The organism is Saccharopolyspora gloriosae (assembly GCF_014203325.1).
Lineage (GTDB): Bacteria > Actinomycetota > Actinomycetes > Mycobacteriales > Pseudonocardiaceae > Saccharopolyspora_C > Saccharopolyspora_C gloriosae.
Window position 1 is genome coordinate 2582248 of sequence record NZ_JACHIV010000001.1, and the last position, 56283, is coordinate 2638530.

Genomic DNA, 56283 nt, shown 5'->3' on the forward strand with positions numbered 1-56283 from the left:
CCCCGATCTACGTCGTGCACGTCTCCGCCACCGAAGCGCTCGCCGAGATCGCCCGCGCCCGCGACGCCGGGCTCAACGTGTTCGGCGAAACCTGCCCGCAGTACCTGTTCCTCACCGTCGACGAACTGGCCCGTCCGGACTTCGAAGGCGCCAAGTTCGTCTGCTCCACCCCGCTGCGTCCCGAGGAGCACCAGCGGGAGCTGTGGCGGGGTCTGCGCACCAACGACCTCTCCGTCGTGTCCACCGACCACTGCCCGTTCTGCTTCACCCCGCAGAAGGAGCTGGGGCTGGGGGACTTCTCGAAGATCCCGAACGGGATGCCCGGTGTGGAGCACCGGGTGGACCTGCTGCACCAAGGCGTCGTCGACGGCCGCATCGGCCGCCGGCGCTGGGTGGAGCTGGCCAGCACCACCCCGGCGCGGATGTTCGGCCTGCACCCGCGCAAGGGCACCATCGCGCCCGGCTCCGACGCCGACATCGTGATCTACGACCCGCACGCCGAACAGGTCCTCTCCGCCGAGACCCACCACATGAACGTCGACTACAGCGCTTACGAGGGCAAGACCATCACCGGACGGGTCCGCACCGTGCTCTCCCGCGGTCAGGTCATCGTCGACGACGGCCACTACCGGGGCCGAGCCGGACACGGGCGGTTCCTCCCCCGCGACACCTGCCAATACCTGACCTAGCCACCACGGAGGCGCGCCATGCGGTTCGGGCTCGTGCTGCAAACCGACCCACCGGCCTGGTCGGTGGTGGACCTGATGAGGCGGGCCGAGTCACTCGGCTTCACCCACGGGTGGACCTTCGATTCCTGCGTGCTGTGGCAGGAACCGTTCGTCATCCACAGCCAGATCCTCGCCGCGACCGACCGGATGGTCGTCGGGCCGATGGTGACCAACCCGTCCACCCGCGACTGGACGGTCACCGCGTCCACCTTCGCCACGCTCAACGAGATGTTCGGCAACCGCACGGTGTGCGGGATCGGCCGCGGCGACTCGGCGCTGCGCGTCACCGGCGGCAAGCCGAACACGCTGGCCACCCTGGAAAGCGCCATCGGCGTGATCCGGGACCTGGCCGAAGGCCGGGAAGCCGACGTCGACGGCACCCCCGTCCGGTTGCCGTGGGTGCGCGACGGCGCGCTCCCGGTCTGGATGGGCGCCTACGGCCCGAGAGCGCTGGACCTCGCCGGCCGGGTCGCCGACGGCGTGATCATCCAGCTCGCCGACCCGGTGCTGACCAGGTGGATGGTCGACCACGTCCGGGACGCCGCGCGGAACGCGGGCCGCGACCCCGACGCGATCACCGTGTGCGCGGCCGCGCCCGCCTACGTCGGGACGGACCTCGACCACGCGCGCAACCAGTGCCGGTGGTTCGGCGGCATGGTCGGCAACCACGTCGCCGACCTGGTGCGCCGCTACGGCACCGACTCCGCGGCGGTTCCGGCGGCGTTGACGGACTACATCCGCGGGCGCGACGGCTACGACTACTCCCACCACGGGCGCGCGGACAACGCCAGCACCGACTTCGTGCCCGACGAGATCGTCGACCGGTTCTGCCTGCTCGGTCCGCCGCAGGCGCACCGGGACAAGCTCGCCGAACTGCGCGACGCCGGAGTCCACCAGTTCGCCGCCTATGCCATGCACGACGCCGTCGAGTCCACAGTGGAGGAATACGGGCGATCGATCATCCCCGAACCGGCGTGAAGAGTTCATCCCCGCGCCGGTGATCCGACACCGGGGCCGCACCTACCGTCGTGCTGTTCCCACCACGAACGAACGGAGCAGCCGTGCAACGACGTCACTTCCTGCGCGCAGCGGTCCTGGGAGCCGGCACCTCGGTCGCCTTCGGCTTCAGCGTCACCCGCCAGGCCATCGCCTTCCCCGCGTTGCCCGGCCCGAGCCCCTACGGCGACCTGCTCGCCGCCGACGCCAACGGCATCAGGTTGCCCGACGGGTTCACCAGCCGAGTCCTGGCGCGCGCCACGGAGACCGTCACCGGTACCGGCCACACCTGGCACAGCGCTCCCGACGGCGGTGCCTGCTTCGCGGACGGCGACGGCTGGATCTACGTGTCGAACTCGGAAGTGCCGCTGACCGGGGGCGCCAGCGCGCTCAAGTTCAACGGCGCCGCCGAGATCACCGACGCCTACCCGATCCTGAGCGGTACCACGCAGAACTGCTCCGGCGGCGCGACGCCGTGGAACACCTGGCTGTCCTGCGAGGAGACCGACCGCGGCGCCGTGCACGAAACCGACCCGTGGGGCGGGCGGGCGGCCGTGCGGCACCCGGCGATGGGCCTGTTCAAGCACGAAGCCGCCGCGGTGGACCCGGACCGGAAGGTCGTCTACCTGACCGAGGACGAATCGGACGGGTGCTTCTACCGCTTCGTGCCCACCACCTGGGAGGACATGTCCGCGGGCACCCTGCAGGTGCTCACCGAGGACGGTTCCGGGCTCGCGTGGGCGGACGTGCCCGACCCGGCGGCCACCACCGCGCGCACCCGCGAGCAGGTCGCCGCCGCCAAGCACTTCGACGGTGGTGAAGGCGCCTACTACCGCGCGGGCACCTGCTACTTCACCACCAAGGGCGACAACCGCGTGTGGGCCTACGACGCGGAGCGGGACGCCCTCGCCGTGGCCTACGACGACGACATTCCCGACCCGCCGCTGACCGGGGTGGACAACATCACCGGCACCGCCGCCGGTGACCTCTACGTCGCCGAGGACGGCGGCAACATGGAGATCTGCCTGATCACCCCCGACGACGTCGTCGCGCCGTTCCTGCGGGTCGAGGGGCAGGACGGCTCGGAGCTCTGCGGCGTCGCGTTCAGCCCCGCCGGCGACCGGCTCTACTTCTCCTCGCAGCGCGGCACCAGCGGGGTCAGCAGCGGCGGCATCACCTACGAGGTCACCGGCCCGTTCCGCGGTTGAGGTCCGGCCGACGGGAACCGCACCGGCTCCACCGCCGGACCGACGACGCCGAAAATCCGCCGTGCGATCACGGTCCGTGGCGCCTCGGTCACCAGTTCGACCGTGATCGGCGTCCGACATGACGCCGGGAGAGACTGTTCGCCATGCGAGGGCGAACGGGTTTCGGATGGACACTCCACGGCGACGGCACCACACCGCGCCCAGGTGAGTCGGTGGCCCCCGGCGAACGGCTCACCTGGGGCCGCACCATCGGCTTCGGCGCGCAGCACGTGGTGGCCATGTTCGGCGCGACGTTCGTGTTCCCCGTCCTGATGGGACTCGACCCGAACCTCGCGATCATGGTCTCGGGCGGGGCGACGATCCTGTTCCTGCTCGTCGTGCAGGGCAAGATCCCCAGCTACCTGGGCAGCAGCGCCTCGTTCGTCGGCGCGGTCACCGCGATCCGCGCCGGCGGGGGCGACACGGCCACCGTCACCGGAGCCATCCTGGTGTCGGGCGCGGTGCTCGCCGCGGTCGGCGCGGTGGTGCACTTCGCCGGGCCCGCTGTCGTGCACCGGTTGCTGCCGCCGGTGCTGTCCGGGGCGGTCGTGCTGCTGATCGGGTTCAACCTGGCGCCGGTGGTGGCCGAGACCTACTGGCCGCAGGACCAGTGGATCGCGCTCATCACGATGATCATCGTGGTGGCGGGCAGCGTGCTGCTGCCCGGATTCCTGGGTCGTATCGCGGTGTTCCTCGGGCTCGCCGGCGGCTACCTGCTGTCCTGGGCGTTCGACGTGCTCTTCGGCCCGATCACCGCGCCGAACGCGGACGGGGTCGTCGGCACCCACCCGCGGGTGGACCTCAGCGGGGTCGCGGACGCGCCGTGGTTCGGACTTCCCGAAGTGCACGCCCCGTCCTTCTCCGCCTCGGCGATCATCGTCGTGCTGCCAGCCGTGATCGCGCTGCTCGCCGAGAACACCGGGCACGTCAAGGCCGTGGAGGAGATGACCGGCACCGACCTGCAGGGCAGCCTCGGGCGGGCCGTGTTCGCCGACGGCTTCGCCACGACCCTCTCCAGCGCGCTCGGCGGCCCGCCGACCACCACCTACGCCGAGAACATCGGCGTCATGGCCGCCACCCGCGTGTACTCGACCGCCGCCTACTGGGTGGCGGCGCTGGTGGCCGTCGGCTTCGGCCTGTGCCCGAAGTTCGGCGCCGTCGTGGCCGCCATCCCGGGCGGCGTGCTGGGCGGCATCACCGTGGTGCTCTACGGCATGGTCGGACTGCTCGGCGTGAAGATCTGGGTGCAGAACCGCGTGGACTTCGCCGACCCGGTGAACCTGCTGCCGGTGGCCGCCGGGGTCATCGCGGGCATCGGCGACGTCTCGCTCACCTTCACCCCGAGCCTGAGCCTCAGCGGCATCGCGCTCGGCACCGTGATCACCCTGCTCGGCTACCACCTGCTGCGCGCCTTCCGGCCCGCTCGGCACGAGTGACGGCGGATCAGCGGGCGGTGAGCGCCGGGGCGAGCAGCCGGCGAACCTCGCGGGCCGCGCTCCGGCCGGCCCGGTTGGTCCCGATGGTGCTGGCCGACGGGCCGTAACCCACCAGGTGCAGCCGGGGTTCGGCCACCACCCGAGTCCCGTCCATCCGGATGCCGCCGCCCGGTTCGCGCAGGCCCAGCGGGGCCAGATGGTCCAAGGCGGCCCGGAAACCGGTCGCCCAGAGGATCACGTCGACGGGCAGCTCCCCGCCGTCCGCCCACCGCAGCCCGCTCGGGGTGATGCGTTCGAACATCGGGTTCCGGTCCAGCACGCCGCGTTCCCGCGCCCGCTCGACGGCGGCCGTGGGCGGCAGCCCGGTCACGCTCACGACGCTGCCCGGCGGCAGTCCTGCCCGAACCCGGCGATCGACCTCCGCGACGGCCCGGCGCCCGCGGTCGGGGGTGAACTCGTCGTCGCCGAACACCGGCGGGCGGCGCGTCACCCACGTCGTCTCGGCCACCTCGGAGATCTCCGCCAGCAGTTCCACCGCGGAGATCCCGCCGCCGACGACCGCCACCCGCAGCCCGCGGAACTCCGCCGCGTCGTGGTAGTCCGCGACGTGCAGCTGCCTGCCGGTGAACGTCCGCTGACCCGGGTAGTGCGGCAGGAACGGCTTCGTCCACGTCCCGGTCGCGTTGATCACCGCGCGAGCCGCCCAGGTGTCGGAGCCGGACTCCACCAGCAGGCGATCGCCGGGGCCGCGCCGCACCGCCCGCACCGCGACCGGCCGCCGCACCGGCAGCTCGAACTCGCGCTCGTAGCGGGCGAAGTACTCCGAGACCACTTCCGAAGCGGGCCGCGCCCCGTCGGTCTCCTCCAGAGCGAGTCCCGGCAGGTCGTGGATCCCGTGCACGCCACCGATCCGCAGCGACGGCCAGCGGTGCCGCCACGCGCCGCCCGCGCCGGTGTCCGCGTCGAGCACCACGAACTCGCGGTCCGGCTCGAACCCGGACCGCGACAGGTGGTGCGCGCTGCTGAGCCCGGCCTGCCCGGCTCCGATGACGACGACCTCGACCTCGACCTCGTGCTCCGCCACACCCGGCGCAACGCCGGAACCAGGCGCGAACGTCCCTCACCCGCTGTGGTGTCCGCCACGCGAAAGCTCACCCGGAGGGGTGCGACGCACGCCACTGCGACCCCTCTTTAACGCACCCGAAACAAAGCCCTAGTATCGGGGTGCAAGTGGGTGTTCGGCCCCGAACCTCTTTCGATCGCAAGACCCGTGCGGGCACGCGTGTGCGCCCGTGCGCGCGCTCGGAAGACGGGGAGGTCAGCAGAAAGGAGGCAAGGAAAGTGGCAATGGTGTGGGTGGCTCTCGCAGTTGAGGCGATCGTGCTGCTGGCGGTGGCAGGCGTGGCGGTCAGGTGGGTGAATAAACCCGCGCTGAACACTCCCGCTCAGCCCGCTGAGCAGGTCCCGGCGGTGGAGCCGGTGGGTGCGCTGATCGAGCAGCCCGCCTGAGTACGGCGCAACGGGCTTGTCCGGTCCGGACAAGCCCCACGCCCACGGCGAACCTCTATCGTGTGACTTTCTTTCCGCGTTACACGCTATTCGAGTGAATTGCGCCGCGCATTCTTGCCGCGACGCCCGAAACGCGTTCCAGACCGCCGCGAATCGCGGCGGTCCGCTTATCCGAATTCCATTCATGTGCACCGGTTCCGCGTGGCGGAACTCGGGCGGCGACGGCTGCCGGTCCGCGACCGATAGGGTGACCAGGACCTCGTCCGACGACCGCGGAAGGCAGCCGTGACCACATCCCAGCAACGGCCTCAGACCGGCAAGGCCGGATCGGTGTTCGCGGACTACCGGAAGTTCGCCGCCCGCGCGGCGCGCAAGCCCGGCCTGGTGGGCGCGGTGGCGCCCAGTTCGCCGTACCTCGCCCGCGAGATGGCCGCGGTCGTCCCGCGCTCGCGACCTGCCGCCGCGGAGCGGACCGGGCCGGTCGTAGTGGAACTCGGCCCCGGCACCGGCGCGCTCAGCAGAGCCGTGCGCGACCGCCTGCCCGAAGGCGGGCGGCACCTCGCGATCGAACTCGACGGCGGCATGGTCGAGCACCTGCGCGCCGACCTGCCCTGGCTGGAGGTCGTGCAGGGCGACGCGGCGAAGCTGCGCACGCTGTTGGCCGAGGCGGGCATCGACGAGGTGGACGCCGTGATCAGCGGCCTCCCGTGGTCGATCTTCTCCGCCGAGCTGCAGCGCGACATCCTCAGCGAGGTCGGCAAAGTGCTCGCCCCCGGCGGCGCGTTCACCACGTTCGCCTACGTGCACGCCCTGGGCATGGCCGGGGCCCGCGGGTTTCGGCGCCGGTTGGACGGCGCCTTCGACGAGGTGCTCACCAGCCGCACCGTGTGGCGCAACGTCCCGCCCGCGCGGATCTACACCTGCCGGCGCCCCGGCGACTGACCGGCCTCGGGACCGATCAGGACGGTTCGGCCGCATTCGACCACCGGAACAGAGCATGTCCAGCGGAGCGTGATCGGTCTACGGTCGCGATGTGGGGTCCATTGTGCTGCTGCGACCGGTGTTCGAAGGCGACCTGACCGATCTCGATCGGATGCTCAACACCCGCGAGGCCTCCCACCCCTACAACTGGTTCGGCTACCAGGGGGCGGGGCACTTCCAGCGGCGCTGGGCGGAGACCGGGCTGATCTCGGACGCCGAGGGCGTGCTGCTGGTGGTCACCGAGCAGGATCCGCAGCGTCGGCTGGGGTTCGTGTCGTGGGCCAAGAACCCGACCGGCCAGACCTCGTACTGCTGGAACATCGGCATCACCTTGCTGCCGGAGGCCCGCGGGCGCGGCCACGGCACCGAGGCCCAGCGCCAGCTGGTGGCGTACCTGTTCGCCCACACCCAGGTGAACCGGGTCGAGGCGGGCACCGAGGTGGACAACCTCGCCGAGCAGCGCGCCCTCGCCAAGGCGGGTTTCACCAGGGAGGGCGTGCTGCGCGGCTGGTTGTTCCGCGACGGCCGGTGGCGGGACTGCGTGCGCTACAGCGTGCTGCGCGACGAGGTCGTCCCGCGCTGATCACTCCAGCTGCTCCTCCAGCCAGGTGGTGTGCACCGGGCCGCTGCGCAGCTTGTCGTTGCCGACGAGCCGGGAGTGCAACGGGATCGTGTTCGCCACGCCTTCGATGCGGAACTCCCGCAAGGCCTGCTCGGCTCGGGAGTACGCCTGGTCGCGGTCGGCACCCCAGCAGATCAGCTTCGCGATCATCGAGTCGTAGAACGGACTGATCCGGTCGCCGCGGGCCAGGCCGGTATCGACGCGGACGCCGGGCCCGCCCGGCAGGTCGAACGCGGTGACCTCGCCGGGTGACGGGGCGAAGCCGTTGTCCGGGTCCTCGGCGTTGATCCGCAGCTCGATCGCCGCGCCGGTGCGCACCAGCTCGTCCTGGGTGAACGAGATCGGCTTGCCCGCGGCGATCCGCAGTTGCTCGGCCACCAGGTCGACGCCGCTGATCGCCTCGCTGACGGGGTGTTCGACCTGGATTCGGGTGTTCATCTCCATGAAGTAGAAGCACTGGTCCTCGTCGACGAGGAACTCCACGGTGCCCGCGTTGCGGTAACCGACGTGCCGGGCGAGGCGGACCGCGGCCTCACCGATGCGCTGCCGGGTCTCCTCGTGCAGTCCCGGTGCCGGTGCCTCCTCCAGGAGCTTCTGCCTGCGGCGCTGCACCGAGCAGTCCCGCTCGAACAGGTGCACCACGTTGCCGTGGTCGTCGGCGAGCAGCTGCACCTCGATGTGCCGGGGGCGGGGCAGCGCCCGCTCCAGGTACGAGGTGCCGTCGCCGAACGCCGACCGCGCCTCCGCCTGCGCCGCCGGCAGCACGTCGGCGAGCTCCGCGGCCGAGGACACCGGCCGGATGCCGCGTCCGCCACCACCCGCGGCGGCCTTGACCAGCACCGGGTAGCCGAGTTCGTCGGCTGCGGCCTGCGCGGCGGCGAGGTCGGTCACCGGTGCGCTGCCCGGCACCACCGGCACGCCCGCCGCTTGCGCGGTGGCGCGCGCGGTGGCCTTGTCGCCCATCAGCTCGATCGCCGAGGCGGGCGGCCCGATCAGCACCAGGCCCGCGTCCTGCACGGCGCGCGCGAAGCGCGAGTTCTCCGACAGGAATCCGTACCCGGGGTGCACGGCGTCGGCGTGGGTGCTGCTCGCCGCCTCCAGCAGCGCGTCCACGTCGAGGTAGGACTTGGACGCGGGGGAGGCGCCGATGTGCACCGCGTGCTCGGCCAGCTGCACCCACCGGGAGTTCTTGTCGGCGTCGGAGTACACCGCCACCGCTTCGACTCCCGCGGCGTGGCAGGCGCGGATGATGCGCACCGCGATCTCGCCCCGGTTGGCCACGAGGACTCGTCCCGGCCCGGTCATGGCGACACGACCTCGACGACACCTTGACCGGCCTCCACCTCGTCCCCCTCTTCGAGCAGGAAGCGGCCGATGGTGCCCGCCTGCTCGGCTTTGATCTCGCTGAAGGTCTTCATCACTTCGATGAGCGCGATCGTCTGCCCTTGCTGGACCACGGCGCCTTCTTCGACGAACGGGTCCTGCTCGGGCGAGGGGCGACGGTAGAAGACGCCGGGAAGCGTGGCGTTCACAGTCGACATGGTGGCCTCCTCCATAACTATCGGGTGCGCTGCTCGCGGGGTGGGGGACTAGCTGACTGCGGCCCGGACCTTCTCCAACCGGATGCCGCGATCTCTGCGGGCGCTGATCGCGGCGTCGACGTCGACCGGTGTGAACGACACCCGGTCGCCGGTGCGGGCCTGCGCGATCCGGTCGCGGTCCACGGAGATCACGGTGCCCACGGTGGCGTAGCCGCCGCCGGTCACCGCGTCGCCGAGCAGCACGATCGGTTCGTTGCCCCCGGGTACCTGCACCGAGCCGATGGGGTAGCCCAGGTCGACCACGTTCGCCGGGTCGCTGCCCGCGCCGAACGGCGGATCGCGGTCGATGAAGTCGATGGTGCCGCCGCGCAGCCGGTAGCCGACGCGGTCGGCGTCCTTGGTGACCTTCCACTCGGTGTCCACGAAGGACTCCAGCGCGGCCTCGGTCAGCCGGTAGGAGCACAGGCCGATGACCAGGCGCAGTTCCGCCACCCCGCCGAGCGCGAGGCGCAGTCCCGCGGGCACCGAGCTGCCCGGGGCCGGTCCGGACACCGGCGGTGATCCCAGTGGTAGCCGGTCGTCGGTGCGCAGCGCGCGGCCCTGGAACCCGCCGATCCCGGTGAGCGTGTAGGTCGAGCGCGAGCCCAGGTACTCGGGGACCGCGATCCCGCCGCTGACGGCCACGTAGGGCCGGGCGCCGGAGGTGATCATCTCGAACGAGAGCACGTCGCCGGCGCGCACCGACAGCGTCTCCCACGGGGCGACCTGTTCGCCGTTGACGCGGGCCGGGGCCTCGGCGCCGGTGACGGCGATCAGCCGGTCGTCGGTGAACTCCAGCTCCGGGCCGATGTAGGTGGCTTCCAGCGCGGCGGCGCCGTCGGGGTTGCCCACGAGCAGGTTCGCGACGCGGTAGGAGTACTGGTCGAGGGCGCCGGACGGCGGCATGCCGATGGCGTACTGCCCGTCGCGGCCGGCGTCCTGGACCGTCGTGTAGAGGCCTCCGGAGCGCACGATGATCTCGCTCATCACAGCACCTCCAGCAGGGTGCGGTTGAAACCGTCCGGGTCGGCGAGGAACGCGCTCGGGGAGAACTCGACCTCGGCGGTGCGGTAGCGGAAGGTGCCCGCCTCCACCTCGCCGCGGATCCGGTCGTACTCGGCGCGATCGATGGCGCGGTAGTGCAGGATGTCGCTCGGTTTCGGGAAAGCGATGTGGTCGGCGAAGTCCGGCAAGGTCTGCGCGGCGTCGAAGACCGGCGCGGGCGCGATGCCGAACAGCTGGTATCCGCCGGCTCCGCGAACCGGATAGACCACCGAGAACGCGCCGCCGTAACCGAAGGCGCGTTCCGGCGTATCGGTGCGCGGGCGGACGTACTTGGGCACTTCGATCTGCCGCTCGCGGGGGACCATCTGATAGCAGAACGGCAATCCGGGGACGAATCCGAGCATCGTGACGATGAACGGAGATCCCGTGATCGAATCGATCAGCTCGGGCACTCCGCGAAATCCGTTGATCCGCGCCGCGTATTCAAGATCGGTTCCGGTGGGATCCTGGTGATTGTCGCGGAAGCGCATGAGCGTCTCCCGCGTCCACGGGTCGTCGAACAGGATCGGCACGTCGACGATCCGCGTCGGAACCGTGTGATCGTCGGGCAGGTCGCCCGCGGTGATCTCCAGTCCGCGCAGCTCATCGACCAGTTCCGCCGGGTGCACCCGGTCGGGGTCGAGCCTGATCATGTACGAGGCGTTGGACGGACAGATGTCGATGACGCCGTCGATGCCTTGCTCCCGGAGGGCCCCGGTGATCGCCATCGCCTTGAAATTGGCTTCCAGGCTCATTTCCTGATCGAGCTCGACGAAGATGAATTCATCGCCACCGAACTCGTACCGAGCGGGAGGCAGGTGCGTCGTAGTCGCTGCCATGTCGACCTCCTCAACCGGTTACGGAGGTGATCTGCCGTGTGCTTGAGCATGCGCCGAAGCCATTCCCGGCGCAGAACCTGGGATGCGAACTCGTTGGACGAATCGAAAAAAATCGCACGTTCGGGTCACCATAGCCCGAGTGCAACAGTGATCGGTACGCGCGAACGCACGCACTCGAATCGGCCGAAAGGACGCCCCAAGATCGGGAAAGGCATCGCGAAGACAACCGAACGGAGCACTGCGCGCGACGGGGGCGTGCGGGAACATGGCTCGTACCATCGGCGCGCGGCCGGGGATCATCGCAGTACAAGCCCCTGACGGGTCGCGTTCGGCAGCTGCGGGAGGTGGATCCGGTGCAGGGACTCGTGGATCTCAATGCGGACGCGGGCGAGAGCTTCGGCCGGTGGAAGCTGGGTGACGACGAACGGGTGATCCCGTTGGTCACTTCGGTGAACATCGCCTGCGGCTGGCACGCCGGTGATCCCGCGACCATGCGCGCCGCCCTGCGCATCGCCCGCGACGCGGGCGTGGCGGCGGGCGCGCACCCTGGATTCCCGGACCTGGCCGGATTCGGGCGCCGGGCGCTGACGATGAGCCCGCGGGAGGCGGCGGACGCCTGCCTCTACCAGTTCGGTGCCCTCCGGGCGCTCGCCGACGAGATGGGCGTCGCGATCACCCACGTCAAGCCGCACGGCGCGCTCTACGGGCTCACCGTGCGCGATCCGGCGGTGGCCGAGGCCGTCGGCACGGCCGTCGCCGCGGCGGCCCCCGGCGTGCCGGTGGTGCTGCTGGCGGGTCCGACCGCCGATCGGGTGGCCGAGCTCGGCGTGCCGGTGGTGCGGGAGGCGTTCGCGGACCTCGACTACGACGACGCCGGGCACATCATCATCGAACCGGACCCGGTCGCGAAGGACCCGCAGGCGTGCGCGCAGCAGGCGCTGTCGGTGCTGCGCGGCAAGGTCCACTCCGTCAGCGGTACCGCGGTGCCGGTGCGCGCGGACTCGATCTGCCTGCACGGGGATCGTCCGAACGCGGTGGAGGTGGCCAGGGCTGTGCGGGACGCGTTCGCCGCCGAAGGCGTGGAACTGGCGGCGATGCGCGCGGTGCTGGCGGATCGGGACTCCGGTGCGGCCTCCGCGGCGGGGACGGCGGAGACCGCACCGGCGTGACCGGATCGGGCCGGGCCGGTGGCGCGGCCCGACCCGATCATCCGATCACGTCGTCGGCAGCAGCTTCTCCTGCAGCGCCACCCGGTTGTCCGAGAAGTGATCGCCTTCCGGGCTGAACGGGGCGACCTCGTCCGGCACGCAGTCGGTGACGAGCAGCGTGTCGTCGCTGCGCTCCTCCGGGCCCGCCGCGATCATCGGCGTGCCGTCCGGCGCCCACACCCCGGAGTTGCCGCGGTACTGCCACTGCCCGCGTTCCGAGGTCTCCCAGCCGCGCCGGTTCACGTACGCGACGAACACCCGCCACACCGAGGCCATCGCCGGGATGATGTGCTCGGTCGCGTCCGGGTAGGGCACCTGGGTGGGGTTGCCGTCGTGCAGCGTGAAGTGGTGATCGGCGGCCGTCGGCCCCACCACGAGCCGCGCGCCACGACCCACCAGGCTCTGGTAGAGCGGCGGGAACTCGCACTCGTAGCAGTTGAGCAGGCCGACCGGGAACTGGTTGACCTTCACCACCGGCGGCAGCTCGGTGCCCGCGGTGAAGTTGATCCGCTCCGCCGCCCCGTACAGGTGGGTCTTGCGGTAGTTCGCGGCCAGCTCGCCGCCGAGGACCAGGGCGATGGAGTCGTGCACGGTGTCGGCCGCGCGGTCGAGCTCCACGTACGGCACCACGATCCCGATGTCGTGGGTGGCCGAGACGGCCTGCGCGGCCTGGATCGCCGCGCCGTCCTTCGGCTGGGCCAGCGCCCGCGCCTCCTGCGCGCCGAGCGAGTAGCCGGTGGTGTAGCACTCGGGGAAGGCGCACAGCTGAGCCTGGTAGCGGGCGGCGACTTCGACGACCTCCCGCATCCGGTTCAGGTTCGCCGTCACCGCCTCCGGGGTGCCCACCGGGTTCTCACCCTGGAAGAGCGCGAGCCGGACCCCGGTGCCCGGTTGCGGCGGTTCGGGGCGGGTGAGCTTGCTGGCGATGCGGATGGGGCGCAATGGTTCGTCCTCTCTGCGGGGAGTGCTGGTCATGCGGGGGTGGCGATGGCGCCGGACAGGTAGCCGCGGACCGCGCTGAGCAGGTCCTCGGCGTGCCCGGTGGTGAGTTCGTTGCGCACGACGATCCGGATCACGTCGGTCTGCTGGCGGTCCGGTGGCAGCGCGTACACCGGGACCGACCACCCGTGCGTGCCCAGGTGGTCGGCGAGTTCCCGCAACGTCCAGCGGTGCCTGCCGTCCCGTTGGGACAGCACCACGACGGGCAGGTCGCTGCCGTCGCCGAGGATCCGGAACGGCCCCATCTCGTCGAGCGACGCCGCCAGCGAGGTCGCGGTGGCACGGCTGCGCGCGTGCAGGTCGCGGAAGCCGTCGAAGCCGAGCCGCAGGAAGTTGTAGTACTGCAGCACCACCGGAGCGGCCGACCGGGAGAAGCTCAGCTCGTGGTTGGCCCGCGTGCTGCCCAGGTAGTTCGTGTCGAAGCTGAGCCAGTTCGTGCGGGCCTCCGGGTCGCGCCACAGGATCCAGCCGAGCCCGGCGGGGACCATGCCGTACTTGTGCCCCGAGGCGTTGATCGAGTGCACCCGGGGCAGCCGGAAGTCCCAGTTCAGCTCCGGATCGAGGAACGGTGCGACGAAACCGCCGGAGGCGGCGTCGACGTGGATCGGCACGTCCACCCCGGTCTCGGCGGCGAGCTCGTCGAGGGCGGCGGCGATCCCCGCGACCGGCTCGTAGCTGCCGTCGATCGTCGAGCCGAGCACGCTGACCACGCCGATGGTGTCCTCGTCGCACCGCTCCCTGGCCTGCTGCGCGCTCAGGTGCAGCAGGTCCTGCTGGGCGGGGGCGATGCGCGGTTCCACCTCCCAGTACCGGCAGAACTTGTGCCAGCACACGTGCGCGTTCGCGCCTAAGACCAGGTTCGGCTTGCGGCCGGCGGTGTCACCGCGGTGCCGCCACCGCCGCAGCAGCGACGTGCCCGCCAGCAGCGCGGCTTCGCTGGATCCGGTGGTGGCGGTGCCGACGGCGGTCGAGAGGTCGGCGTTCCACAGGCCCGCGAGGGTCTGCACGCAGTGGCGTTCGAGTTCGGTGGCTCCCGGATATTGATCTCTGTCGATGAGGTTGTACGGCAGGTAGTCGCTGAACAGCCGTTCGGCTTCCGGCTCGACGGTGCTGGTCAGAAAGGTGGCCAGGTTCGCGGCCGGGCTGATGTCCTCCCGGAGCTTGATCCGGACCGCGTTCGCGGCCGCCGAGGCGGTCCAGCCCTTGCTGGGCAGCGCTCCCGGCGCACGCGCGGTCGTCGTGGGTGGTGCGCTCGCCCGGCTTGCCGCCTGCGGACACGACATGGCGAAGACCTCCTTGATGAAGACTGCGACGTGATTCACGGGGGGCTGCGATCTCAGAAGGCATCGCAGCCGAGTGCAGCGGGAGGGATTGGGACGTGCGACGTCTCGAAACCTAAGCGCCGTGCGGCGGGGGCCGACATGGTCACAAAGACCTGCTGCGCCCGGCCTGGTCCTCCGAATGGCACCGAAGGACTGCCCCATTCGTGTCCTTGATTGCCGCATCCGGGGGAAATCGGTGGCCGGTCGGTCACTTCCGGAGGGGCTGCTGACGACATAGCCAGTGGAGGCAGCGACCGGTCCGGTGCAGGTGGGAAGGCCTTGCCCGGTGGTGAAGCGTCGGCCTGCGAACGGTGCTCGATCGACCTGGTCACGGCGGAGGTGCGCCGTGGTGCCCAGGTTCTGTGCCGGAACAACCATGCGTCGCGCGGGGGACCCGTGCGTCCGGACGCGGCGCGGTCGATGTCACCGAACCTGTGGGAGTCACCTGATGGCCAGTTCGTACCGGCGAGCCCTGGACACCGCGATCACCGCGATGATGCGGGAAGCGATCGAGCATTCCGCGGCGCTGGAGCAGGTGCTCGGGCAGGTGAACCAACTCGTGACCCTGCGGGTGCGCCTCGGGCACACCGGGCTGGTCGCAGGCGAGGTCTACCGGGACGCCCTGCAGCGGGCGGCGGGGGCCACCGGCGGCACGCCCGGGGCCCAGGTGGCGCCGCTGCTGCAGCGGCTCACCCCCCGGGAGCACGAAGTACTGGGACATCTGGTCCGCGGTAGTTCCAACCGGCAGATCGCGCGGTCGCTGGGGATCTCCGAGCGGACCGTGAAGAACCACCTGCGGGCGGTGTTCACCAAGCTGGAGGTCGCCGACCGCACCTCGGCCGCGGTCAAGGCGCTCACCGCGGGCCGGGGCCCCGGCGAGCCCGGCCCGGTGGTCGCGGCGGGCGCGTCGCTCGACGTGCGCGGCCCCGGCGCCCCCGAGCGGAACTGATCGGTCGACGGGGTCGGTCGGCGGGATCCGGCACCGCCGAAAGGAGTGATCTTCTACGCTCGGCGCATGCCCGCGCTCAGCCCTCGTTCGGTCCTCGAAGGCCGCAGCAGCAACCGGACACCGATCCCGTTCATCATCGGATTGATCGTGTGCGGCATCTGCATGCTGCTCGCCGTGACCTACTACCTGCTCTCCGGTGGGGTGCTCAGCACCGTGGTGGGCGGTCTGCTGGCGCTGCCGACGGTGGTGGTGCTGGTCGCGCTGGTGCTCCTGATGGACCGGCTGGAGCCCGAACCGCGGGTGAACCTGGTCCTGGCGTTCGCCTGGGGCGCGGGGGTGGCGATCGTCGGGTCGTTCATCGTGAACACGCTCGGCGGGGCGCTGCTGCAACCGGTGTACGGGGCGGAGCTCGGCAAGGTGCTCACCGCCTCGGTCGTGGCCCCGGTGGTGGAGGAGAGCTTCAAGGGCTTCTTCCTGCTGCTGATGCTGTGGTTCCGCCGGTTCGAGATCGACGGCCCGACCGACGGGCTGGTGTACGCGGGGCTGTGCGCGCTCGGCTTCGCGTTCGTGGAGAACGTCCTCTACTACCAGACCGGCCTGCTCGAAAGCGGGACCGGCGTCGCCGGAACCGTGCTGGTCCGCGGCGTGATCGCGCCGCTGGGACATCCGATCTACACGGCGATGACCGGTCTCGGCGTCGCGTACGCGGCGCGCAGCCGCAGCGCCGGGCGCGGTGTCGCGGTGATCGCAGGCTGGGTCGCGGCGGTGCTGCTGCACGCGCTGTGGAACTTCTCCACCGTGTTCGGCTTCGGCGGGCTGGCGCTGGCGTACCTGGTGCAGCTGGGCGTCCTGATCACGCTGGTGGTGATCGTGGTGCGGGACCGCAGGCGGCTCATCGGGCTGATCGGCACGCACCTGCCGCCGTACATCCCGAGCGGTCTGGTGCACGACAACGACGTGCGGATGCTCGCCACGATGCGGGGGCGCAGGCAGGCCCGGACCTGGGCGCGGGCGCAGGCCGGGTTGCCGGGCGTGCGCGCGATGTCGGACTACCAGCTGGCGGCGACGGAGCTGGCGCTGCTGCACGACCACGCGACGCGGGCGACGATCCCGGTGGCGCTGTTCCACTCGCGGCGCGATTCGATCCTCGGGCTGATGCGGGTGGCGCGCGACGCGTTCTTCCAGCGACGTCCGCAGCCGCAGGTGGCGCCGCCGCCGTGGTCGCGCACGGAGCAGTCCGGCTTCTTCCGCACCTCGCAGCTGCAGACGACGCGGATGCCGGTGTACCGCCCGCTCCCGCCGCCGCCCGGCCGCCCGTCCGCTCCGCGCGGTCCCGGAGGACCGTCCGAGCAGGCGACGGCGAAGTTCGGGACGGCGAAGCCGGAAGCGCCGGGACAGGGCGAGCAGGCCACCGCGCGGTTCGGGACGGCGAAGCCGGGTGCGCCGCAGCCTGGGCCGTCTCAGGCTGGACCGCCGCAGCCCGGACCGCCGCAGCCCGGGGCGTCACCGGCTGGTGGGAACCAGCCGGGACCGGGGCGGCAACGGCCTCCGCAGCAGCGTCCGATGCCGCCCGGCCGGCCGCCGAATCCGCCGCAGCCGCCACCGCCGTCCGGGCCTCCGTGGCAGTAGCGCCGCCCGCTACTGGGTGCGGATGCGCGGCCACAGCCGGGACCACGGCAGCGCCGGCCCGTCGTAGCGGATCACCGAGACGCCCTGCGCGAGGTTCACCAGGTCCAGTTCGGTCCGGACCGTCGCGAGCCGCCTGCTCGTGGCGAAGTACGGCTCCAGCGGCTCGGCCGCGCCCACGTACAGCAGCACCGTGGCGCTTTCCGGTGGAGCACCGAAGAACCAGTACCCGCGGTGCGGACTGCGCACGGCGGGCAGGCCGAACTCCGGTCCGAGCACGTCGAGCGCCGCCGCGAGGTGGTAGCTCTCGCCGACGATCGCGGTGCGCGCGCGGTCCTGGGGCGGCAGCGAGCGGTACGCGCGGGCGACGGTCTCGGCCAGTTCCGGCCAGCCCGTCTCGTAGAACTTGCTGTAGGACGCGAGCGGCGGGTGCGGTGCCGCGGCGGGCAGCGGGACGAGCGGGAGCAGGGCCAGCGGCAGGACCGCGGACAGCGCGCACGCGGGCCACGCCACCCACGACCAGCGGGTGCTCCCGGCCTCGCGGCGGTGCTGGAACCCGACCGCGCCCGCGGCGAACAGCATCCCGCACAGCCCCGACAGGTAGTTCGGGCGGCCACCGGCGAGCAGGTAGAACACGAGCAGGAGCAGCGTCGTCCCTGCGAGGAACCGCACGGGACGAAGTCGCTCGTCGCGCAGCAGGCACCAGAGCCCGAAGCAGCACAGCACCGCGCCCGCGACGGGTCCCGCGTAGAGCAGTGCCGTCGGCAGCAGCAGGAGCCTGCTGCTCTCCGCGCTGACCACCTCGCCCATGTCGCGCGCGGGCCAGCCGTGCCCGGCCTGCCAGACCAGCGCCGGAATCGACGCCACGGCCGCGAGCGCCACCCCCGCCCACAGCGCCGGGCGCCGCAGCATCGGACGCGGTCCGGCGACGAGCACGCTCAGGAACAGCGCCGCGCACAGCAGCACGATCTGGAACTTCGTCTGCACCCCGACGGCGGCGACCGCTCCGGCCGCGAGCAGCAGCCGGTCCCGCCGGACCCCCGCCTCGCGCAGCCGGACCCACCGCGCCACCAGCCACAGCAGCAGCACCCACTGCGCAGGTTCCACCGTGGCCGCCGCGAGCCAGTGCCCGCTCAGCAGCAGCCACGGCGACAGCGCGCACGCGGCGGCGGCGAGCACCTGGGCGCGCCGGTCGCCGCCGAACTCGCGGGCCAGCAGCGCGGTGCAGCAGATCCCGAACGCGGTGAGCAGCGCCGCGGGCAGCCGCAGCGCGAGCAGCGAGCCGGGCAGCACGGCGTCGATCCCGGCGGCCAGCAGCGGCACCAGCGGCTGCTGGTCCATGTACCCCCAGGCCAGGTGGTACTTGCCGGCGGCGAGGAAGTACAGCTCGTCGGAGAGGTAGCCGTACCGGCCGCTGATCAGCACCAGCAGCAGGCCGGTGAGCGCGGCGATCGCCGACACCGGACCCCGCGCGAACGGCGGTGGTGCGGCAGCGGGAGGCGCGGACGGCTCGCACGTCGGCTGCTCGGTCGGCGCTGGCACCCGATTCCCCTCGTCCGTTCCGGCCGGAGCGTGTCCCGGCGACGCGGCGCGAGTCTAGGGGGCCGTTCCGAAGGACCTGCGTAGTTGGTCGTTCAGCGGGTTCTCAGCGGTTTCCTCGCTGCGGGATCTTTTTCCCGAGCGGCTCCGCCACGAGGAAAAAGCTGTCCTCGCGAGGAAACCGCTGAGAACCCGCCGGTGGTCCAGCTGCGTGCGTGGTCACTGCTCAGCGGCTCCGCCACTGACAGGGCGAAGATCAAAAGATCACGCCCTACGAACCGGTCGGGCGGGGTGGACGGTCAGCGAGGGAGTGCCAGGGGTGGTCCAGGAAGGTCCGCCATGCGAGTTCCCAGGGGAAGCGGTGCAGGTGCTCTGCGCCCGTGCCGGGCTCGTGCTGCTCGTACACGTCCGGGCCGGCCAGCACCTCGACTCCCCAGCCGGAGAGCCGCCGCATCGCCTCCTGCACGGGCGGGAAGGAGATCTGCGCGCGGTTGGAGAACGGCATAGCCACCACCGGCTGCCGCTTGCCTACCGCCTCCACCAGCATCCCCAGCGGGAGCGTGTCGGAGATGCCCGCCGCCCACTTCGCGAGGCTGTTGCAGGTGATCGGCGCCGCGATCATGCCGTCGGCCGGGGGCAGCGCGTCGGCCGCGGCCGGGTCCTTGTACTCGCTGCGCACCGGATGGCCAGTCTTCGCGGCCAGCGACTCCACGTCGAGGAACCGCCTGCCGTCGGGGGAGGCGACCACGCACACCGCCCAGCCGTCGGCCTGGGCGAGCTCCACCAACCTGCCGATGTCCCGCGCCGCGGGTGAACCCATCCCGATCGCGTACAGCACGGGCTGTCCGTTGTCGTCCATCACGCCGCTCCCGAGCCGGACTTCAACGCCGGATGCCGCACCAGGCGGCGAAGTGGGACAGGCTGTTGGTCGACCGGGCGTCGCTGGCGGCCAGCGACTGCACCGTCTCGTGCACCTGCGGGTGGTAGCGGGTGAGCTGCGGCGCGATGCGCCGGGCCGTTTGCAGGCACTCCAGCGAGCGGCGGCGGTCGCCGTGCAGCAGCCAGCCGCGGGACAGGTCGATCCAGTAGTGCCCGCTGCGGCTCGGCGCGGTGTGCTCGGGCAGCTGCACGGTGGCGGCCCGGGTCACGGCGGTGGTGCCGTCGGCGAGTTCCACGGGGACCGCCACGCCGTGGATGTCGACGTTGGTGGCGCCGAACTTGGTGCCGTAGTGGTTGGCCTCGTCCTGCCCGTCGACGACCATCGCGCGGGCCTCCCGCAGGTGGGTGTCGGCGAGGTCGGCGTCGGCGGTGCGCGCCGCGAGGATGGCCGCGCGCAAGTGCACGGCTCCGCGCACGGCGGAGGTCGCCGGGGTCTCGGGCACCGGTTCCAGCAGGCCGAGCGAGCGGTCCAGCGACCGCAAACCGGCGTTGTAGGAGCCGTCGAACAGCAGCACCAGGGCGTGGTTCCACTCCGCGACGGAACCGCGCACCGGGTCGGCGCCGCGGGCCGCGGCGGCGCGGGCGCGCTCGTCGGCCAAGTGGCACAGGTCGAGGTGGCCCAGCCGGTAGAGCGCGATCATGGTGTAGGAGTACGCGGTCGCCAACAGCTCGTGCACCGCCGGATCCTCGGGGTGCGCCCTGGCCGCGTGGTGCAGGTGCCGCAGCAGGTCCGGCAGCGCCTGGACGGCCTCCGCGTGCCGGGTGCGCCGGTCCCATTCCTTGATGCGGGCGACGTCGGCGCGCAGGTCCTCGACGGCGCGCGGGTCGGTGTCCAGCTGCGGGTCGTCGCCCTCGACGAGCGCTTGGCGCAGCGCGGGCACGCCCGCCTGCTCGGAGGACGGGTTCGCCGGCCGGGTGTGGTGCGGTTGTTCGGTGAGGTCGGTGATGTTGACCGACATCGCGCGGGCCACGGCCGCGACGAAGGAATGGCTGGCCGCCCGCTCGCCGCGTTCCACCTTGCGCAGCAAGGAATAGGAAACGGCCGCGCGCACCGACAGCGCGCGTTGCGTCACGCCGTGGATCTTGCGCAGTTCGGCGATGCGGGAACCGATCCTGGTTGGATTGTCCGCGTCGCCTCCGTCTCCGGGACCCACCGGGACGAGGCCGTCGGTTTCCGTGCCGTTTTCGTGCGTCATGCTGTCTTCCCCCTCGTACGCCTGGCCCACGAAACCTGATCGGCTGCGGCCGGGCAATCGGAAGTCGTCGGCTGTGGCGATTGTGTGGCACTCCGATATCCGATTTCGGTCCACTGTCAGCTTATGCGATCAGCAGCTGAGAATCGGCGCGCATTCCTCGATTCCCGCCAGGACGGCGTGGGAGAGGAGACGACGAAGGGGGGTGACGCGGAGTCCGCGGTGCGGGCTTACCCGGAGCTGGCGGGTCTGAACGACCTGCGCTCGGCGGGGTGGTCCTTCCGGGCCTTCGCGGACGACGAGGGGGAGATCGGCGGCCTGGTCGGCTGGCGGGACGCCGCGACGTGCATGGACGTCCTGTGGATCTTCGACCAGGACGATTGCCGCGCGGCACGGTTCCTGCCAGCCGCGACGGCGGCTCCTGGGGAGATGGTGTGGAACCGGACGGGGGATCTGGCGACCTGCGTGGCGGCCGTGCTGGGGTTGCCCGGGACGTGACCGGCACGAGCTGAATTCCGAGCTGTGCGAGATGACCCGGCCATGGGGGTGGCCGGGTCATCCGTCGTTCGCGGGCACGGGGGTTCGCGGTGCGTTGTCACGGGCGCTGGAGTTCACTCGTCCGGCCTAGCGAGCGCCGGGTGTGAACGGTTTTCCCGTGGCTATGATCGAGCTCACATGATCGAATTAGCGAGGCTTTTTTGTGCGGCTTCGCGCGCATTGTCGTGAGGTCGGTCTACGTGTCGATGACGTCGTTTCGCGTGCGGGGGCGAGTTGGTTTTGCGGTCGATTTCGCGATGAAGTCGAGTCGGGCGATGGTGGAGTCCCGGAACTCCCATCGGACGATGGATGTCTTCCGGGTGGGATGAAATTGAGAAAGAGAATAGGGGATTCGTTCAGGTTTGGATGAAAAAGTCGTGATCCCGCCTGTCTGAGAACGCCAAGGTGACCGGCGAGTAACGCATTCGAGTCCCACCGGCTCCGGGCGGCCCGAGAGGGCGCCCAGGCGATGCGGCCCCGGTGTCGGTCGTCGTCGGCCGGGGTGGTCGCGCGGCAGGTCGGGGGCGGTGCCGCCCGGCCGTTCGGTCGGCGCGACGACGAGGTTCGGCCGTGCGGCCGAACCGCTCTTCGCCCGATGTGCCCGCCTTTCCCGCGAATCCTCGCGCGGAGTGGTCGAAATCCGGCTCGGGCGCCCGCGTTCGTCACTGCCGGTGATGGTGCGGTGACCGGAGCGGGGCGGCCGTCCCGGATTCCCGGGCGGTCCCGCGGAATCGGGGCCCGGAGCGTCCGGATGGGCGCCTGGCGGGGTGAGCGGGGAGGGTCGTCGCGGTTCTGACCAGGCTGACGATCCTATTTAACCCGGCAGTAGTGAATCGTCGTCGACAAGGCTCCGAAAAACCCCGAGGAATTCATGTTAGCTCGGCTCAGGAGACCGTCCCGCCCCTTGAGTCCCGCGTGTGGTCGGCGTAAGAACGCCGCACCGAGCTGTATCGTGCGCCACAGGGCGGCGGAGTGGCTTGCGGGCGTGCCCGCGAGCTGGAAAGGGAACGGGTCCATTGGTGACTACGAACGGGCACCAGCCTCCGGAGCAGACGGGGACCGGCGCGAGCGGGCCGGGCGCCAACGGCTCCGCGAACTCCCAGCGCACGAACGAGGACACCCCGAACGGCACGACGACGCGCAAGCTCAACCGCGTGGTGATCCGCTTCGCGGGGGACTCCGGCGACGGCATGCAGCTCACCGGCGATCGCTTCACCTCGGAGGCCGCGGCCTTCGGCAACGACCTCGCGACCCTGCCGAACTTCCCGGCCGAGATCCGCGCTCCCGCCGGGACGCTGCCGGGCGTGTCCAGCTTCCAGCTGCACTTCGCCGACTACGACATCCTCACCCCGGGCGACCGGCCGGACGTGCTGGTGGCGATGAACCCCGCCGCGCTGAAGTCCAACCTGGGCGACCTGCCGCACGGCGGCATCCTCATCGTCAACACCGACGAGTTCACCAAGCGCAACCTCACCAAGGTCGGCTACGCGCACAACCCGCTGGAGTCCGGCGAGCTCGAACCGTACGTGGTGCACCACGTCCCGATGGCGGAGCTGACCCGCGGCGCCGCGGAACCCGCCGGCGTCGGGCGCAAGGACGCCGAACGCGCGAAGAACATGTTCGCGCTCGGCCTGCTGTCGTGGATGTACCACCGGCCGACCGAGGGCACCGAGCGCTTCCTGCGGGAGAAGTTCGCGAAGAAGCCCGACATCGCCGAAGCCAACGTGCTCGCGTTCCGCGCGGGCTGGAACTACGGCGAGACCACCGAGGCGTTCGCGGTGACCTACGAGGTCGCGCCCGCGACGCTGCCGAACGGGACCTACCGCCAGATCACCGGCAACGTGGCGCTGGCCTACGGCCTGGTCGCCGCCGGGCAGCGCAGCGGGCTGCCGATGTTCCTGGGCACCTACCCGATCACCCCGGCCTCCGACGTGCTGCACGAGCTGGCCAAGCACAAGAACTTCGGCATCACGACCTTCCAGGCGGAGGACGAGATCGCCGGGGTCGGCGCGGCCCTGGGTGCCGCGTTCGGCGGATCGCTGGGGGTGACCACGACCTCCGGGCCGGGGCTGGCGCTGAAGTCGGAGACGATCGGGCTGGCGGTCACCCTGGAGCTGCCGCTGCTGATCTGCGACATCCAGCGCGGCGGCCCGTCCACCGGGCTGCCCACCAAGACCGAGCAGGCGGACCTGCTGCAGGCGCTCTACGGCCGCAACGGCGAGTCCCCGGTGCCGGTGCTCGCGCCGCAGTCCCCGGCGGACTGCTTCGACGTGGCGCTGGAGGCGGCGCGGATCGCGCTGCGCTACCGCACCCCGGTGCTGCTGCTGTCCGACGGGGCCATCGCCAACGGCTCCGAGCCGTGGCTGATCCCGGACATCACGAAGCTGCCGGACCTGCGGGTGACCTTCGCGACCGAGCCGAACGCGCCGGACGGTTCCGGTGACTTCTGGCCGTACGTGCGGGACCCGGAGACGCTGGCCCGCGAATGGGCGGTGCCGGGCAACCCCGGCACCGAGCACCGGATCGGCGGGCTGGAGAAGGCCGACGGCTCCGGCGCCATCTCCTACGACCCGGACAACCACGACAAGATGGTGCGGCTGCGCCAGGCGAAGATCGACGGCGTCGAGGTGCCCGACCTCGAAGTGGACGACCCGTCCGGGCGGGCCGAGGTGCTGGTGCTGGGCTGGGGCTCGTCCTACGGCCCGATCGGCGCCGCCTGCCGCCGGGTGCGCGGGCAGGGCGTGCCGATCGCGCAGGCACACCTGCGGTACCTGAACCCGATGCCGGGGAATCTCGGCGAGGTGCTGCGGCGTTACGACAAGGTGATCGTGCCGGAGATGAACCTCGGCCAGCTGGCGATGCTGCTGCGGTCCCGCTTCCTGGTGGACGTGCACAGCCACACGAAGGTCGCGGGTCTCCCGTTCCAAGCGGAGGAACTCCAGAACGTGCTCACCGATGTGGTGCAAGGAGTGTCGGCGTGACGACGACGGACCTCGGACTGCCGGAGGTGGGCGGCCTGCACGGCGTGCCCACCAGCGACGAGAAGCAGACCGCGAAGGACTACAAGTCCGACCAGGAAGTGCGCTGGTGCCCCGGTTGCGGCGACTACATCGTGCTCAACGCGGTGCAGAGCTTCCTCCCGACGCTGGGGCTCAAGCGGGAGAACATCGTGTTCATCTCGGGCATCGGCTGCTCCAGCCGGTTCCCGTACTACATGAACACCTACGGGATGCACTCGATCCACGGGCGCGCCCCGGCGATCGCGACGGGACTGGCCACCCAGCGCCCGGACCTGTCGGTGTGGGTGGTCACCGGGGACGGCGACGCGCTGTCCATCGGCGGCAACCACCTGATCCACGCGTTGCGGCGCAACGTGAACCTGAAGATCCTGCTGTTCAACAACCGGATCTACGGCCTGACGAAGGGCCAGTACTCGCCGACCTCCGAGGTCGGCAAGGTCACCAAGTCGACGCCCGCGGGTTCGCTGGACACGCCGTTCAACCCGGTGTCGCTGGCGCTGGGCGCGGAGGCGAGCTTCGTGGCGCGAACGCTGGACTCGGACCGGGCGCACGTGACGGAGACCTTGCAGGCCGCGGCCGAGCACCGGGGCAGCGCGCTGGTGGAGATCTACCAGAACTGCCCGATCTTCAACGACGGCGCGTTCGACGTGCTCAAGGACAAGGACGAGAAGCAGCGCCGCATCATCCCGCTGAGCCACGGCGAACCCATCGTGTTCGGCCCGGAGGGCGAGCAGTCCGCCGTGGTGCGCAACGCGGCCGGTGAGCTGGCGGTGGCGCCGTTCGCCGAGGTGGCCTCCGGCGACGTGGTCGTGCACGACGCGGAACGCGAGGACAGCTCCTTCGCCTACGCGCTGTCCAGGCTGGGAGGGGTGAACCTGGATCCGACCGTGACCGGCGTGTTCCGCTCGGTGTCGCGCCCCACCTACGACGACGCCGCCCGCCAGCAGACGTCGGCGGCGCGGCAGAGCAACCCGCCGGACCTGCAGGGCCTGCTCACGGGCAACGACACCTGGACGATCTGAGCGGCGCGGGCGGGCCGTCGGTGGGCGGCCCGCTCAGTCCCCGGAGGCCCGCCGCTTGCGGGCCACCAGGGAGTCGATCAGCCGGGGCAGGTGCTCGGCGAACAGCCACAGGCTCAGCAGCAGCACCGTCCAGGACGCGCCGAGCGTCCACCCGGCCAGCACGTCGGTGGGGGAGTGCACGCCGAGCATCACCCGGCTGAACCCGGTGATCACGATCGCGAGCACGGCGGCGGTGAACAGGGCGTTGCGGGCCCACCGGGTGCGCAGCAGCCGCAGCGCGAACGCGCCGAGCATGAGGTAGAGCGCGGCGGCGTGCGCCGAATGCCCCGAGGGGAAGCCGAATCCGTCCTCGACGACGACCGCGTCCACCACGAGCGGTCGCGGCCGGGCGATCATGATCTTGATGAGGTACACGGCGAGCCCAGTGCCGGCTGACGACAGCGCCAGCAGCACCAGCGGCGACCACCGGTGCCGGGTGACGCCGATCAGCACGCCGATCGCGAGGCTCAACGGCAGCACCACCAGCACGTCGCCGAGCCAGGTGAGCACCGCCAGCGCCCCCACCAGCAGCCCGGAGCGCAGGCCCAGCGACACCCGCAGCAGGTGCTCGTCGAGGCGGACCAGCGGACCGCCCTGGTAGACCTGCTCGGTGAGCCCGGTGAAGCACCACACGCCCAGCGCGCTCAGCAGCAGGCCCAGCACCACCGGCAGCCACGGGTAGGCGGCGATCAGATCGCGGATTCCGGCCTGCGGCGGCGCGGAGTCGGAGTCCCGGCGCGCACGCGACTCGGGAACGTGCCCGTTCCGGCTCGCGGCGGTGCCGAGGTCGTCGTCCGGGGCCGGGTCGGCGGGCCCGTCCTGGTGTGCTGGTTCTCGACGGGAGGCCGCGGCCACTGTCAACTCCTCGGCGTGCTCGTGGTCCGGTGCGCTGATTCGCCCGATCCTACCGATCGCCCCGAAACGGGCAGTTGATCACCTCTCCGCGGTGCCGTCTCGTGCAACCGGGTTACCCGGGCTCACCCGCGCGACCGGTCCGCGCCGCAGCCCGCCGTGCGACGGTCCGCCGAGGACGTGACCAGAAGGGCGGCCGGTGATGACCCGGACAGCGCAACAGCCCACCCGGCGACGGGTGCCGCAGTCGTTCCCGTACGTGCTGATGTACCACTCGGTGTCCGAGTACACCGACGACCCGTACCTGGTCACGGTGGAACCGGCGCGGTTCGAACGGCAGCTGCGCTGGCTGCGGGCGCGCGGGTGCACCGGGGTGTCGATGCGGGAACTGCTGGCCGCCCGCCGCGCGGGGCGGGGCCGGGGCCTGGTGGGGCTGACCTTCGACGACGCCTACACCGACTTCGCCGACACGGTCCACCCGCTGCTGCGCCGGTACGGCTGGACGGCGACCGTGTTCGTGATCTCCGGGATGATGGGCGGGCACAACGACTGGGACCCGGCGGGCCCGCGCAAATCGCTGATGACAGAGGACGAGGTCGCCAGGGTCGCGGCCGAGGGCATGGAGATCGGCTCGCACAGCGTCGGGCACCGCCGGTTGACGGAGCTGGACCCGGTCGAGCTGGCCGCCGAGGTCGGCAAGAGCCGCCCGGTGCTGCAAGCGCTGTCCGGCCAGCCGGTCAACGGGTTCTGCTACCCGTACGGCGCCGTGGACGCCGCCGCGGTCGGCGCGGTGCGGGAAGCCGGCTACGGCTACGGCTGCGCGATCTGGCGCTGCGAGTTCTCGGGCCCGCACGCGCTGCCGCGCACCTACGTCGGCGATCGGGACGGCGCGCTGCGGCTCGACGCGAAACGCGTCCGGCACGGGCTCACCGCCACCCGCGCGGCGGAGATCCCCGCGCCGAGATTCCTGCGGTTTCGGTAGGGGCGCTACCGCCGTTGGGGGAGCGGTCCTACCGCTGCGCACTGCGATTCTGAAAACCGCGGACGAACAACGGCGACATCGGGCGGGCGGAACGCGGTGGGGGCCGCGACCGCCCGGCCCGACCACGGGACACCGGAACGAGCCGGCGGCGAGAACCGCGCGGCACGGGACACGCGAAACTGGGGGAGGAAACGTGACCCAGCATCACCTCGCGCTGGCGGTCAACGGCCGGGAGCGGCAGTTGTCCGGTCGGCTGGTCGCCTACCAGGACCGGTCCGAGGAGGACGCGGTCCGCCGCGTCTCCGGACTCGGAACCCGCGTGCCGAAGGCCCGGCAGGAGACGGTGGTGATCCTCGGGCTGGGCTACGTGGGCCTGCCGACCGCGTGCGGGCTGGCCGCCCGGCGTTCCAGCGTCGTCGGCGTCGACATCAGCGAAGCGCGGTTGCGGGCAGTGGCCGACGGCGACGTGGACCTGCCCGACGCGGAACGCGCGGTGCTGCACGACGCGCTCGCCGACGGATCGCTGCGCCTGGTCGACGATCCCGAGGCGCTGGCGGAAGCGGACACGGTCGTGGTGTGCGTGCCCACGCCCGTGGACGAGGACCGGGTGCCGGACCTCGCCGCGCTGCGCGGCGCGTGCGCGACGGCGGTGGCGCACGCCCGGCCCGGCCAGACGATCATCCTCACGTCCACGACGTTCGTCGGGACCACGCGGGAACTGCTGGTGGAACCGTTGCGGCGCCGCGGTTTGGGGGTCGGCACCGAGGTGCACGTGGCGTTCAGCCCGGAACGCATCGACCCCGGCAACCACGACCACGTGCAGCGCGACACCCCGCGCATCGTCGGCGGCGTCACGCCGGAGTGCTCGGCGCGGGCGGCGCGGGTGATCGGCGACCTCACGAACTCGGTGTACCTGGTCGGTTCCCCGGAGTCGGCGGAGCTGACCAAGCTGTACGAGAACATCTTCCGCGCCGTGAACCTGGCGCTGGCCAACGAGATCGCCGACATCTGCGGCGCGTTGTCGCTGGACCCGATCGAGGTGACCATCGCGGCGGGCACCAAGCCCTACGGCTTCCTCGGCAGCTTCCCCGGCCCCGGAGTCGGCGGGCACTGCATCCCGTGCGATCCGCACTACCTGCTGTGGCAGCTGCGGGAGAAGGGCGTCGCGGCACCGGTGATCGACCAGGCGATGCGCTCCATCGACCTGCGGCCGGACCAGGTGGTGCGCCGCGCCGAGAGCATGCTGGCAGCCGCCGGGACCGGCGCGATCGGGGCGCGGGTGCTGATGGCGGGGGTGAGCTACAAGGCGGGCGTGCGCGACCTGCGGGAGTCCCCGGCGCTGCCGATCATCGCCGGGCTGACTCGGCTGGGCGTGGACGTGCGCTACCACGACCCGCTGATCGGTGAGGTCGAGCTTCCCGACGGTTCCCGGCTGACCGGTGAGCCGGAACCGCGCGGCGCCGACTGGGACCTGGTCATCGTGCACACGGTGCACCCGGGGTTCGACTACGCGTGGGCGGGCGACTGCCCGCAGGTGCTGGACGCGACGTACCAGTTCGACCTGGCGCCGCACCGCCAGGTCGTGTGAGGCGGGCATGGGACCGGAGCCGGAGGGCATCGACACCGCCACGCCCGCGGTGGTGTTCAAGCTGGACCCGAACGTGCTGCACCACGGCGGGCTCGGGCTGATCCGCAGCCTGGGCCGCGTCGGGGTACCGGTGTACGCGGTGCACGAGGACCCGATGGCGCCCGCCGCGCACTCCCGCTACCTGCGGGGGCGCTGGTGGTGGCGCCCGGAGCTCGCCGACCCGGAGCGGATCAACCTGGGGCTCGCGGCGCTGGCGGAACGGCTCGGCAGGCCCGCGGTGCTGTTCCCGACCGACGACGCCGCCGCGATCCACCTGGCCGAGCACGGCGCCGCGCTGCGGCACTGGTTCCGCTTCCCGGACCCGTCACCGGAGCTGCCCCGGGAGATCGCGGGGAAGTTCACCTTGCAGGACGTGTGCCGGGACCTGGGCGTGCCGACGCCGCGCGCGGAACTCGTGCGCACCAGGGCGGAGGCGGCGGAATTCGCGGCGGAGACGGGTTTTCCGCTGGTGGCGAAGCTCGCGACGCCGTGGACGTCCGGTGGCCGCGCGAAGGTGCGCAGCACGTCGATCCTGCGGTCCCGCGCGGAACTGCTGGAGATCGCCGAGGTCTGCGAATCCCAGGACGCGGGTCTGCTGATGTTGCAGGAGTACGTGCCCGGCGGCAGCGGCAACGACTGGTTCTTCCACGCCTACCGGGGATCCGCCGGGTGCCGCCCCGCGTTCACCGGGGTGAAGCTGCGGTCCTACCCGGCGCACGCCGGGCTCACCACGCTGGGCCGGTGCGCGTCGAACACGGTGCTTCGGGCCCAGGCCTCGGAGTTGTTGCGGCGCTTGGACTTCCGCGGCATCGCGGACCTGGACTTCCGGTTCGACAGCCGCGACGGCACCTACCGGCTGCTGGACTTCAACCCGCGGCTGGGCGCGCAGTTCCGGTTGTTCCGCGACTCCGCGGGCATGGACGTGGCGCTCGCGGCCTATCTGGACCTCACCGGGCAGCCGGTGCCGGAAGGGATTCCCCCTGTGGGGCGCCGATTCCTGGTGGAGAACTACGACCCGATCGGCGCGCTGGGCTACTGGCGCCGCGGCGACCTGGGACTGCTCGGGTGGGCGCGTTCGCTGTGGGGTGTCGACGAGATGGCGTGGTTCGCCCGCGACGACCTCGCGCCCTTCGCGCTGATGTGCGGGTGGATGGGGCGCCGCGCCCTGACGCGGCGGCTCGCTCCGCGCCCGAGCGTGCAAGTGGTGGAACCGCCGCGCTTCCGCGCACGGGCGGAACGGGACGCGAGAACGGGGAATCGGCAGCGGCGACGGTCGCCGTATGCGGTCAAGGAGGGTCACTGATGAACGACACCGTCGACGTCGCCGTCGTGGGCGCCGGTCCGTACGGGCTGTCGCTGGCCGCGCACCTGCGGGCCGGCGGCGTGAGCTACCGGCACTTCGGCATCCCGATGGACCTGTGGCGCAGCAAGATGCCGCGCGGCATGTTCCTGAAATCGCAGGGATTCGCCTCGAACCTGTCCGATCCGGACCGCTCGCACACGCTGCGGAACTTCTGCCAGGAGACCGGCCGCGGCTACGCCGACTACGGCGTGCCGGTGTCCCTGGAGACCTTCACCGCCTACGCCGACTGGTTCCGCGACCAGCGCGGCCTGGACGTGGAGCAGGTGCTGGTCACCGACCTGGACCGGCGGGACGGCGTGTTCGAGCTGGAACTGGCCGACGGGAGCCGGGCCAAGGCCCGCTCCGTGGTGGTCGCCGCGGGCGTCCAGCACTTCGCGCGGACCCCGGAGGTGTTCGCGGACCTGCCGCCGGAGCTGTGCACGCACAGCTCCGAGCACACCGACCTGGCCCGGTTCGACGGCGCCGAGGTGCTGGTGATGGGCGCGGGTCAGTCCGCGTTGGAGTCGGCGGCGCTGCTGCACGAGAACGGCGCCTCGGTGAGGTTGATCGCGCGCGCCAGGGACGTGGCGTGGAACAACAGGCCGCTGCTGCCGGACCGGCCGCTGCTGCGGCGGATGCGGGAGCCGGAGGCGGGGCTCGGCTCGGGCCTGTCGACCTGGTTCTACTCCGAGCACCCCGACCTGTTCCGGCACCTGCCGGAGGGGCAGCGGGTGTTCCGGGCGCGCACGGCGCTCGGCCCGGCCGGGGCGTGGTGGCTGCGCAGTCGCGTGGAGGGCGTCTTCCCGGTGCACGTCGGGCACACCGTCGACTGGGCGAAGACGGTCGGTGAGCAGGTGAAGCTGGGAGTGCGCACCTTCGGCGGCGGTGGTCGCGAGTTCACCGCCGACCACGTGGTGTGCGCCACGGGGTATCCGCCGGACCTGGAGCGGTTCGGGTTCCTGAACCCGCGGCTGCGGTCCCGGTTGCGGACCTTGGCGCGCACGCCGCGGGTGGACGCCCACTTCGAGTCCTCGGTGCCGGGCCTGTTCTTCGTCGGTGCCTCGGTGGCGCCGAGCCACGGGCCGGTGATGCGGTTCGTCTACGGCTCGGACCACGCGGTGCGGCGGGTCAGCGCGCGGCTGTCGTCCTCGGCGCCGAAGAGCCGGGTGCCCGCCGGAGCCGCCGGATGAGCATCGCCGACCTGCGGCCCGGCCCCGGCCCGATGCCGTGTGCGCTGCGCTCCCCGGTGCGAACCGGGGAGCGCGCGGCGCCGCGGCTGCTGCCGGTGGTGCTGTGGCCGGTGGTCGACGCGGCCGCGCTGACCGCGGTCGCGTTCGCGATGGGTGTGCCGGGGTTGCCCGGCGCGCTGTACGTGGCGGTGGTGCTGGTGGTGCTGGCCGTCGACGGCGGGCAGCGGCTGCGGATCTGCCTGCGCGTCGGGGACCAGGTGCCGCGGCTCGCGGGGGCCGCCGCGGTGCCCGCGGCGCTGCTGGTGCCGTGGACCGAATCCGGGTGGCTGGCACCGGCCGGCGCGGGCGCGCTGGTGCTGGCGCGCGGTGCGGGCGGCGCGGGGATGCGCGCGGCGCACCGCCGGGGCCTGCTCGTCGAGCCGGTGCTGATCGTCGGCGCCGGTCCCGTCGGGACGCGGCTGGCCCGCGCGTTGCGGGAGCACCCGGAGTTCGGCCTGCGACCGGCGTTCCTCGCGGACGGACCGGCCGGGGACGGGACGCCGGTGCTGGGACGCCCGCAGCGCCTCGGTGAGCTGGTGGTCCGCCACCGGGCCACCCGGGTGATCCTCTGCGCCGGGGACACCGACGCGGACCTGGTCTCGATCGTGCGGGACTGCCGGCCGCTGCCCGCTGAGGTCTACCTGGTGCCGAGCCTGCCGGAGCTGGGCGTGGCGGTGCCGCAGCGCTTCCTCGACGAGGTCTGGGGAGTGCCGCTGGTTCCGCTGCGCCGGTTCGCGCACACCGGCGCGGCGGTGCGCGCGAAGCGGGCGTTCGACGTGGTCGTCGCCGGTGCGCTGCTGGTGCTGCTGGCGCCGGTGCTGCTGGTGCTGGCCGCGGCGGTGCGCCTCGGCGGGGGAGGGGCCGCGCTGTTCCGGCAGCGCCGCGTCACCGGCGCCGGCCGGTCGGCCACCGTCGTCAAGCTGCGCACGGTGCCGGTCGGCTCGGAGCAGGGCTGGTCGGTGTGCGCCACCGACACGACGCCGCTGAGCCGCTGGTTGCGCGGCACCCACTTCGACGAGCTGCCGCAGCTGGGCAACGTGCTGCGCGGCGAGATGTCCGTGGTGGGGCCGCGCCCGGAGCGGCCCTGCTACGCCGAACGGTTCGCCCGCGAAATCCCGCGCTACCACGACCGGCACCGGGTGCGCGGCGGCATGACGGGGTGGGCGCAGGTGCACGGCCTGCACGGGGACACCTCGATCCCGGAACGGGCCGAGTTCGACAACCGCTACATCGAGAACTGGACGCCGTGGCTGGACGTGGTGGTCGTGGCCAGGACGGTCGGCATCGTGCTGACCACCGCTATGGGGGGAGGACAGCGATGAAGGTTCTGCACGTGATCACCGGTCTGGGGGTCGGTGGCGCCGAGCTGCAGCTGAGGTCGATCCTGCAGCACACCAGGCACGAATCGGAGGTGCTCGCGCTCTACAACCCGGGTGACGTCGCAGGGATGATCACCGGGGACGGGGTCCGGGTCCGCGACCTGGGCATGACCAGCAACACGCAGCTGGGCGCGGTGCTGCGGATGCGGGCGCTGATCCGCGAGGGCGGCTACGACGTGGTGCACACCCACCTGTACCGGGCGTGCGTCTACGGCAAGCTCGCCGCGTGCCTGGCCGGAACGCCCGTGGTGGTCGGCACCGAGCACTCGATCGGCGAGACGCACCTGGAGCGCAGGCGGATGACCGCCGGGGTCCGCGGCCTCTACCTCGGCACCGACGTGTTCGCGCAGCGGACGATCGCGGTGTCGCAGACGGTCGCCGACCGGCTCGCGAAGTGGGGGATGCGCGGGGACAAGATCAGCGTGATCCCGAACGGGGTGGACTTCGGCCGCGTCAGCTTCGACCCGGCCGCCCGCGCGCGGGTCCGCGCGGAGCACGGCATCGACGAGCGGGCCCACGTGATCGGCGTGCTCGGCAGGCTCGACCCGAACAAGCGCTTCGACATGGTGATCGAGGCCGCGGCCCCGCTGCTGGGCGAGGGCGGGAAGCTGCTCGTCGTCGGCGGCGGCGCCGAACGGGAGAAGCTGGAGGCGCTGGCCGCGGAGCTCGGCGTGGCCGAGCACGTGGTGTTCGCCGGTGAGCGCCACGACGTCTCCGCGATGCTCTCCGCGTTCGACCTGTTCGTGGCGTCCTCGGCGCAGGAGACCTTCGGGTTGTCGGTGTTGGAGGCGCTGGCCAACGGGATGCCGGTGCTCTACACGACGTGCCCGGCGCTGGACGGCGTGCGGACCGACCGGGCCCGGCAGGTCCCGGGCGACGTCGAAGGCATGCGCAAGGAGATCACCGCCGAGGTCACCGACCGGCGCCCGCGCGGCGACGTGCCGGTGATCCGCGACCTGTACGGCATCGAGGCCGTCACCGGCCGCATCGACGACCTCTACGAACGGCTGCACTCCACGACCCGGCGCGGGGCGGGGCTGAACCGGCCGCTGGCCGCGGAGCAGGGCGGGGGTGCGCGATGAGGGCGCTGGTCACCGGAGCCGCCGGTTTCATCGGCTCGCACCTGGTCGAACACCTGCTTGCCGAGGGGCACACCGTGCTCGGCGTGGACGACCTCAGCACCGGCAGCACGGCGAACCTGCCGCAGGACGCGCCGGCCTTCCGCTTCGTGCAGGGCACCATCCTCGACGGTTCCCTCATCGACGACCTCGTGTCCGAAGTGGACGTCGTGTTCCACCTGGCGGCGGCGGTGGGGGCGTTCGTCATCCAGGAGCGCACGCTGCGCAGCCTGCTCACCAACGTGCACGGCACCGAGAACGTGCTCGATTCCGCACACCGCCACGGAGCGCGGGTGCTGGTGGCCTCCACCAGCGAGATCTACGGCAAGAACACCAAACCGGGCTTGTCCGAGACCGATGACAGGCTGATCGGCTCACCGCTCAAGACCCGCTGGACCTACTCCGAGGCCAAGGCGATCGACGAGAGCCTGACCTGCTCCTACGTCCGGGAACTCGGGTTGGACGCGGTGATCGTGCGGTTGTTCAACACGGTCGGCCCCCGGCAGACCGGTCGCTACGGCATGGTCATCCCGCGGCTGGTCGGCCAGGCGCTCGACGACCGGCCGCTGACCGTGTTCGGCACCGGGCACCAGGTCCGCTGCTTCTGCCACGTGCTCGACGTGGTGCCCGCGCTGGTGCGGCTGGTGGACGTCCCGGAGGCGAACGGGACCGCGATCAACCTCGGCAGCACCGAGCAGGTGTCCATCATGGAGCTCGCGACGAAGGTGCTGGAGCTGACCGGATCGAACGCCGGGGTCGTGAAGATGTCCTACGAGGACGCCTACGGGCCCGGTTACGAGGACCTGCAACGCCGGGTGCCGGACTGCGCGAAGGCGCGGGCGCTGATCGGCTTCCAGCCCACCCGCACGCTCGACGACATCGTTCGCGCCGTCATCGACGAGCAGACGCGCGCGGCGCAGGTCGTGTCGGCGTAGCGGAGGGGACATGCACGACGACGGGGTGCGGGAGGGCGAACGGGATGAAGTGGCGACGGGTGCGGGGGCCGCTGCGAGCGGTGGGCTCGGCGCGAAGCTCGCGACGTGGTGGCGCCGGGTGCGGACCGGATCCGGGGAACCCGAGCCGGAACGGGACGGGCCGCCGCCGTGGGACCTGGACCGGGCGCGGAGTCCCCGCGCCCGGCGCGTGCGCCACTTCGGCGGGTCGATCTGGTTCATCGCGCTCATCGCGATCGCCGCGCTGCTGGTGGTCGTGATGGCCGCGCCGCGCATGATGTCGCCAGCGAAACCCGGCACGCTCGTGGTGGCCTCGCTGCCGTTCTGGAACCTGGGCAACGGGACGGCGACCGTGGTCGCCAACCGGGACTCGGTGAACGAGGTGTCGCCGTGGATCTACGGGCTCGGCGACGACGGCACCATCACCCACCAGTTCCCGCCGGAGCGGACCGCCGAGGTCTCCGAGCAGGTCGACAAGTTGCGCGACGCGGGCGTGCCGGTGGTGGCGTCGCTGGCCAACATCACCGACGGCCGCTGGGCGTACGGGCCGGTCGCGAAGGTGCTGCACGATCCGCGGCTGCGGAACCGGCACGTGCGGGAGATCGTCGCGCTGGTCGAGCGGGAGGACTACGCGGGCATCGACATCGACTACGAGAACCTGCGCGCGGGCGACCGGGAGGTGTTCAGCGCGTTCGTCACCGAACTCGGCGCCGCGCTGCACGCGGAGCGCAGAACGCTGTCGGTGGCGGTGTTCGCGAAGGACAGCGACGCCGGCTACGACGAGCGCAACGTGGCGCAGGACTTCGCCGCCATCGGCCGCGCCGCCGACCAGGTCCGGCTGATGGGCTACGACTTCCACTGGGGGACCTCACCGCCTGGACCGGTCGCGCCGATCGGCTGGGTGCGCGAGGTCGTGCAGTACGCCAAGACGCAGATCCCGCCCGAGCGGATCGTGCTGGGCATCCCGCTCTACGGCTACGACTGGGTCGGAAACCAGGGCGCCAACGTCACCTGGCTGCAGGCGTTCCAGCTCGCCACCAAGCACCGCGCGGAGACGCACTACGACCCGGTGAGCCAGACCCCCTGGTTCCGCTACACCGACGAGGGCGGCCGGGAGCACGAGGTGTGGTTCGAGAATTCGGTCAGCTCCAAGGCGAAGTTCGAGGTGGCCCGCGGATCCGGGATCCGCGGCGTCTACCTGTGGATGTACGGCTACGAGGACACCGCCACCTGGAACCGGGTCGCGGAAAGCCTGCCGGTGGACGAATGAGGGGGACGGTGTCGTGATCCCGTGGTGGGTGCTGGCGATCGCGGTCTTCGGCGCGAACTTCACGCTGTGGGGCCTGATCGGGTTGTTGCGGGTGCTCGACGGTTGGCACGGTTCGCTGCGCACGCGGATGCGCCCGCGCAAGGCCGTGGTCACCGATCTGCAGGCGCACCGCGAGAAGAAGGCGGAACCCGGCAGGCACCGCCTGCGGCGGGCGACGAACCTGAAGCTCACCGACGTCGCGGTGCTCATCGCCGCGCACGACGAGGAACTCGTCATCCGGGAGAGCCTGCGGGCGATCACCGCGCTGATCCCGCCGAAGCAGGTGCACGTCGTGTCCGACGGGTCCTCGGACCGCACCGTGGAATTCGCCCGCCGCGCCGGGGTGAACGTGATCAGCACCGAGGAGAACGTCGGCAAGGCGGGCGCGTTGCAGGTCGGCATCCGCCGGTTCCGGCTGGTCCGCCGGTTCCGCCTGGTGATGCTGCTGGACGCCGACACGCGCGTCGAACCGGGCTACTTCGGCGCCGCGCTGCCGCTGTTCGACGATCCGGACGTGGTCGCCGTGGCCGGGTGCGTGCGCACCTCGTGGCGGGACCGGTCGTTGTCCTTCTCGGGCAGGCTGGTGGCGTTCCACCGGCAGCGGATCTACTCGATGACGCAGTACCTGCTGAAGTTCGGCCAGACCTGGCGCCACGTCAACGCCACGCACATCGTCCCGGGCTTCGCCAGCCTCTACCGCACCGACGTGCTGCCGAACATCGAGGTGAACCCGCCGGGACTGGTCATCGAGGACTTCAACATGACCTTCGAGGTCTACCAGAAGCGGCTCGGCAAGGTCGGGTTCACGCCCACGGCGGTGGCCGAGACCCAAGACCCGGGCACGATGCGCGACTACGTGCGCCAGTCGAAGCGGTGGTCGCTCGGGCTGTGGCAGACGGTGCGCAGGCACCCGCCGAAGCCGAACCTGTTCACCGCGATGCTCTCGCTGCTGCTGCTGGAACTGCTCACCAGCAGCATCATGCTGGTGCTGCTGCCCCTGGTGCTGCTGGTGCTGCTCGTCCCGGAGCTGGCGGGCGGCGCGCTGGCGGTGCCGTGGTTCGCCGGGACCTACGAGGCGGTGTCCGGCTACTTGACGATTCCCGCGCTGCTGCTGGGAATCGTGCTGCCGGACCTGCTGCTGACGTGCGTGGTGACGCTGATCCAGCGGCAACCCCGGTTCCTGCTCTACGCGTGGCTGTTCCTGCCGCTGCGGGTGCTGGACTCGGCGATCGCGCTGTCGTCGCTGCCGCTGGCGTGGTGGTCGAGCTCCAACGGCCGGTGGAGCAGCCCGCGCCGCCACAGCATCGACCCGGCAGCCGACACCCCCGGCGTGGACGCGCGCGTCGGGTGAGGCCGTCGGGATTCACCCGGTTCTCCCGGTCTCGTCGGGTGCCGCTCCCGCAGGTGGATGAGGACTTCCGGGCGGCCGGGCGCGACGGTGAGGGGGTGAACGTGCTGCGGCTGCTGATGGTGGACGACCACCTCATGCTCACGGAGGCGTTGAGCGCCAGGCTCTCCGACGTCGGCGACATCTGGGTGGTCGGCCGCTGCGCCACCGACGATCCGAGGCTGCCCGCGACGGTCGACCGGTTGCGCCCCGACGTCGTGACCCTCGACGTGGACCCGGTGACCTCCACCGGGGACCTGGTGGAGGCGGTGCTGCTGCGGCGCCCCTCGACGCGGGTCGTGGTGCTCACCGGTGGGCTCGACCGGCAGCGCGCGGTCGACGCGGCGCGGGCCGGTGCGGCCGGGTGGGTGCCGAAGGAGTGCGGGGTGGAGGAGCTGACGACCGTGCTGCGCGGCGTGTGCGCGGGCCACGCCTGGTTCCCGCCGGAAGTGCTCGGCGAGATCCTGCTGCGGCTGCGGGAGGACGTGGCGCGCGCCGGTCGCCGGGACGGGCCGCTGGACGTGCTCAGCGACCGGGAGCGCGACGTGCTGCGCGGCATGGTCGACGGCAAGCGCGGCAGCCGCATCGCGGAGGAGCTGCGGATCTCCGTGGAGACCGTCCGCACCCACACCCGCAGCATCCTCGCGAAGCTGCGGGTGCACTCCCAGCTGGAGGCGGTGAGCGTGGCCGCCGCCGCGGGCCTGCGCACGAACCCGGCCGCGCCCGGCGCCGCCGGGGAGCTCTCCCCGCCGGATCCCCGATGAGCCGCAGGAGGCGCGTCGCCACGATCATCACCAGGCTCGAAGGCGGCGCGGGGGTGATGGCGCTGCGCGGGGCGCTGGGGCTGGATCCGCGCGAGTTCGACGTCACCGTGATCACCGGAAGCGGCGGCCGGTTGCTGCGCGAAGCGGCCGAAGCGGGGCTGCCGACGGTGCTCGAACCGGCGTTGCGCGCGCCGATCTCCCCGGGCCACGACCTGCGCGCGCTGCGGCGGCTCACCGCGCTGCTGCGGCGCGGGGATTTCGACGTCGTGCACACCCACTGCGCGAAAGCCGGGGTGCTCGGCAGGATCGCGGCCCGCCGCACCGGGGCGGGCCGGATCGTGCACTCCTACCACGGCTTCCCGTTCCACGAGTTCCAGCGCGCACCGCGCAGGCGGGCGTACCTGGCGGTGGAGCGGGCGCTGGGCGAGGTCACCGACGTCGCGTTGTGCGTCGGCACCGGGGTGGCGGTGGAGGCGGTGCGGCGCGGCCTCGTCGCACCGGAACGGGTCCGCACCACCGGCGTCGCGGTGCGCCCGGTGGAGATCCGCCCCGGTCGCGCCCGCCGCGCGCTGGGGCTGCCGCCGTCGGCGACGGTCGTCGGCGCGGTGGGCAGGCTCGTTTACCAGAAGGCACCGGAGGACTGGGTCCGCGCGCTGGCGGCGCTGCGCCGACGGGACGTGATCGGCGTGTGGATCGGCGACGGGGAGCGCGCCGCGCGGGTGCGCACGGCGGCGACGCGGCTCGGCGTGCGCGTCGAACTGGCCGGGGAACGCCCGGACGCGGCGGAACTGGTGCCGGCGTTCGACGTGTTCGTGCAGTCCAGTCGCTACGAAGGCCTGCCGCTGGCGGTGGTGGAGGCGATGAGCGCCGAGGTGCCCGTGGTGGCGACCGCGGTGAACGCGATCGGCGACGTGGTCGTGCCGGGCATGACGGGCCTGCTGGTGCCCCCGGCTCGCCCGGACCTGCTGGGCTCGGCCGTCGAAAGCCTGCTGGCCGAGCCGGGTTGGGCGGCCGGGCTCGCCGCCGCGGCCCGCGCTCGGGTGGCGGGCGTGCACACCGAGGTCGCGCTCGCGGCGGACCTCGCCGCCGCGTACCGGCCGGACCCGGTGACTCCGGCCGCTAGCGGGTCACGGCCCTCCGGTGCCGTGGTGGACCTCCCGGCGTACATCCGTGACCTGCGGTGACCGTCATCCCCTGAAGGAATGAGACTGCAACGTGCGGGCCCCGGATCCGCGACGACCCGGTTAGCACGGCCGGCGCGGATCCGGCCACGTCATCTCGGAGCGGAGGGGAGCGGTGGTGCGAACCGAATCCTTGCCCGCGCCTGCACCGCCGGCAGCGGAACGGTGCCTGCGCGGCTTGCTGCACGACCTGGGGCACGGCTTGGCCGCCGTCTCGTACCTGGCCGAAGGGATGCGCGCCGACGGTGCGCTGCCGCCCGCGGCGACGGACCGCCTGGAGGTGATGAGCCAGGAGTTGGCGAGGCTGCTGGACCTGGTCGCCTCCGGCGCGGCGCCCGCGGAGCCGGTCCCGGTGGAGCTGCACGGCCTGCTCGGTCGGCTCGCGACCGCCCGCGCCCGAGCGGGGGCGCCGACGCTGCTGGTGCGGCCGGGCGCGCCGGTGCCGGTGCGGGCCGACGCGACCGCGGTGTGGCGGATGCTGTCGAACCTGCTGGACAACGCGATGCGGGCGGCGGGCCCGCACGGCGTCGTCGAACTGGGCATCACCCGCTCACCGGCGGCGGAGCCGGGCGGCGGAACCGCGACCGTGGAGATCTCCGACGACGGGCCCGGTTTCGGCCGCGGACCGGACGGTGCCGCGGGTCTCGGACTGGGCATCGTGACGGGTTTGGCGCAGGAATGCGGGGCGCGGCTGCACCTGGATCCGGCTCCGCTGCGGGGAACGCGGGCGCGGCTGGTGTTCCCGGTGGCCTGACACCGCCCGGCTGGCGACGTACGGCGACGATGGGGGAGTTCGATGGGGGACGGTTCAACGCGGGTGCTGCTCGGCGACGACCACACGATCTTCGTGGACGCGCTCGTCGCGGCGTTGTCCGCGCGCGGCTTCCCGGTGGTCGGCACGGCGGGCTCGCTGGCGGGCACGGTCGCCGCGGTGCGCAGGTTCGCACCGGACATCTGCCTGCTCGACCGGTTCTTCGGCGACGGCGACGGCGTGGCGCGGTTGGGGGAGGTCCGCGCCGCCGGTCCCGGCACGAAGATCGTGGTGCTCACCGCCGACGGCGACGCGCACGGGGTCCGCGGCGCCTTGTCGGCGGGGGCGGCCGGATACGTGAACAAGATGTGCGGCCTGGAGATCCTGCTCGACGCGCTCGACGCGGTCGCGGCCGGGGAGACGGTCGTCTCGCTCGCCGCGACCAGGGTCCCGTCGCAGCAGCAGCGCGGCGACGCCCTCGACGCCCGCAAGCTCGCCTCCTACTTGACCGCCCGGGAACGCGAATGCCTCGGCCTGCTCACGGAAGGGGCGCAGACGGCGACGATGGCCAAGTCCCTCGGCGTCTCCCCGACGACGGTCCGCACACACGTGCAGGCGGTGCTCACCAAGCTCGGCGTCCACTCCCGCCTCGAAGCGGCCTCCCTCGCCCTCCGCCACGACCTCCTCGAAACCCGCACGCTCGCCGGCCGGTGAGAGGGCGACCGCAGCGCCCCGCTCACCGCCGCAACGGCGTATCAGCCGCGGGAAGCCCGCGGCGCTCGCAAGCGGAGCGCTCAGCGCCTGCGGCGGGGCCGTCAGGGCAGGACTGCCTCGACGAGGTGCGGACCCGGTTCCGCGTAGGCGTTCTCCAGGGCGGCGGTCAGTTCCTCGCCGGTGGTGGCGCGCACCGCGGGGACGCCGAAGCCGGTGGCCAGCGCAACCCAGTCGACGGCGGGGGCGCCGAGGTCGGTCATGCCGGTCGCCGCCGGGCCGGGTTCGCGGACGCCGGCCCGGCCCAGCTCGGCCTCCAGGATGCGGTACCGGGAGTTCGCGCAGATCACCGTCGTCACGTCGAGCCGTTCGCGCGCCTGCGTCCAGAGCCCCTGGACGGTGTAGGCGGCGCTGCCGTCGGCCTGCAGGTTGATCACCGGGCGGTCCGGGCAGGCGAGCGCTGCCCCGGTGGCGACCGGGATGCCCATGCCGATCGCGCCGCCGGTCAGCCCCAACTCGGTGTGCGCGGGCGCGGCGGACGCCACCGCCGGGTAGGCCGCCGCCGCGGTGACGCCCTCGTTCACGATGATCGACCGGTCGGGCTGGCTGAGCGCGATGGCAATGGCGACGGCCTTCGCGTGCAGCTCGCCGCGCGGCGAGCGCAGCGCGGGCCGTTCCCGCACCGGCGGTTCGACGCTGGTCGCGCCGGTGGCGTCGGCGACGGCGCCGAGCGCGTCGACGGCGTCCTCGTCGAGGTCGGCGAGCGTGTGCACTTGGACGTGCTCCGGCACCGGAACGCTGGGCTGTCCCCGATATCCGAAGAACGCCACCGGAATGCCGGTGCCGACCAGCACCAGGTGCGTGTAGTCCTGCAGCGCGGTGAGGGTGTCCTCCGGGAAGTACGGCAGCGACCGCACCGCGGGCACGTCCGGGCCGCGCTCGATGCGCGCCGGGTTGCGCTCGGCGAACACGTCACCGCCGGTCACCGCGGCGATCCGGGCGCCCAGCCGGATCCCGTCCGCGCCGAGCGCCGCCCCGCCGAGCAGCAGCGCGGGACGACCAGGCCCGGCCAGCAACTTCGCGATGCCCGCGACCCGGTGCCGGTCCACGGCGGCCGGCGCCGGTTCCGGTGGTACGGCGGCGGTTTCGCCCCCGTCGTCCCACATGTGGTCCGCGGCGGCGATCAGCGTCGCCGGCATCCGATCCCGCAGCGCGGCCTGGCGGGCGTCGAGGAACTCCGACGCCGCGGCGGCGGCACCGCTGGTGCGGCCCACCCATCCCGACACCGGGCGGGCCAGCGAGTCGATGTCGGCGGCCAGCGGCGGATCCGCGGCCTGGTGCCAGGTGGCGTGCTCGCCGATCACGTTGATGACGGGGGTGCGGGCGCGCCGCGCGTTGTGCAGGTTCGCGATGCCGTTGGCGAATCCCGGACCGAGGTGCAGCAGCGTCATCGCGGGACGTCCGGCCATCCGGGCGTACCCGTCGGCGGCGCCGGTCACGACGCCCTCCGCGAGACCGAGCACGGTGCGGATCCCGCCGACCGAGTCGAACGCCTCCACCAGCGGCAGCTCCGTCGTGCCGGGATTCGCGAAGCACACCGCCACACCCGCGTCCCGCGCCGCCGCGAGCAGGCTCTCCGCACCGTTCACGCCATCCCCTTCCACCGACGTTTCCTCGGGTCATGCTGAACGTGGTCGGCCTCGCGGACAAGCATCAGGGGCCTCGGTAAGGTGTCGGGGGGACCTTGACGACGTGGTGGCAGGCGGATGCGGAACGTGAAACTGGGGCGGCGGAGCCTGCTCTCCTTGATGGGTGCGGCGGCGACCGGTGCCGCCGTGGGCGCGTGCGGGCGATCGGAACCCGGGCAGGCCACGGCGGAGGCACCGCTGCGCAGACCGATGCCGAGGACTCCGGCGGCGACCGGGCCGGTGCTGAGCGTGGACGCGGAGCGCTCCCACTACCGGGACGGGGACGTGCAGCTCATGTTCGCGTTCCCGACCGGCCTGGAGCGCACCGAGAACCTGCCGATCGTGCTGTACCTGCACGGCAGGGACGGGATGAGCCCGACGCCGATCCCGTACGAGACGCTGAGCAAGCTGGAGACGGAGTACGCCAACGGGGCGCTGCCGCCGTTCGGCCTGCTCGCGGTGGACGGCGGGTTCAACTCGTACTGGAACGACGGCTCCGCCAACGGCGACCTCATGAGCATGCTGCTCGAAGAGGTCCCGGCGTGGCTGCGCGCCCGGCGGCTCGGCGACCGCGACGGCCTGCCCTTCGCCGTCGCCGGAATATCGACCGGCGGTTTCGGCGCGTTGAACTACGCCGCCGAGCGCACCGAGGTGGGGCTGCCCGTCGAAGCAGCCGCACTGCTGGCGCCCGCGCTGCCGGTGACCTGGGAGCACATGCAGGAGAAGGGCGTGTTCGCCACCGAGCAGGACTGGATCGAGACGGACCCGCTGCACCACACCGAGCAGCTGGGCGACGTCCCGGTCGGCGTCTGGATCGGTGACGCCGACGTGTACCTGGAAGGCGCGGAACGCCTCGCGCAGGAGTACCCGAACACCCCGGTCCTGTCGGTGCTGCCCGGCAACCACGACGCGACCGTGTTCGACGTCGTCGGCGCGGACATGCTGCGGTTCCTCGGAACGGGAGTGCCGGCCGAAGGCTGACCCGCCGAACGGGCTCACCCGGGCGTGCGCAGGTGCTCGACGAGGTCCGAGAGCTGCCGCTGCCCGGACTCCGCGGCGTGCGCGGCGCGGGTCAGCGCCTGCTCCCGCGCCTCCGGGCCGAGGCACCACTGCCACCGCCGGTCGAGGACCGCGCCCGCGTGCCCGTCGCCGCCGGAGATCAGCTCCTCGCTGGAGAGCACCGCGGGCCACTGCCAGGCCACGCCCTGCGCGGACACCTTCCCGCCGCCGGCGACCGGATCCACGGCCAGCGCCGGAACGCCCTGCGCGAGCGCGAAGACCAGGCCGTGCAGGCGGGAGGTCACCACCGCGTCGGCGCGGGCCAGCACCGCCGCGAACTGGTCGACCGTGGAGCACACCCGGGCGTTGACCCGATCCAGCCGCGGATCGATCGGCATCGGCGCGAAATCGGTGCGGGCGATCCAGTTCAGCACGTACCGGTGCACGCTGTCGTGCCTGCGCAGCGGGCCGTACTCGCGGCGGCCGTGGGACACCACGATCGCCGCGACCGGGGTCGGGCTGATCGAGGCGCTCGCGGCGAGGTCCCGCGACGCGGGCAGCAGCGGGCGGTCGCGGGCCAGCACGGAGCCGAAGCCCTGCACGGCGGTGGAGCGCTCGTCGATGACGGTGACGCCGACCGCGATGCGCCTGCACCGGTCGTAGCGCAGGTGCAGGTCGTCGAGCTGCCTGCCGTGCGCGGGGCCGCCGACGAACACCAGGTCGGTGTACTTGTCGGGGGCCGCGTCGTCGAGGGTCAGCGAGCCGGGGGCCAGCACCGGGCTCCACGCCGTGTCGCACGGAATTCCGGCGGTGGTCAGCGCTATCTCCACCCGGCGCATCGCCGCCACGTCACCGGCGTTGACCTCGGCGTGCAGGAAGCTGGGCCAGCCCGTGATCAGTACCCGCACGTGAGCCCCCTCATCGACGTCCCCGCCTCCCCGAGGTGCCCGGCGGCGGCCTCGTCCAACCGCGAGCGCCCCGCATCCGGGGTGAGCTCGCTCGCACTCCGGCGCGGTTTTCCCCCACTCGCGCCACAACCGTGCTCCCGCGCCTCAGCGCCTGCCGGACCAGGACTTTCGGCCGTGTCGCCGTAGTGCCCGGCTGGCAGTATCGGCGACCGCACTGACCACTCGGGGGAGGAAGACTCATGCACGCGAAACCCACGCCACAACAAGCGGATGCGCACGAGCCGACTCCGCAGGAACGGGCGCGGGCGGTGCGCGCCACCGCGCACCACGCGCAGGACGCCGACCAGCTGGCAGAGCTGCTGGACATGCTGGGGCTCGCTCCGGAAGAGGGAAATCCGATACCGCAGGCGAGATCCGGCGGTCCTGCCTCAGCCGCGTGACCCGGTGGTCGCGGCACCGGTCCGAATCCGGTGTCGCGACCGTCCCGGCGGCATCGCTCGCGACCTCCGGGGCGCTCGGCCACTCCGGTGAATTCCCTCGCTCTACGCCGGACCGCTGCGTTAGGTTCCCGTTGAGAGGCAGGGAATGCGGCACTGCGGACGACCGGCGCGAGCGGATGGCGACATGCGAGCTTCTTCGACCTCCGATGCCGGGGGCCCGATCGACGTCGACGCGGTGGTGATCGGAGCCGGGTTCGCCGGGCTCTACATGCTCCACGAACTGCGGTCGCGCGGTTTCTCGGTTCGCGTGCTGGAAGCCGGTTCGGACGTCGGCGGAACCTGGTACTGGAACCGCTACCCCGGCGCTCGCTGCGACATCGAGAGCGTCGACTACTCGTATTCGTTCTCCGAGTCGCTGCAACAGGAATGGGAGTGGTCGGAGCGATATCCGGCCCAGCCCGAGCTCCTGCGCTACCTCTCGCACGTCGCGGACCGGTTCGACCTGCGCCGCGACATCACGTTCGACGCGCGGGTCACGGCCGCGCACTTCGACGAGGCCGCCGCGTGCTGGACGGTGCACGCGCCCGGACTGCCGCCGGTGGTGAGCCGGTTCTGCATCATGGCGACCGGATGCCTGTCGGTGCCGCAGGTTCCGGAGTTGGCCGGACTGGACGACTTCCAGGGTCCTGTGCACCACACCGGGACCTGGCCGGAGTCCGATGTGGACTTCACCGGCCGCGCCGTCGGCGTGATCGGGACCGGATCGTCGGGGATCCAATCGATCCCGGTGATCGCTCGGCAGGCCGCGCGGCTGACGGTGTTCCAGCGGACGCCGAACTTCTCCGTGCCCGCCTTCAACGGCCCGCTCGACCCGGACGAGGTCCGCGAGATCAAGGCGAACTACTCGCACCGGCGCCGGGCGAATCGGGCCAGCGTGGCCGGCTTGGAGTGGGCCGCGAACGAGCAGCACACCTTCGACGTGGACGAGCACCAGCGGCGCCGCGAGTTCGAGAACCGATGGAGACGCGGCGGTTTCCACCTGCTCGGTGCTTACGCCGACATCAGGACCGACCAGCGGGCCAACGACGAAGTCGCGGAATTCGTGCGCGGCAAGATCCGGGAAGCCGTGCACGACCCGGCCACCGCCGAGGCGTTGCTGCCTTACGAACATCCGCTGGGCTCCAAACGGGTCTGCGTGGACACCGGCTACTTCGAGACCTACAACTACGACCACGTGGCGCTCGTCGACCTCCGGAAGAGTCCACTGGAGACGGTCACGGCGCGGGGCGTGCGCGCGGGCGGGGTGGAGCACGAGCTGGATGCGCTGGTGCTGGCGACCGGGTTCGACGCGATGACCGGGGCGCTCAACCGCATCGACGTGCGGGGCCGGGACGGCTACGAGCTCGCCGAGGAGTGGAGCGGCGGACCGGCCACCTACCTGGGCCTGGGCTCGGCGGGATTCCCGAACATGTTCGTCCTCGCCGGCCCCGGCAGTCCATCGGTACTGGTCAACATGGTCACGGCCATCGAGCAGCACGTGCAGTGGACCGCCACCTGCCTGGAACACCTGCGCCGCAACGGTTACCGCAGCATCGAGGCCACCGAGCAGGCCCAGCACGACTGGGTCGAGCACGTGCGCGAACTCGCGGCCGAGACCCTGTTCTCGAAGGCGGCGTCCTGGTACCTCGGGGCGAACGTCCCCGGCAAGCAGCAGGTCTTCATGCCTTACGTCGGCGGACTCGACGTCTACGAAGAGATCTGCGAGGCGGTGGCCGCCGACGACTACCGCGGCTTCGACCTGGAGTGACCTCGTGCGCCGGATCGGTCACGGGAGTTCGAAGTGCTGGTAGTCCTTGGGGTCGTGCCAGCCGCCGCCCCAGGCCCAGCCCGCTTCGGTGAACACCCGCACGGCGGCGTCGCCCTCGTGCAGCATCCCCGGATCCGTCCGGGTGCGGTCCAGGTAAGGACGCGCCGTGGCGGGCTGGAGTTCACCGTCGGTGCTGATGTACGGGTTGACCAGCGGATTGATGTCGATGGCGCGCCCGTAGGCGTGCTGCGACCAGCTGCCGCTGCCGCTGATGCCGCGGCAGCTGAACGCGGAGGTGTTGTCGTCGCGCATCGACAGCTCGTCGGAGGCGTCCTGGTATTCCCCGGCCGGGCGCATCCGCTCGACGGGGAACCGCAGCTCGTGGAGGCGGGCGAACGCGGCGATGGTCTGCGGCACCCGGTCCTCGTGCACGATGAGCCGCCCGGTGCGCTCGCGGCCGTCCATGCCGACGTGGCTCAGCCGCAGCAGCCGCAACCGGTCCGGGGCGACGGGGCATTCGGGCCGCCAGCTCGGGCCGAGTTCGGCCGCGTCGACCCGGTGCACGCTGGAGGTGAACTCCGGCGCGGGTGCGCTCGCGGGAGGTTGCGGATTTCCGCACTGCGCGGTCGATGCGGCGAGCGCGCACGCGAGCAGCGCGGCGTGGGACTTCCTCATGGCGGCTCCCTCACTTCCCGGTCGACCGCCAGTGTGCGGGTGCGTCGGCGCCGATTCGACCGCTGGGAAAGGAGAAGATCCGCACGAAAGTGGTCATCGGAGGTGTTCTTGTGTTGCGAATGGACAGTCCGCGGTTCACGATCTCGTTGTGGGATCAGCGGTCGCGGAATCCGGAATTCGCAGTCCGGCCCCGAAACGGACGCATTCCGGTGCCGCGACGGTGTTCTGAGCACCAGCGGACGGCCAGGCCCCGAACCGTCGCCGTCGCCGCCGGCCCACCTGTTGGAGAGCGGAGGTCGTGACTCCCGAACGACCTCCGCCTCCAGCGCGCCGGGAATCCCGCTGCGGCGCCACCGGAATCAACCGGACGCGAGCGGAATCGCGGTGGTCTCCCGGAATTCGAGAACCTCGACGTTCAGCCGGACGAACTCGTTCTCGGTGAGTTCATCTCAATTCTTGCGCAGTCCGTCGAACGCGACGGCCACGACCAGGTCCGCGAGTTCCTCCGCGCCAATGCCGCCGCGCGGCCGATACCACTCGACCAGCGAGTTCACCATGCCGAACAGCAGGCGCCCGACGGTGGCGGCGTCGAACTCGGGCCGGAGGTCGCCGTCGCGGACCGCTTCGGCGACGAGGTCGGTGATCAGCTGGTCGAACTCCCGGCGGCGGGCCAGCGCGGCGCGTTCCACCTTGGTGTTGCCGCGCACCCGCAGCAGCAGCGTCACGAACGGCAGCCGGTCCACCAGTACCAGGACGCTGCCGCGCACCAGGTGCTCCAGCCGCTGCACGGCGCTCTCGTCCCGCGCGCGGGCGGCCGTGGCGGTCGCGAACAGCCCGTCCAGCGCCCGGTCGACGGCGAGCCGCAGCAGCTCCTCCTTGCTGGGCACGTGGTGGTAGATGGCGGACTTGCTGATGCCGAGCTTGCGGGACAGGTCCTCCATGCTGGTCCCGTCGTAGCCGCGCTCGTTGAACAGCCGCACCGCCACGGCCAGCAGGGACTCCAGGTCGTAGCCGGGGCGACCGCGCTTGGCGGCGCGCGCCGGTGGTGCCGTCGTCATGCGGTGGATTATTCCAGTACGCAATGTCCGACCGATCATGTCTCCTCGACCTCGGGCGAGTCGGAGGGGCTCACGTTCGGGGCGCGGCGCGCGTCTGCATAGTGGTAAGCGCAGGCGCGGAGAGGGGAGCCGATCATGACGACGGTGCACGCGGTGATCGACACACCGCTCGGGGGACTGACGCTGATCGCCCGGGACGGGAGCTTGGCGGCGATGCACTTCGACGGCGGCAAGCACCCCCCGAAGGAGTTCGGCGAGCGCGCGGACCTCCCGCTGTTCGCCGAGGCGCAGCGCCAGTTCGAGGAGTACTTCGAACGACGGCGCACCGAGTTCGACCTGCCGCTCGCACCGCGCGGCAAGCCGTTCCAGCTCCAGGTCTGGGAACTGCTCAAGGAGATCCCGTACGGCGAGACCCGCACCTACGGCGACCTGGCGCGGCGGCTCGGCGACGTGAACTACTCGCAGGCCGTGGGCGCGGCGAACGGGCAGAACCCGCTGTCGGTGATCGTGCCCTGCCACCGGGTCATCGGCGCCGACGGCAGCCTCACCGGCTACGCGGGCGGGCTGGACCGCAAGCGCTACCTGCTGGCCCTGGAGGAACCGGCCGCGGTGGACGCGGGCAGGCTCTTCTGAGATGACCCCGTTCGAGCGGATCGTCACCGAGCACGGACCGGTGGTGCTGCGGGTGTGCCGGGCCGTGGTGGGCCCGGACGACGCCGAGGACGCCTGGTCGGAGACGTTCCTGGCCGCGCTGCGGTCCTATCCGCGGCTTGACCCGGGAGCCAACGTGCAGGCGTGGCTCGTCACGATCGCGCACCGCAAGGCCATCGACATCACCCGCGCGCGGGCGCGCCGCCCGGTGAGCGTCGAGCACGTCCCCGAACGGCCCGCCGTGGACGGGCTGCCGCGCGAACCCGACCCGGTGTGGGCGGCGTTGCGGGAGCTGCCCGACAAGCAGCGGCAGGCGGTGGCCTACCACCACGTCGCGGGCCTGCCCTACCGGGAGATCGCCGAGCTCGTCGGCGGCAGCACGGAGGCCGCGCGCCGGGCCGCGGCCGACGGCATCGCCCGGCTGCGCGCCACCATCGGCACGGAGGAGGGGAAGTTGTGACGGACCAGGGAGAAGCGCCGGTGCGCGACGACGCGCTGGAACGGCTGCACGGGAGGCTCGCCATCGCCGCCGAGCGGGAAGGACTGCTCGACGTCGCCTACCGCACGGTGGACTCGCCGGTCGGATCGCTGCTGCTGGCCGCGACCGAGCGGGGACTGGTGCGCGTCGCGTTCCCCGGCCAGGACCACGAGGCGGTGCTCGCCGCGCTCGCCGACCAGGTGAGCCCGCGGGTGCTGGCGGCCCCGGCGCGGCTGGACGCGGTCAGCGCGCAGCTCGACGAGTACTTCGCCGGGCGCAGGCACGAGTTCGACGTACCGCTGGACCTCCGGCTGTCCACGGGCTTCCGGCGCGCGGTGCTGGACCACCTGCCCCGCATCGCCTACGGCGGCACGGAGAGCTACGCGCAGGTGGCGGCGGCGGCCGGCAGCCCGCGCGCGGTCCGCGCCGTGGGCACGGCGTGCGCGACCAACCCGCTGCCCGTGGTCGTCCCGTGCCACCGGGTGGTCCGCTCCGACGGCTCCACCGGCGGCTACGCCGGCGGCCCAGAAGCCAAACGGACCCTCCTCACCCTGGAAAGCCGCGGACGGTGAGCTGGAGCCTCGGCGATGTCCTAGCCCGCGGGGCTGCGCATCCGGTGCACGGCGAGATCGCGGTCCGCGCACGGAACCGCTGAGCCCCGGTGGCCGGGGCGCTGCTCTGCAGGGAAGCGCCGAAGAAGAGGCTCGCCGACGTAACCCACGCGATGGGCATAACTACGGGACGGAGATCAGCTGACGCTTGCGAGGGCGCCGAGAGCCCGGGCGATGCGCGGTGTTCGGCCGACTTACACCTCCGGTGACGCACTGCACCGCGGGCCGCCGAACAGCGCGCTGGGGACTTCGGCAAGCAGCAGCAACGTCAGCGGACGCACCTGAGCCGATCGACCAGGGTGGGAAGCACCTGGCCGTACACCACCCGTACCGGGTGGGCTGGGAGCCGGTCGAGCCCGTCTTGTCCGAGCAGCCGGGCCTGGCTTTCGATCATTTGCGAATCGCCCCGGACTTGACGGCCGGCGCCACCGCGTCCAGCACCGGCCCCGGCGCGTCGGGCGGCGGCGGGGTCTCCAGCGCGGACACCCGCCCGCGCAACTCGTCGACGTCGCGCAGCCACTGGTGCAGCGACCGCAGGCGATCAGCGGAATCGGGTCCGACAGCCCGCACTGCGACGTCCATGGCGGTTTCCCAAGTCGGCGTAGGCAGATCACGATCGACCGCAGTGATCGAGCGCCCCGGCAGGACCGGTTTGACGAAGTTGCGACGTTCCGCTGATGCGGCGGTGCGATCGGGCCGGGCCTCGATGCCCTGTGTCGGCACGGACTCCGCTGGTCCGTTCGGGTGACGAGGTGAGGAAGTGGACCTTGGTCGTGCGGGGTCTGGCAGGGTGCGCGCCGTGAGTGTGAAAAGGGGCTCACGGTTCGGTTTCTGTTTGTCTGAGGGGAAAACAGTGCGCGGAGTGCAACGAGGTCTCGTGGTGTTGGTCGCGTCGGTGATGGCGAGCTTCGTGCTGGTGACGCCGTCCGGTGCCGCGCAGGAGGGCTACGACCGTTGTCCGCACGGCTCCTTCTGCTTGTTCTCCGGGGTCGATGGCACGGGCGCTATCGGGATCTTCGAACAAGGTTCGCCTGACCTGCGCCAGCAGGGCGTGGACAACAGCGTGTACTCCTTCTGGAACCGGTCGGCGCGGCAGTTCGAGGGTTTCGACGGGTACGACTACGAAGGTCAGCTGACCCTGCGGCAGGGGGCCTACGGCGTTCCCAAGAACAGCGGCCCGACCGCGGTCCCGACCAGCTCGGCGCGGGTCTCGTGACGGTGGGCTGACAGCCGCCGGGCAGGTCGCGAGGCCTGGCTTCGTCGCTCACCCCGGGCGGAGCGGGATCTTGCTCCGCCCGGGGGCGTCTCGCGGACGCCCCCGACTTTGCTCGCAGGGGGGCGTTGTTGCTGCGGATCAGGTGTCCCGCGCGGCCGATGGCAGTGGTGTCGGCGGGTGCGATGGTCCGGGTGAACCTAGGTGTCGCTGCCGTTCGCCTGCCGCCGCCCGTCCGATTCGTCGGCACGTCTCGATCATTCCGGTTGAACTGCGTGGGTCGGCGACGCTCCGGTCTCAGCCGCTAGGCGGCGGAGTGGTCCCGGGGTGGTGGAGGGGATGCCGTGGCGGGCGCTGTTGGGTGGGGCTCTCGCGGTGTCAGTCCGCGCTGGTGGGGGGAGCCGCGCCGGAGACCTGGGCCGCGACGTCGTAGATCTCGGCCTGGTAGTCGAGGATTCGCACGCCGTCGAGGACGGCGCGCACGGCCGCGAGGAAGTTCTCGTCGGCGTTGTGGGCGTCGATGGCGGCTTGGTCGCGCCACCCTTCGATGAGGTGGATCGTGTTCTCGTCGGTGAGGTCTTGCGCGAACACGTAGTACGTGCAGCCGTCCTGCTGGGACGTGGTGGTCAGGTGCGGCAGGACAGCGTCGATGAACGTCGTGCGGTCTTCGGGGTGAACCGTGTAGTAAGCGCTGATGATCTTGCCGGTCGGCGCGTGCTTGGTGTGGGCGATCATGGTTTCGCTACGTCCCTCGTTGTCCGTTCCGCGGGCCGCGAACGGGTTTCGCGGTGCTGAACTCACGCTACGTGATTCTGGTCCGATCGGTCAAAAACGATCCGGCCCCCGCGCCTCCCGGGAACCCTTGCCGCGCGTTCGGGCACGTCGGCGATGACGTGATCGTCCTTCGCGGACTTGGATCGACTCCGGCTCCGCCCATGGCGAGGTGGAGTGACGTGCCTCGGTGCCTCGGTGCCTCGGTGCCTCGGTGCCTCGGTGTCGGGTCAGGTTCGGGAGCCGCGGACCTCCAGGGAGTCGAGTAGTTCCGTGGTGGCTTGCGCGATGGTGTCCACTGCGCGGTCGAAGGCCGCGGCGTTGTGCGCGGCGGGCCGGCGGAATCCGGAGATCTTGCGGACGTACTGCACCGCTGCGGCGCGCACGTCATCGTCGGTGACCTGCTCGGCGTACGGCGGGCGGAGGGTCTTGATGCTTCGGCACATGCCCCGCATTGTCCTCCGTCCACCGCCGATGGCCGCGCCGCGAGAGTCCCGTGCGGCCACGACCGGTTCGCCGGGCAGGTGCCCGACTCGCATGTCGCGGCCGTCGATGTCGGGCACCGAGCCCGATCCCCTCATGCGAGGTCGCGGCGCGGCTCGCCCTCGTAGGCGGCGAGCAGCGGCCGCGGCAGCGGACCCTTGATCCGCGTGCCCGCGGACTTCTCCTCCCACGCGTGCGAGAGGATTCCGACGCTGCGGGACAGGACGAACAGCCCGCGCCCGAGCTCCGCCGCGAAACCGAGCTCGCGGTAGATGATGGCGGTGGCGCCGTCGATGTTCATGGGTACGGGGCGGCTGCGGCCGCGGGCCAGCGCGGCTTCGAGCGCCGTTCCGGCGCGCAACGCCCGGCCGGAGATCTCACCGGCTTCGGCCGCTTCGCCCGCCAAAGCCAGCAGCGGGTCGCGGCGCGGATCTCGGGGGTGGAACCGGTGCCCGAAGCCGGGGACGGGCCGCCGCGCGTTCCGGTGCTCGGCGACGATCCGTTCGGCCGCGGAGTCGGGGTCGGCTCCGCCCGAGATCTCGTCTTCGAGACCGGCGAGCAGTTCCATGCACTGCTGCCCGGCGCCGCCGTGCACGTCCCCGAGGAGGTTCACCCCGGTGGCGACGGCGTTGTTCAGGCCCACTCCGCAGGTGGCGGCCATCCTCGCGGCGGCGATGGACGGCGCCTGCGGCCCGTGGTCGACGGCCGACACGAGCGCGGCCTCCAGGAGCCGCCGCTGGGCCTCGGTGGGCCGCTGCTCGCGCAGCATCAGCCAGACCATGTCCACGAAGGAGACCTGCCCGATCAGCTGCTCCACCGGGTAGCCGCGGAGCAGGATCTCACCGGGACGGATTCGGCTGATCCCGGTGCGCCACCAGCCGGTGACCTCGTCCTCGTACTGCTCGGGGGTGTCGAAGGCGGGGGTGCTCATACTGCTCCTTCCGCGCGCAGCGCGGCGATGTCGGTGGCGTCGTAGCCCAGTTCCGCGAGCAGGGCGTCGGTGTGCTCGCCGAGGAGCGGGGGAGGGCAAGCCGGGGTCGCGGCGGTCCCCTGAACGCGCACGGGGCTGCCGAGGACCCGGAGCGTCCGTTCCGGGTGTTCCGGGAACGGCAGGTCGTGGACGAAATCACGCGCCTCGACCTGCTCTTGGCGCAGCGCGTCCGGAACGGTGAGCACCCGGGCCGCGGGAACTCCCGCCGGAGCCAGCAACCGCTCCCACTCCACCGCCGTGCGGGCGGCGAGCGCCGCCTCAAGCTCCCGGGTCAGCTCATGGCGGTGGACCTTGCGCGCCGTCCGCTCGGCGAAGCGCGCGTCATCGGCGAGTTCCGGGCGTCCCACGACCCGGCAGAGCGCGGCGAACTGGCGCTGCTCGTTGGCCGCGATGTTGAGCAGGCCGTCGGCGGTGCCGAAGGTGCCGGAGGGGGCCGCGGTGACGTTGTCGTTGCCGATGCGCTCGGGCTCCTGGCCGGCGATCAGGTGGTTGGAGACCGCCCAGCCCATCGCTGTGAGCGCCGACTCCAGCATCGACACGTCGAGCATCGTTCCTTCCCCGGTGCGGTCGCGATGCACCAGCGCGGCGGCGATGGAGAACGCCGCGGCCATCCCGCCGAGCGTGTCCGCGACCGGATATCCCGCGCGCAGCGGACCGGATTCCCGGGTGCCGGTGGCGCTCATCATCCCGGACAGCCCTTGCACGATCTGGTCGTAGGCGGGCCGGTCCCGCAGCGGGCCGTCCTGCCCGAAGCCGGAGATCGCGCAGTACACCAAGCGCGGATTCGCCTCGCGGAGCCGGTCCCATCCGAGGTCGAGCCGGTCGAGCACGCCGGGGCGGAAGTTCTCCACGAGCACGTCGGCCTGCTCGACGGCGCGCAGCAGCACCGCGCGTCCGCGCTCGCTCTTGAGGTTGACCGTCATCGACCGCTTCCCGCCGTTCTGGGCGAGGAACGAGGCCCCGAGCCGCTGCTCGTTCAATTCGGTTTCGGCGCCGAGCCGCCTGGCGAGATCACCGGTTCCCGGGATTTCGACCTTCACCACGTCGGCGCCCAGCAGCGCCAGCTGGTACGCGGCGAACGGGCCGGCGAGCACGTTGGTCAGGTCCAGGACCCGCACGCCGTCGAGCAGTTTCCCCGCGGGCGGGGCGGGCGTCTCGTTCATGAACCACCTCCGATGAAGCGCAATTCCGACAGCCGGGTGGCCGCTCTGCTCAGCGCGGGCAGGAACGCTGCGACGTTCTCCGCGGTGAAGCGGCTGGTGGGACCGCCGAGGCCGACCGCGGCGACGATCCGGCCGTCGGGGTCGGTGATCGGGGCGGCGACGGCGGATACGCCGTGCTCGCGTTCCCCGTGGCTCACGGCCCAGTCCTGCGCCGCCGCCCGGTCGACGCGCTCCGCGAGGGCCGACTCGAATTCCGGTCCGCGGGCTGCGGCCATGGCCGCGCGGTGCAGCTCCTTCGCGGAGCAGCCCGCCAGCAGCACGTGCCCGGACGCGCCCGCCCACAGGGGCATCGCCTCGCCGATGCGCACCACGTGGCGGAGTTGCTGAGTTCCCTCGTGCTGCGCGACGCACAGGCGGGAGAGTCCCTGCCGGACGTAGATCCGGGAGGACTCGCCGCCCGACTCGGACGACAGCGCGCGCAGGCACTCCACCGCCTCGGGGGGCAACTGCCAGGCGTCGTGCGCCAGCTGCGCCCAGCGCAGCAGTCCCGCCCCGGGCGTGAGGCGGCCGTTCGTGCTGGTCCACAGGAGCCCGTTCTGCTCCAAGGTGGTCACCAGGCGCACGACGGTGGACTTCGGCAGCCCGGTGGCGTCGGTCAGCTCTCGGACGCTGCGCGAGCGGTGCGTTCCGTCGAACAGCGCGAGCAGTTCCAACGCCCGCACGACGCTGCGCACGCCCTCGCCGCCCTCTGCTCCCGTGGGCATCGGCAGTACCTCCTGATCGGCTGGTCGACGCCACCGCGGTCGTGCGTCTCCGCCGGACTGTTGTATCGGTGGATGGCATTCAAGTGCCACCTGATGGTACGTGCTCATGTCGTCGGGCTGGAGGTCGAGGCTTCGGTGCGGTCGTCGCGCCGGTTGGTCTCGCGGGCCAGTGCGACCGTCACCACCGTGACTCCGCACGTCAGCAGCAGGAACACCACGACGCCGGTGATGCTCTGGTCGAACAGCAGCAGGAGCGAGCTGGCGACCAGCGGAGCGAGCCCGCCGGTGAGCACGGTGCCGAGGTTGTTGGCCACGCCGACCGCGGTGAAGCGGACCTTGGTGGTGAACAGCTCGGCGAAGAACGCCGGTTGGGCGCCCAGGACCGCCGACTGGCCGATTCCCAGCGTCAGCACGAGCGCCAGGCAGATCAGCCAGGTCTGCTCGGAGTCGACCATGCGGAAGAACGGATAGCAGGCGCCCGCCATGACCAGCGCGCCCAGGATGCTCACCGGTCGCCGCCCCCAGCGGTCGGAGAGCCAGCCGAACAGCGGCACCGAGGCGAGTTTCACGACCGACACGACCATGATCCCGGTGAGCACCGGAGCGGTGGCGAGTCCGGCGTT

Annotated in this window: 55 protein-coding genes (2 of these 55 cut by a window edge); 33 read left to right on the forward strand and 22 right to left on the reverse strand. The window is 71.9% G+C overall.

What is annotated here, in order from left to right; all coding sequences use genetic code 11:
* The 4 genes from hydA to BJ969_RS11395 all read left to right on the forward strand — a co-directional run.
* A protein-coding gene (hydA, locus tag BJ969_RS11380; protein ID WP_184478909.1) for a dihydropyrimidinase crosses the window boundary here: on the forward strand, nt 1-689 show its 3' end. It extends 712 nt beyond the left edge of the window; only the last 689 of its 1401 coding nucleotides appear in the window; its start codon lies beyond the left edge, outside the window; it ends in the stop codon at nt 687-689.
* 18 nt (nt 690-707) lie between these two features.
* Entirely contained in the window at nt 708-1706 is a 999-nt protein-coding gene (locus BJ969_RS11385; protein ID WP_184478910.1) for a TIGR03842 family LLM class F420-dependent oxidoreductase, read from the forward strand.
* A gap of 83 nt (nt 1707-1789) precedes the next feature.
* Nucleotides 1790-2932, forward strand: coding sequence for an alkaline phosphatase PhoX (locus BJ969_RS11390; RefSeq protein ID WP_184478911.1), 1143 nt, complete (start codon nt 1790-1792; stop codon nt 2930-2932).
* A gap of 143 nt (nt 2933-3075) precedes the next feature.
* A complete protein-coding gene (locus BJ969_RS11395; protein ID WP_184478912.1) occupies nt 3076-4407 on the forward strand; it encodes a uracil-xanthine permease family protein in 1332 nt (443 codons plus the stop codon).
* 7 nt (nt 4408-4414) lie between these two features.
* Here the strand turns inward: BJ969_RS11395 and BJ969_RS11400 are convergent, their stop codons facing one another.
* A complete protein-coding gene (locus BJ969_RS11400) occupies nt 4415-5491 on the reverse strand; it encodes an NAD(P)-binding domain-containing protein (protein WP_184478913.1) in 1077 nt (358 codons plus the stop codon).
* A gap of 263 nt (nt 5492-5754) precedes the next feature.
* Between BJ969_RS11400 and BJ969_RS11405 the strand changes: the two genes are divergently transcribed.
* The 3 genes from BJ969_RS11405 to BJ969_RS11415 all read left to right on the forward strand — a co-directional run bounded on the left by BJ969_RS11405 (nt 5755) and on the right by BJ969_RS11415 (nt 7480).
* Nucleotides 5755-5916: a hypothetical protein gene (locus BJ969_RS11405; RefSeq protein ID WP_184486152.1), complete on the forward strand. Its 162-nt coding sequence runs from the start codon at nt 5755-5757 to the stop codon at nt 5914-5916.
* 285 nt (nt 5917-6201) lie between these two features.
* The gene (locus tag BJ969_RS11410) at nt 6202-6858 is read left to right on the forward strand and encodes a class I SAM-dependent methyltransferase (protein ID WP_343071345.1); all 657 of its coding nucleotides are present in this window, start codon (nt 6202-6204) and stop codon (nt 6856-6858) included.
* A 91-nt stretch (nt 6859-6949) separates the two neighbouring features.
* Nucleotides 6950-7480: a GNAT family N-acetyltransferase gene (locus BJ969_RS11415; RefSeq protein WP_343071346.1), complete on the forward strand. Its 531-nt coding sequence runs from the start codon at nt 6950-6952 to the stop codon at nt 7478-7480.
* On the opposite strand, the gene BJ969_RS11420 is transcribed toward BJ969_RS11415, so the two are convergent.
* From BJ969_RS11420 to BJ969_RS11435, 4 genes are read right to left on the reverse strand one after another with little or no spacing between them, the layout of a single operon-like run.
* On the reverse strand, nt 7481-8824 hold the full coding sequence (locus tag BJ969_RS11420) for an acetyl-CoA carboxylase biotin carboxylase subunit (protein ID WP_184478914.1): 1344 nt from the start codon (nt 8822-8824) through the stop codon (nt 7481-7483).
* Complete coding sequence (locus BJ969_RS11425) at nt 8821-9060, reverse strand: acetyl-CoA carboxylase (protein WP_184478915.1); 240 nt, start codon at nt 9058-9060, stop codon at nt 8821-8823. Before BJ969_RS11425 ends, BJ969_RS11420 begins: the two co-directional genes overlap by 4 nt.
* A gap of 48 nt (nt 9061-9108) precedes the next feature.
* Nucleotides 9109-10086, reverse strand: a complete 978-nt coding sequence (locus BJ969_RS11430) for a 5-oxoprolinase subunit C family protein (RefSeq protein ID WP_184478916.1) — start codon at nt 10084-10086, stop codon at nt 9109-9111.
* Nucleotides 10086-10982 (reverse strand): 5-oxoprolinase subunit B family protein, encoded by an 897-nt coding sequence (locus BJ969_RS11435; protein ID WP_184478917.1) that lies wholly within the window; start codon nt 10980-10982, stop codon nt 10086-10088. The genes BJ969_RS11430 and BJ969_RS11435 overlap by 1 nt, the downstream gene beginning before the upstream one ends.
* Before the next feature lie 353 nt (nt 10983-11335).
* On the opposite strand from BJ969_RS11435, the gene BJ969_RS11440 reads away from it, so the two are divergent.
* Nucleotides 11336-12151 (forward strand): 5-oxoprolinase subunit PxpA, encoded by an 816-nt coding sequence (locus BJ969_RS11440; RefSeq protein ID WP_184478918.1) that lies wholly within the window; start codon nt 11336-11338, stop codon nt 12149-12151.
* A gap of 45 nt (nt 12152-12196) precedes the next feature.
* Here the strand turns inward: BJ969_RS11440 and BJ969_RS11445 are convergent, their stop codons facing one another.
* Both BJ969_RS11445 and gad read right to left on the reverse strand, forming a co-directional pair.
* The gene (locus BJ969_RS11445) at nt 12197-13165 is read right to left on the reverse strand and encodes a nitrilase-related carbon-nitrogen hydrolase (RefSeq protein ID WP_246456746.1); all 969 of its coding nucleotides are present in this window, start codon (nt 13163-13165) and stop codon (nt 12197-12199) included.
* Nucleotides 13162-14472: a glutamate decarboxylase gene (gene gad / locus BJ969_RS11450; protein WP_184478919.1), complete on the reverse strand. Its 1311-nt coding sequence runs from the start codon at nt 14470-14472 to the stop codon at nt 13162-13164. The genes BJ969_RS11445 and gad overlap by 4 nt, the downstream gene beginning before the upstream one ends.
* A gap of 487 nt (nt 14473-14959) precedes the next feature.
* On the opposite strand from gad, the gene BJ969_RS11455 reads away from it, so the two are divergent.
* Both BJ969_RS11455 and BJ969_RS11460 read left to right on the forward strand, forming a co-directional pair.
* On the forward strand, nt 14960-15460 hold the full coding sequence (locus BJ969_RS11455) for a helix-turn-helix transcriptional regulator (RefSeq protein WP_184478920.1): 501 nt from the start codon (nt 14960-14962) through the stop codon (nt 15458-15460).
* A gap of 66 nt (nt 15461-15526) precedes the next feature.
* Nucleotides 15527-17089, forward strand: coding sequence for a PrsW family intramembrane metalloprotease (locus tag BJ969_RS11460; RefSeq protein ID WP_184478921.1), 1563 nt, complete (start codon nt 15527-15529; stop codon nt 17087-17089).
* A 9-nt stretch (nt 17090-17098) separates the two neighbouring features.
* Here the strand turns inward: BJ969_RS11460 and BJ969_RS11465 are convergent, their stop codons facing one another.
* The 3 genes from BJ969_RS11465 to BJ969_RS11475 form a co-directional block, all read right to left on the reverse strand.
* Nucleotides 17099-18628, reverse strand: a complete 1530-nt coding sequence (locus BJ969_RS11465; RefSeq protein WP_343071347.1) for a glycosyltransferase family 39 protein — start codon at nt 18626-18628, stop codon at nt 17099-17101.
* Nucleotides 18629-18896: 268 nt separating this feature from the next.
* On the reverse strand, nt 18897-19484 hold the full coding sequence (locus tag BJ969_RS11470) for a flavoprotein (protein ID WP_184478922.1): 588 nt from the start codon (nt 19482-19484) through the stop codon (nt 18897-18899).
* 22 nt (nt 19485-19506) lie between these two features.
* Entirely contained in the window at nt 19507-20760 is a 1254-nt protein-coding gene (locus tag BJ969_RS11475; RefSeq protein WP_184478923.1) for a helix-turn-helix domain-containing protein, read from the reverse strand.
* A gap of 219 nt (nt 20761-20979) precedes the next feature.
* On the opposite strand from BJ969_RS11475, the gene BJ969_RS11480 reads away from it, so the two are divergent.
* The 3 genes from BJ969_RS11480 to BJ969_RS11490 all read left to right on the forward strand — a co-directional run bounded on the left by BJ969_RS11480 (nt 20980) and on the right by BJ969_RS11490 (nt 25336).
* Complete coding sequence (locus BJ969_RS11480; protein ID WP_184478924.1) at nt 20980-21255, forward strand: hypothetical protein; 276 nt, start codon at nt 20980-20982, stop codon at nt 21253-21255.
* Between the two features lie 1193 nt (nt 21256-22448).
* A complete protein-coding gene (locus tag BJ969_RS11485) occupies nt 22449-24275 on the forward strand; it encodes a 2-oxoacid:acceptor oxidoreductase subunit alpha (protein WP_425503602.1) in 1827 nt (608 codons plus the stop codon).
* Complete coding sequence (locus BJ969_RS11490) at nt 24272-25336, forward strand: thiamine pyrophosphate-dependent enzyme (RefSeq protein ID WP_184478926.1); 1065 nt, start codon at nt 24272-24274, stop codon at nt 25334-25336. The genes BJ969_RS11485 and BJ969_RS11490 overlap by 4 nt, the downstream gene beginning before the upstream one ends.
* A gap of 33 nt (nt 25337-25369) precedes the next feature.
* Here the strand turns inward: BJ969_RS11490 and BJ969_RS30800 are convergent, their stop codons facing one another.
* Nucleotides 25370-26230: a phosphatase PAP2 family protein gene (locus BJ969_RS30800; protein ID WP_184478927.1), complete on the reverse strand. Its 861-nt coding sequence runs from the start codon at nt 26228-26230 to the stop codon at nt 25370-25372.
* A gap of 199 nt (nt 26231-26429) precedes the next feature.
* On the opposite strand from BJ969_RS30800, the gene BJ969_RS11500 reads away from it, so the two are divergent.
* The 13 genes from BJ969_RS11500 (at nt 26430) to BJ969_RS11560 (ending at nt 40963) form a co-directional block, all read left to right on the forward strand.
* Nucleotides 26430-27209, forward strand: coding sequence for a polysaccharide deacetylase family protein (locus BJ969_RS11500; protein ID WP_221315782.1), 780 nt, complete (start codon nt 26430-26432; stop codon nt 27207-27209).
* A gap of 193 nt (nt 27210-27402) precedes the next feature.
* Nucleotides 27403-28797, forward strand: a complete 1395-nt coding sequence (locus tag BJ969_RS11505; protein WP_184478928.1) for a nucleotide sugar dehydrogenase — start codon at nt 27403-27405, stop codon at nt 28795-28797.
* A 7-nt stretch (nt 28798-28804) separates the two neighbouring features.
* Nucleotides 28805-30139, forward strand: a complete 1335-nt coding sequence (locus BJ969_RS11510; RefSeq protein ID WP_184478929.1) for a carboxylate--amine ligase — start codon at nt 28805-28807, stop codon at nt 30137-30139.
* The gene (locus tag BJ969_RS11515; protein WP_184478930.1) at nt 30139-31368 is read left to right on the forward strand and encodes an NAD(P)-binding domain-containing protein; all 1230 of its coding nucleotides are present in this window, start codon (nt 30139-30141) and stop codon (nt 31366-31368) included. Before BJ969_RS11510 ends, BJ969_RS11515 begins: the two co-directional genes overlap by 1 nt.
* Nucleotides 31365-32729, forward strand: a complete 1365-nt coding sequence (locus BJ969_RS11520; RefSeq protein ID WP_246456749.1) for a sugar transferase — start codon at nt 31365-31367, stop codon at nt 32727-32729. The genes BJ969_RS11515 and BJ969_RS11520 overlap by 4 nt, the downstream gene beginning before the upstream one ends.
* Nucleotides 32726-33868 carry a glycosyltransferase gene (locus BJ969_RS11525; protein ID WP_184478931.1) on the forward strand — a complete coding sequence of 381 codons (1143 nt, stop codon included), beginning with the start codon at nt 32726-32728 and terminating at the stop codon, nt 33866-33868. Before BJ969_RS11520 ends, BJ969_RS11525 begins: the two co-directional genes overlap by 4 nt.
* Nucleotides 33865-34839, forward strand: a complete 975-nt coding sequence (locus tag BJ969_RS11530; protein WP_184478932.1) for an NAD-dependent epimerase/dehydratase family protein — start codon at nt 33865-33867, stop codon at nt 34837-34839. Before BJ969_RS11525 ends, BJ969_RS11530 begins: the two co-directional genes overlap by 4 nt.
* Before the next feature lie 10 nt (nt 34840-34849).
* Entirely contained in the window at nt 34850-36127 is a 1278-nt protein-coding gene (locus BJ969_RS11535) for a glycosyl hydrolase family 18 protein (protein WP_184478933.1), read from the forward strand.
* Between the two features lie 13 nt (nt 36128-36140).
* A complete protein-coding gene (locus BJ969_RS11540) occupies nt 36141-37517 on the forward strand; it encodes a glycosyltransferase (RefSeq protein ID WP_184478934.1) in 1377 nt (458 codons plus the stop codon).
* Nucleotides 37518-37570: 53 nt separating this feature from the next.
* A complete protein-coding gene (locus BJ969_RS11545; protein ID WP_343071348.1) occupies nt 37571-38317 on the forward strand; it encodes a LuxR C-terminal-related transcriptional regulator in 747 nt (248 codons plus the stop codon).
* The gene (locus BJ969_RS11550; RefSeq protein WP_184478935.1) at nt 38314-39501 is read left to right on the forward strand and encodes a glycosyltransferase; all 1188 of its coding nucleotides are present in this window, start codon (nt 38314-38316) and stop codon (nt 39499-39501) included. The genes BJ969_RS11545 and BJ969_RS11550 overlap by 4 nt, the downstream gene beginning before the upstream one ends.
* Before the next feature lie 115 nt (nt 39502-39616).
* The gene (locus tag BJ969_RS30545; protein ID WP_184478936.1) at nt 39617-40252 is read left to right on the forward strand and encodes an ATP-binding protein; all 636 of its coding nucleotides are present in this window, start codon (nt 39617-39619) and stop codon (nt 40250-40252) included.
* Nucleotides 40253-40294: 42 nt separating this feature from the next.
* Complete coding sequence (locus BJ969_RS11560) at nt 40295-40963, forward strand: LuxR C-terminal-related transcriptional regulator (RefSeq protein ID WP_184478937.1); 669 nt, start codon at nt 40295-40297, stop codon at nt 40961-40963.
* 101 nt (nt 40964-41064) lie between these two features.
* On the opposite strand, the gene BJ969_RS11565 is transcribed toward BJ969_RS11560, so the two are convergent.
* Entirely contained in the window at nt 41065-42609 is a 1545-nt protein-coding gene (locus BJ969_RS11565) for an acetolactate synthase large subunit (protein ID WP_184478938.1), read from the reverse strand.
* A 117-nt stretch (nt 42610-42726) separates the two neighbouring features.
* Here BJ969_RS11565 and BJ969_RS11570 point away from each other — a divergent pair, with 117 nt between their 5' ends.
* Nucleotides 42727-43629, forward strand: coding sequence for an alpha/beta hydrolase-fold protein (locus BJ969_RS11570; RefSeq protein WP_246456752.1), 903 nt, complete (start codon nt 42727-42729; stop codon nt 43627-43629).
* A 14-nt stretch (nt 43630-43643) separates the two neighbouring features.
* On the opposite strand, the gene BJ969_RS11575 is transcribed toward BJ969_RS11570, so the two are convergent.
* The gene (locus BJ969_RS11575; protein ID WP_184478939.1) at nt 43644-44555 is read right to left on the reverse strand and encodes a polysaccharide pyruvyl transferase family protein; all 912 of its coding nucleotides are present in this window, start codon (nt 44553-44555) and stop codon (nt 43644-43646) included.
* Between the two features lie 239 nt (nt 44556-44794).
* Between BJ969_RS11575 and BJ969_RS11580 the strand changes: the two genes are divergently transcribed.
* Together BJ969_RS11580 and BJ969_RS11585 are read left to right on the forward strand one after the other, a co-directional pair.
* Nucleotides 44795-44995, forward strand: coding sequence for a hypothetical protein (locus tag BJ969_RS11580; protein ID WP_184478940.1), 201 nt, complete (start codon nt 44795-44797; stop codon nt 44993-44995).
* Between the two features lie 184 nt (nt 44996-45179).
* Nucleotides 45180-46802, forward strand: a complete 1623-nt coding sequence (locus BJ969_RS11585; protein ID WP_184478941.1) for a flavin-containing monooxygenase — start codon at nt 45180-45182, stop codon at nt 46800-46802.
* Nucleotides 46803-46820: 18 nt separating this feature from the next.
* Here the strand turns inward: BJ969_RS11585 and BJ969_RS11590 are convergent, their stop codons facing one another.
* Both BJ969_RS11590 and BJ969_RS11595 read right to left on the reverse strand, forming a co-directional pair.
* Nucleotides 46821-47477 (reverse strand): M15 family metallopeptidase, encoded by a 657-nt coding sequence (locus BJ969_RS11590; protein WP_184478942.1) that lies wholly within the window; start codon nt 47475-47477, stop codon nt 46821-46823.
* A 449-nt stretch (nt 47478-47926) separates the two neighbouring features.
* Nucleotides 47927-48535 carry a TetR/AcrR family transcriptional regulator gene (locus BJ969_RS11595; protein WP_184478943.1) on the reverse strand — a complete coding sequence of 203 codons (609 nt, stop codon included), beginning with the start codon at nt 48533-48535 and terminating at the stop codon, nt 47927-47929.
* A 135-nt stretch (nt 48536-48670) separates the two neighbouring features.
* On the opposite strand from BJ969_RS11595, the gene BJ969_RS11600 reads away from it, so the two are divergent.
* Genes BJ969_RS11600 through BJ969_RS11610 form a run of 3 tightly spaced genes read left to right on the forward strand, consistent with a single transcriptional unit; the run spans nt 48671 to nt 50236 of the window.
* A complete protein-coding gene (locus tag BJ969_RS11600) occupies nt 48671-49168 on the forward strand; it encodes a methylated-DNA--[protein]-cysteine S-methyltransferase (protein ID WP_184478944.1) in 498 nt (165 codons plus the stop codon).
* A gap of 1 nt (nt 49169) precedes the next feature.
* Nucleotides 49170-49646 (forward strand): RNA polymerase sigma factor, encoded by a 477-nt coding sequence (locus BJ969_RS11605; RefSeq protein WP_184478945.1) that lies wholly within the window; start codon nt 49170-49172, stop codon nt 49644-49646.
* Nucleotides 49643-50236 carry a methylated-DNA--[protein]-cysteine S-methyltransferase gene (locus tag BJ969_RS11610; protein ID WP_184478946.1) on the forward strand — a complete coding sequence of 198 codons (594 nt, stop codon included), beginning with the start codon at nt 49643-49645 and terminating at the stop codon, nt 50234-50236. Before BJ969_RS11605 ends, BJ969_RS11610 begins: the two co-directional genes overlap by 4 nt.
* A 429-nt stretch (nt 50237-50665) precedes the next feature.
* Here BJ969_RS11610 and BJ969_RS30805 read toward each other — a convergent pair whose 3' ends face one another.
* Nucleotides 50666-50998 (reverse strand): effector-associated constant component EACC1, encoded by a 333-nt coding sequence (locus tag BJ969_RS30805; RefSeq protein ID WP_184478947.1) that lies wholly within the window; start codon nt 50996-50998, stop codon nt 50666-50668.
* 154 nt (nt 50999-51152) lie between these two features.
* On the opposite strand from BJ969_RS30805, the gene BJ969_RS11620 reads away from it, so the two are divergent.
* Nucleotides 51153-51491 (forward strand): peptidase inhibitor family I36 protein, encoded by a 339-nt coding sequence (locus BJ969_RS11620; RefSeq protein WP_221315783.1) that lies wholly within the window; start codon nt 51153-51155, stop codon nt 51489-51491.
* Between the two features lie 375 nt (nt 51492-51866).
* On the opposite strand, the gene BJ969_RS11625 is transcribed toward BJ969_RS11620, so the two are convergent.
* From BJ969_RS11625 to BJ969_RS11650, 6 genes are all read right to left on the reverse strand, one after another.
* On the reverse strand, nt 51867-52223 hold the full coding sequence (locus BJ969_RS11625; RefSeq protein WP_184478948.1) for a putative quinol monooxygenase: 357 nt from the start codon (nt 52221-52223) through the stop codon (nt 51867-51869).
* A gap of 266 nt (nt 52224-52489) precedes the next feature.
* Nucleotides 52490-52705, reverse strand: a complete 216-nt coding sequence (locus BJ969_RS11630; protein WP_184478949.1) for a DUF2277 domain-containing protein — start codon at nt 52703-52705, stop codon at nt 52490-52492.
* A 131-nt stretch (nt 52706-52836) separates the two neighbouring features.
* The gene (locus tag BJ969_RS11635; protein WP_184478950.1) at nt 52837-53673 is read right to left on the reverse strand and encodes a citryl-CoA lyase; all 837 of its coding nucleotides are present in this window, start codon (nt 53671-53673) and stop codon (nt 52837-52839) included.
* The gene (locus tag BJ969_RS11640) at nt 53670-54896 is read right to left on the reverse strand and encodes a CaiB/BaiF CoA transferase family protein (RefSeq protein ID WP_184478951.1); all 1227 of its coding nucleotides are present in this window, start codon (nt 54894-54896) and stop codon (nt 53670-53672) included. Before BJ969_RS11640 ends, BJ969_RS11635 begins: the two co-directional genes overlap by 4 nt.
* A complete protein-coding gene (locus tag BJ969_RS11645) occupies nt 54893-55660 on the reverse strand; it encodes an IclR family transcriptional regulator (protein ID WP_184478952.1) in 768 nt (255 codons plus the stop codon). The genes BJ969_RS11640 and BJ969_RS11645 overlap by 4 nt, the downstream gene beginning before the upstream one ends.
* Before the next feature lie 104 nt (nt 55661-55764).
* Nucleotides 55765-56283, reverse strand: partial view of an MFS transporter gene (locus tag BJ969_RS11650; protein WP_184478953.1) — the end only. It continues 858 nt past the right edge of the window; the window shows 519 of its 1377 coding nt (coding positions 859-1377); its start codon lies off the right edge, out of view — the gene reads right to left on this strand; the stop codon is at nt 55765-55767.

Excerpts from the sequence above, each read along its gene's own strand:
- BJ969_RS11580 (WP_184478940.1), top strand. The coding sequence starts at position 44,795 with ATGCACGCGAAACCCACGCCACAACAAGCGGATGCGCACGAGCCGACT.
- BJ969_RS11645 (WP_184478952.1), bottom strand. The coding sequence starts at position 55,660 with ATGCCCACGGGAGCAGAGGGCGGCGAGGGCGTGCGCAGCGTCGTGCGG.
- BJ969_RS11500 (WP_221315782.1), top strand. The coding sequence starts at position 26,430 with ATGACCCGGACAGCGCAACAGCCCACCCGGCGACGGGTGCCGCAGTCG.
- BJ969_RS11395 (WP_184478912.1), top strand. The coding sequence starts at position 3,076 with ATGCGAGGGCGAACGGGTTTCGGATGGACACTCCACGGCGACGGCACC.
- BJ969_RS11570 (WP_246456752.1), top strand. The coding sequence starts at position 42,727 with ATGCGGAACGTGAAACTGGGGCGGCGGAGCCTGCTCTCCTTGATGGGT.
- BJ969_RS11515 (WP_184478930.1), top strand. The coding sequence starts at position 30,139 with ATGAACGACACCGTCGACGTCGCCGTCGTGGGCGCCGGTCCGTACGGG.
- BJ969_RS11510 (WP_184478929.1), top strand. The coding sequence starts at position 28,805 with ATGGGACCGGAGCCGGAGGGCATCGACACCGCCACGCCCGCGGTGGTG.
- BJ969_RS11385 (WP_184478910.1), top strand. The coding sequence starts at position 708 with ATGCGGTTCGGGCTCGTGCTGCAAACCGACCCACCGGCCTGGTCGGTG.
- BJ969_RS11420 (WP_184478914.1), bottom strand. The coding sequence starts at position 8,824 with ATGACCGGGCCGGGACGAGTCCTCGTGGCCAACCGGGGCGAGATCGCG.
- BJ969_RS11425 (WP_184478915.1), bottom strand. The coding sequence starts at position 9,060 with ATGTCGACTGTGAACGCCACGCTTCCCGGCGTCTTCTACCGTCGCCCC.
- BJ969_RS11640 (WP_184478951.1), bottom strand. The coding sequence starts at position 54,896 with ATGAACGAGACGCCCGCCCCGCCCGCGGGGAAACTGCTCGACGGCGTG.
- BJ969_RS11595 (WP_184478943.1), bottom strand. The coding sequence starts at position 48,535 with ATGACGACGGCACCACCGGCGCGCGCCGCCAAGCGCGGTCGCCCCGGC.
- BJ969_RS11550 (WP_184478935.1), top strand. The coding sequence starts at position 38,314 with ATGAGCCGCAGGAGGCGCGTCGCCACGATCATCACCAGGCTCGAAGGC.
- BJ969_RS11605 (WP_184478945.1), top strand. The coding sequence starts at position 49,170 with ATGACCCCGTTCGAGCGGATCGTCACCGAGCACGGACCGGTGGTGCTG.
- BJ969_RS11585 (WP_184478941.1), top strand. The coding sequence starts at position 45,180 with ATGCGAGCTTCTTCGACCTCCGATGCCGGGGGCCCGATCGACGTCGAC.
- BJ969_RS11470 (WP_184478922.1), bottom strand. The coding sequence starts at position 19,484 with ATGGACGACAACGGACAGCCCGTGCTGTACGCGATCGGGATGGGTTCA.
- BJ969_RS11430 (WP_184478916.1), bottom strand. The coding sequence starts at position 10,086 with ATGAGCGAGATCATCGTGCGCTCCGGAGGCCTCTACACGACGGTCCAG.
- BJ969_RS11460 (WP_184478921.1), top strand. The coding sequence starts at position 15,527 with ATGCCCGCGCTCAGCCCTCGTTCGGTCCTCGAAGGCCGCAGCAGCAAC.
- BJ969_RS11625 (WP_184478948.1), bottom strand. The coding sequence starts at position 52,223 with ATGATCGCCCACACCAAGCACGCGCCGACCGGCAAGATCATCAGCGCT.
- BJ969_RS11455 (WP_184478920.1), top strand. The coding sequence starts at position 14,960 with ATGGCCAGTTCGTACCGGCGAGCCCTGGACACCGCGATCACCGCGATG.
- BJ969_RS11520 (WP_246456749.1), top strand. The coding sequence starts at position 31,365 with ATGAGCATCGCCGACCTGCGGCCCGGCCCCGGCCCGATGCCGTGTGCG.
- BJ969_RS11475 (WP_184478923.1), bottom strand. The coding sequence starts at position 20,760 with ATGACGCACGAAAACGGCACGGAAACCGACGGCCTCGTCCCGGTGGGT.
- BJ969_RS11525 (WP_184478931.1), top strand. The coding sequence starts at position 32,726 with ATGAAGGTTCTGCACGTGATCACCGGTCTGGGGGTCGGTGGCGCCGAG.
- BJ969_RS11635 (WP_184478950.1), bottom strand. The coding sequence starts at position 53,673 with ATGAGCACCCCCGCCTTCGACACCCCCGAGCAGTACGAGGACGAGGTC.
- BJ969_RS11435 (WP_184478917.1), bottom strand. The coding sequence starts at position 10,982 with ATGGCAGCGACTACGACGCACCTGCCTCCCGCTCGGTACGAGTTCGGT.
- BJ969_RS11630 (WP_184478949.1), bottom strand. The coding sequence starts at position 52,705 with ATGTGCCGAAGCATCAAGACCCTCCGCCCGCCGTACGCCGAGCAGGTC.
- BJ969_RS11535 (WP_184478933.1), top strand. The coding sequence starts at position 34,850 with ATGCACGACGACGGGGTGCGGGAGGGCGAACGGGATGAAGTGGCGACG.
- gad (WP_184478919.1), bottom strand. The coding sequence starts at position 14,472 with ATGTCGTGTCCGCAGGCGGCAAGCCGGGCGAGCGCACCACCCACGACG.
- BJ969_RS11445 (WP_246456746.1), bottom strand. The coding sequence starts at position 13,165 with ATGACCAGCACTCCCCGCAGAGAGGACGAACCATTGCGCCCCATCCGC.
- BJ969_RS11405 (WP_184486152.1), top strand. The coding sequence starts at position 5,755 with ATGGTGTGGGTGGCTCTCGCAGTTGAGGCGATCGTGCTGCTGGCGGTG.
- BJ969_RS11590 (WP_184478942.1), bottom strand. The coding sequence starts at position 47,477 with ATGAGGAAGTCCCACGCCGCGCTGCTCGCGTGCGCGCTCGCCGCATCG.
- BJ969_RS11560 (WP_184478937.1), top strand. The coding sequence starts at position 40,295 with ATGGGGGACGGTTCAACGCGGGTGCTGCTCGGCGACGACCACACGATC.
- BJ969_RS11600 (WP_184478944.1), top strand. The coding sequence starts at position 48,671 with ATGACGACGGTGCACGCGGTGATCGACACACCGCTCGGGGGACTGACG.
- BJ969_RS11530 (WP_184478932.1), top strand. The coding sequence starts at position 33,865 with ATGAGGGCGCTGGTCACCGGAGCCGCCGGTTTCATCGGCTCGCACCTG.